The organism is Massilia atriviolacea, assembly GCF_003953935.1.
Classification (GTDB): Bacteria; Pseudomonadota; Gammaproteobacteria; order Burkholderiales; family Burkholderiaceae_D; genus Telluria_A; species Telluria_A atriviolacea.
Genome location: NZ_RXLQ01000018.1, coordinates 55,790 through 112,067 on the forward strand (window position 1 = coordinate 55,790; position 56,278 = coordinate 112,067).

Annotated in this window: 55 protein-coding genes (2 of these 55 cut by a window edge); 29 read left to right on the forward strand and 26 right to left on the reverse strand. The window is 65.8% G+C overall.

What is annotated here, in order from left to right:
* On the forward strand, window positions 1-2,223 hold the 3' portion of the coding sequence (locus tag EJB06_RS25960; protein ID WP_164558044.1) for a TonB-dependent receptor. The gene continues 558 nt to the left of window position 1, outside the view; only the last 2,223 of its 2,781 coding nucleotides appear in the window; the start codon falls outside the window, past its left edge; it ends in the stop codon at window positions 2,221-2,223.
* A gap of 439 nt (window positions 2,224-2,662) precedes the next feature.
* Here EJB06_RS25960 and EJB06_RS25965 read toward each other — a convergent pair whose 3' ends face one another.
* From EJB06_RS25965 to EJB06_RS26025, 13 genes are all read right to left on the reverse strand, one after another.
* Complete coding sequence (locus tag EJB06_RS25965; protein ID WP_126076935.1) at window positions 2,663-3,997, reverse strand: tetratricopeptide repeat protein; 1,335 nt, start codon at window positions 3,995-3,997, stop codon at window positions 2,663-2,665.
* Between the two features lie 184 nt (window positions 3,998-4,181).
* On the reverse strand, window positions 4,182-5,288 hold the full coding sequence (locus EJB06_RS25970) for an ABC transporter ATP-binding protein (RefSeq protein ID WP_126076936.1): 1,107 nt from the start codon (window positions 5,286-5,288) through the stop codon (window positions 4,182-4,184).
* Between the two features lie 3 nt (window positions 5,289-5,291).
* Window positions 5,292-6,608 (reverse strand): MFS transporter, encoded by a 1,317-nt coding sequence (locus tag EJB06_RS25975; RefSeq protein ID WP_126076937.1) that lies wholly within the window; start codon window positions 6,606-6,608, stop codon window positions 5,292-5,294.
* A 41-nt stretch (window positions 6,609-6,649) separates the two neighbouring features.
* The gene (locus tag EJB06_RS25980; protein ID WP_126076938.1) at window positions 6,650-7,468 is read right to left on the reverse strand and encodes a carbohydrate ABC transporter permease; all 819 of its coding nucleotides are present in this window, start codon (window positions 7,466-7,468) and stop codon (window positions 6,650-6,652) included.
* Window positions 7,468-8,334 carry a carbohydrate ABC transporter permease gene (locus EJB06_RS25985; RefSeq protein WP_126076939.1) on the reverse strand — a complete coding sequence of 289 codons (867 nt, stop codon included), beginning with the start codon at window positions 8,332-8,334 and terminating at the stop codon, window positions 7,468-7,470. The genes EJB06_RS25980 and EJB06_RS25985 overlap by 1 nt, the downstream gene beginning before the upstream one ends.
* A 1-nt stretch (window position 8,335) precedes the next feature.
* Complete coding sequence (locus EJB06_RS25990) at window positions 8,336-9,607, reverse strand: ABC transporter substrate-binding protein (protein WP_126076940.1); 1,272 nt, start codon at window positions 9,605-9,607, stop codon at window positions 8,336-8,338.
* A gap of 16 nt (window positions 9,608-9,623) precedes the next feature.
* Window positions 9,624-10,634 carry an SIS domain-containing protein gene (locus EJB06_RS25995; RefSeq protein WP_198420923.1) on the reverse strand — a complete coding sequence of 337 codons (1,011 nt, stop codon included), beginning with the start codon at window positions 10,632-10,634 and terminating at the stop codon, window positions 9,624-9,626.
* Window positions 10,627-11,739: an N-acetylglucosamine-6-phosphate deacetylase gene (nagA, locus tag EJB06_RS26000; protein ID WP_126076941.1), complete on the reverse strand. Its 1,113-nt coding sequence runs from the start codon at window positions 11,737-11,739 to the stop codon at window positions 10,627-10,629. The genes EJB06_RS25995 and nagA overlap by 8 nt, the downstream gene beginning before the upstream one ends.
* Window positions 11,736-12,470, reverse strand: coding sequence for a GntR family transcriptional regulator (locus tag EJB06_RS26005; protein ID WP_126076942.1), 735 nt, complete (start codon window positions 12,468-12,470; stop codon window positions 11,736-11,738). Before EJB06_RS26005 ends, nagA begins: the two co-directional genes overlap by 4 nt.
* Before the next feature lie 2 nt (window positions 12,471-12,472).
* A complete protein-coding gene (locus EJB06_RS26010) occupies window positions 12,473-13,345 on the reverse strand; it encodes a glucosamine kinase nucleotide-binding domain-containing protein (protein WP_126076943.1) in 873 nt (290 codons plus the stop codon).
* A 364-nt stretch (window positions 13,346-13,709) separates the two neighbouring features.
* Window positions 13,710-14,612: a GIN domain-containing protein gene (locus EJB06_RS26015; protein ID WP_126076944.1), complete on the reverse strand. Its 903-nt coding sequence runs from the start codon at window positions 14,610-14,612 to the stop codon at window positions 13,710-13,712.
* Between the two features lie 241 nt (window positions 14,613-14,853).
* Window positions 14,854-15,099, reverse strand: a complete 246-nt coding sequence (locus EJB06_RS26020; protein WP_126076945.1) for a hypothetical protein — start codon at window positions 15,097-15,099, stop codon at window positions 14,854-14,856.
* A gap of 151 nt (window positions 15,100-15,250) precedes the next feature.
* Window positions 15,251-15,508: a hypothetical protein gene (locus tag EJB06_RS26025; protein WP_126076946.1), complete on the reverse strand. Its 258-nt coding sequence runs from the start codon at window positions 15,506-15,508 to the stop codon at window positions 15,251-15,253.
* A 175-nt stretch (window positions 15,509-15,683) separates the two neighbouring features.
* Between EJB06_RS26025 and EJB06_RS26030 the strand changes: the two genes are divergently transcribed.
* From EJB06_RS26030 to EJB06_RS26080, 11 genes are all read left to right on the forward strand, one after another.
* Entirely contained in the window at window positions 15,684-16,601 is a 918-nt protein-coding gene (locus EJB06_RS26030; RefSeq protein ID WP_126076947.1) for a LysR family transcriptional regulator, read from the forward strand.
* 296 nt (window positions 16,602-16,897) lie between these two features.
* Window positions 16,898-17,083, forward strand: coding sequence for a hypothetical protein (locus tag EJB06_RS26035; RefSeq protein ID WP_126076948.1), 186 nt, complete (start codon window positions 16,898-16,900; stop codon window positions 17,081-17,083).
* A 182-nt stretch (window positions 17,084-17,265) separates the two neighbouring features.
* Complete coding sequence (locus tag EJB06_RS26040; RefSeq protein WP_126076949.1) at window positions 17,266-17,769, forward strand: hypothetical protein; 504 nt, start codon at window positions 17,266-17,268, stop codon at window positions 17,767-17,769.
* 28 nt (window positions 17,770-17,797) lie between these two features.
* Window positions 17,798-19,435, forward strand: coding sequence for an ExeA family protein (locus tag EJB06_RS26045; protein WP_126076950.1), 1,638 nt, complete (start codon window positions 17,798-17,800; stop codon window positions 19,433-19,435).
* A 1-nt stretch (window position 19,436) separates the two neighbouring features.
* Window positions 19,437-20,177, forward strand: coding sequence for a general secretion pathway protein GspB (locus EJB06_RS26050; protein WP_126076951.1), 741 nt, complete (start codon window positions 19,437-19,439; stop codon window positions 20,175-20,177).
* 54 nt (window positions 20,178-20,231) lie between these two features.
* Window positions 20,232-20,747, forward strand: a complete 516-nt coding sequence (gene mobB / locus EJB06_RS26055) for a molybdopterin-guanine dinucleotide biosynthesis protein B (protein ID WP_126076952.1) — start codon at window positions 20,232-20,234, stop codon at window positions 20,745-20,747.
* 58 nt (window positions 20,748-20,805) lie between these two features.
* On the forward strand, window positions 20,806-20,997 hold the full coding sequence (locus EJB06_RS26060; protein ID WP_126076953.1) for a YjfB family protein: 192 nt from the start codon (window positions 20,806-20,808) through the stop codon (window positions 20,995-20,997).
* A 227-nt stretch (window positions 20,998-21,224) separates the two neighbouring features.
* On the forward strand, window positions 21,225-21,503 hold the full coding sequence (locus EJB06_RS26065) for a BufA1 family periplasmic bufferin-type metallophore (RefSeq protein WP_126076954.1): 279 nt from the start codon (window positions 21,225-21,227) through the stop codon (window positions 21,501-21,503).
* 29 nt (window positions 21,504-21,532) lie between these two features.
* Complete coding sequence (gene bufB, locus EJB06_RS26070) at window positions 21,533-23,182, forward strand: MNIO family bufferin maturase (protein ID WP_229427293.1); 1,650 nt, start codon at window positions 21,533-21,535, stop codon at window positions 23,180-23,182.
* A 177-nt stretch (window positions 23,183-23,359) separates the two neighbouring features.
* A complete protein-coding gene (locus tag EJB06_RS26075) occupies window positions 23,360-23,827 on the forward strand; it encodes a hypothetical protein (RefSeq protein WP_126076956.1) in 468 nt (155 codons plus the stop codon).
* 7 nt (window positions 23,828-23,834) lie between these two features.
* A complete protein-coding gene (locus tag EJB06_RS26080) occupies window positions 23,835-24,779 on the forward strand; it encodes an NTF2 fold immunity protein (protein WP_126076957.1) in 945 nt (314 codons plus the stop codon).
* Window positions 24,780-24,836: 57 nt separating this feature from the next.
* Here the strand turns inward: EJB06_RS26080 and EJB06_RS26085 are convergent, their stop codons facing one another.
* The 3 genes from EJB06_RS26085 to fumC all read right to left on the reverse strand — a co-directional run bounded on the left by EJB06_RS26085 (window position 24,837) and on the right by fumC (window position 26,996).
* On the reverse strand, window positions 24,837-25,121 hold the full coding sequence (locus tag EJB06_RS26085; RefSeq protein WP_126076958.1) for a DUF883 family protein: 285 nt from the start codon (window positions 25,119-25,121) through the stop codon (window positions 24,837-24,839).
* A gap of 159 nt (window positions 25,122-25,280) precedes the next feature.
* Entirely contained in the window at window positions 25,281-25,514 is a 234-nt protein-coding gene (locus EJB06_RS26090) for an RNA-binding S4 domain-containing protein (RefSeq protein WP_126076959.1), read from the reverse strand.
* A 90-nt stretch (window positions 25,515-25,604) separates the two neighbouring features.
* Entirely contained in the window at window positions 25,605-26,996 is a 1,392-nt protein-coding gene (gene fumC / locus EJB06_RS26095) for a class II fumarate hydratase (RefSeq protein WP_126076960.1), read from the reverse strand.
* Window positions 26,997-27,112: 116 nt separating this feature from the next.
* Here fumC and EJB06_RS26100 point away from each other — a divergent pair, with 116 nt between their 5' ends.
* On the forward strand, window positions 27,113-28,243 hold the full coding sequence (locus EJB06_RS26100) for a type IV pilus assembly protein FimV (protein WP_126076961.1): 1,131 nt from the start codon (window positions 27,113-27,115) through the stop codon (window positions 28,241-28,243).
* Between the two features lie 358 nt (window positions 28,244-28,601).
* Window positions 28,602-29,822 (forward strand): aspartate aminotransferase type Ic, encoded by a 1,221-nt coding sequence (locus EJB06_RS26105; protein ID WP_126076962.1) that lies wholly within the window; start codon window positions 28,602-28,604, stop codon window positions 29,820-29,822.
* A 58-nt stretch (window positions 29,823-29,880) separates the two neighbouring features.
* On the opposite strand, the gene EJB06_RS26110 is transcribed toward EJB06_RS26105, so the two are convergent.
* Window positions 29,881-30,159, reverse strand: a complete 279-nt coding sequence (locus EJB06_RS26110; RefSeq protein WP_126076963.1) for a flagellar protein FliT — start codon at window positions 30,157-30,159, stop codon at window positions 29,881-29,883.
* A 110-nt stretch (window positions 30,160-30,269) separates the two neighbouring features.
* The gene (locus EJB06_RS26115) at window positions 30,270-31,097 is read right to left on the reverse strand and encodes an HDOD domain-containing protein (protein ID WP_126076964.1); all 828 of its coding nucleotides are present in this window, start codon (window positions 31,095-31,097) and stop codon (window positions 30,270-30,272) included.
* A gap of 199 nt (window positions 31,098-31,296) precedes the next feature.
* On the opposite strand from EJB06_RS26115, the gene EJB06_RS26120 reads away from it, so the two are divergent.
* The 5 genes from EJB06_RS26120 to EJB06_RS26140 all read left to right on the forward strand — a co-directional run bounded on the left by EJB06_RS26120 (window position 31,297) and on the right by EJB06_RS26140 (window position 37,492).
* The gene (locus EJB06_RS26120; protein WP_126076965.1) at window positions 31,297-33,924 is read left to right on the forward strand and encodes a M1 family metallopeptidase; all 2,628 of its coding nucleotides are present in this window, start codon (window positions 31,297-31,299) and stop codon (window positions 33,922-33,924) included.
* 34 nt (window positions 33,925-33,958) lie between these two features.
* The gene (locus EJB06_RS26125) at window positions 33,959-36,025 is read left to right on the forward strand and encodes a M13 family metallopeptidase (RefSeq protein WP_126076966.1); all 2,067 of its coding nucleotides are present in this window, start codon (window positions 33,959-33,961) and stop codon (window positions 36,023-36,025) included.
* Between the two features lie 13 nt (window positions 36,026-36,038).
* Window positions 36,039-36,662 (forward strand): class I SAM-dependent methyltransferase, encoded by a 624-nt coding sequence (locus tag EJB06_RS26130; RefSeq protein WP_126076967.1) that lies wholly within the window; start codon window positions 36,039-36,041, stop codon window positions 36,660-36,662.
* Window positions 36,663-36,758: 96 nt separating this feature from the next.
* On the forward strand, window positions 36,759-36,941 hold the full coding sequence (locus tag EJB06_RS26135) for a CsbD family protein (protein WP_126076968.1): 183 nt from the start codon (window positions 36,759-36,761) through the stop codon (window positions 36,939-36,941).
* A gap of 371 nt (window positions 36,942-37,312) precedes the next feature.
* The gene (locus EJB06_RS26140) at window positions 37,313-37,492 is read left to right on the forward strand and encodes a CsbD family protein (protein WP_126076969.1); all 180 of its coding nucleotides are present in this window, start codon (window positions 37,313-37,315) and stop codon (window positions 37,490-37,492) included.
* A 65-nt stretch (window positions 37,493-37,557) separates the two neighbouring features.
* Here EJB06_RS26140 and EJB06_RS26145 read toward each other — a convergent pair whose 3' ends face one another.
* On the reverse strand, window positions 37,558-39,774 hold the full coding sequence (locus EJB06_RS26145; RefSeq protein WP_126076970.1) for a S9 family peptidase: 2,217 nt from the start codon (window positions 39,772-39,774) through the stop codon (window positions 37,558-37,560).
* A gap of 92 nt (window positions 39,775-39,866) precedes the next feature.
* Window positions 39,867-41,252 carry an MATE family efflux transporter gene (locus tag EJB06_RS26150; RefSeq protein ID WP_126076971.1) on the reverse strand — a complete coding sequence of 462 codons (1,386 nt, stop codon included), beginning with the start codon at window positions 41,250-41,252 and terminating at the stop codon, window positions 39,867-39,869.
* Between the two features lie 158 nt (window positions 41,253-41,410).
* On the opposite strand from EJB06_RS26150, the gene EJB06_RS26155 reads away from it, so the two are divergent.
* From EJB06_RS26155 to EJB06_RS26175, 5 genes are all read left to right on the forward strand, one after another.
* Window positions 41,411-42,283 (forward strand): beta/gamma crystallin family protein, encoded by an 873-nt coding sequence (locus EJB06_RS26155; RefSeq protein ID WP_164558045.1) that lies wholly within the window; start codon window positions 41,411-41,413, stop codon window positions 42,281-42,283.
* Window positions 42,284-42,370: 87 nt separating this feature from the next.
* Window positions 42,371-43,294 carry a DnaJ C-terminal domain-containing protein gene (locus tag EJB06_RS26160; RefSeq protein WP_126076973.1) on the forward strand — a complete coding sequence of 308 codons (924 nt, stop codon included), beginning with the start codon at window positions 42,371-42,373 and terminating at the stop codon, window positions 43,292-43,294.
* A gap of 3 nt (window positions 43,295-43,297) precedes the next feature.
* Window positions 43,298-43,627: a chaperone modulator CbpM gene (locus EJB06_RS26165; RefSeq protein WP_126076974.1), complete on the forward strand. Its 330-nt coding sequence runs from the start codon at window positions 43,298-43,300 to the stop codon at window positions 43,625-43,627.
* 86 nt (window positions 43,628-43,713) lie between these two features.
* Complete coding sequence (locus EJB06_RS26170; protein WP_126076975.1) at window positions 43,714-44,304, forward strand: type 1 glutamine amidotransferase domain-containing protein; 591 nt, start codon at window positions 43,714-43,716, stop codon at window positions 44,302-44,304.
* Between the two features lie 147 nt (window positions 44,305-44,451).
* Window positions 44,452-44,997: a DUF5063 domain-containing protein gene (locus EJB06_RS26175; protein ID WP_126076976.1), complete on the forward strand. Its 546-nt coding sequence runs from the start codon at window positions 44,452-44,454 to the stop codon at window positions 44,995-44,997.
* On the opposite strand, the gene ampC is transcribed toward EJB06_RS26175, so the two are convergent.
* From ampC to EJB06_RS26195, 4 genes are all read right to left on the reverse strand, one after another.
* Window positions 44,957-46,123: a class C beta-lactamase gene (ampC, locus tag EJB06_RS26180; protein WP_229427294.1), complete on the reverse strand. Its 1,167-nt coding sequence runs from the start codon at window positions 46,121-46,123 to the stop codon at window positions 44,957-44,959. The two genes, EJB06_RS26175 and ampC, sit on opposite strands and share 41 nt — an antisense overlap.
* Before the next feature lie 65 nt (window positions 46,124-46,188).
* A complete protein-coding gene (gene bla / locus EJB06_RS26185; RefSeq protein ID WP_229427295.1) occupies window positions 46,189-47,058 on the reverse strand; it encodes a subclass B3 metallo-beta-lactamase in 870 nt (289 codons plus the stop codon).
* Window positions 47,059-47,127: 69 nt separating this feature from the next.
* Entirely contained in the window at window positions 47,128-48,951 is a 1,824-nt protein-coding gene (blaOXA, locus tag EJB06_RS26190; RefSeq protein ID WP_126076977.1) for a class D beta-lactamase, read from the reverse strand.
* Window positions 48,948-49,331, reverse strand: coding sequence for a BlaI/MecI/CopY family transcriptional regulator (locus tag EJB06_RS26195; RefSeq protein ID WP_126076978.1), 384 nt, complete (start codon window positions 49,329-49,331; stop codon window positions 48,948-48,950). The genes blaOXA and EJB06_RS26195 overlap by 4 nt, the downstream gene beginning before the upstream one ends.
* Before the next feature lie 178 nt (window positions 49,332-49,509).
* Here EJB06_RS26195 and EJB06_RS26200 point away from each other — a divergent pair, with 178 nt between their 5' ends.
* Window positions 49,510-51,984: a hybrid sensor histidine kinase/response regulator gene (locus EJB06_RS26200; protein ID WP_164558046.1), complete on the forward strand. Its 2,475-nt coding sequence runs from the start codon at window positions 49,510-49,512 to the stop codon at window positions 51,982-51,984.
* Between the two features lie 9 nt (window positions 51,985-51,993).
* On the opposite strand, the gene EJB06_RS26205 is transcribed toward EJB06_RS26200, so the two are convergent.
* Both EJB06_RS26205 and EJB06_RS26210 read right to left on the reverse strand, forming a co-directional pair.
* Window positions 51,994-52,299, reverse strand: coding sequence for a hypothetical protein (locus EJB06_RS26205; RefSeq protein ID WP_126076980.1), 306 nt, complete (start codon window positions 52,297-52,299; stop codon window positions 51,994-51,996).
* A 228-nt stretch (window positions 52,300-52,527) separates the two neighbouring features.
* Window positions 52,528-53,235 (reverse strand): XRE family transcriptional regulator, encoded by a 708-nt coding sequence (locus tag EJB06_RS26210; RefSeq protein ID WP_164558047.1) that lies wholly within the window; start codon window positions 53,233-53,235, stop codon window positions 52,528-52,530.
* 90 nt (window positions 53,236-53,325) lie between these two features.
* Here EJB06_RS26210 and EJB06_RS26215 point away from each other — a divergent pair, with 90 nt between their 5' ends.
* The 4 genes in view from EJB06_RS26215 to EJB06_RS26230 are tightly spaced (at most 8 nt apart) and all read left to right on the forward strand, a layout consistent with a single transcriptional unit that may run on beyond the window.
* Window positions 53,326-53,535, forward strand: a complete 210-nt coding sequence (locus tag EJB06_RS26215; RefSeq protein ID WP_126076982.1) for a helix-turn-helix domain-containing protein — start codon at window positions 53,326-53,328, stop codon at window positions 53,533-53,535.
* Between the two features lie 8 nt (window positions 53,536-53,543).
* A complete protein-coding gene (locus EJB06_RS26220; protein WP_126076983.1) occupies window positions 53,544-53,906 on the forward strand; it encodes a hypothetical protein in 363 nt (120 codons plus the stop codon).
* Window positions 53,903-55,411, forward strand: a complete 1,509-nt coding sequence (locus EJB06_RS26225) for a DEAD/DEAH box helicase (RefSeq protein ID WP_126076984.1) — start codon at window positions 53,903-53,905, stop codon at window positions 55,409-55,411. The genes EJB06_RS26220 and EJB06_RS26225 overlap by 4 nt, the downstream gene beginning before the upstream one ends.
* Window positions 55,408-56,278, forward strand: the 5' portion of a protein-coding gene (locus tag EJB06_RS26230) for a PriCT-2 domain-containing protein (protein ID WP_126076985.1). Its footprint extends 77 nt past the window's final position; only the first 871 of its 948 coding nucleotides appear in the window; its start codon is at window positions 55,408-55,410; the stop codon falls past the right edge of the window. The genes EJB06_RS26225 and EJB06_RS26230 overlap by 4 nt, the downstream gene beginning before the upstream one ends.

Sequence of the window (56,278 nt, forward strand, 5' to 3'; positions counted from 1 at the left end):
GTCGGCGTGGTCGACATCGAAACGCGCAAGCCGCTGGACTTCAAGAAAGGCATCAGCGCGCAGGTCAGCCTGGGCGCCGTGAATTCGCAAAACTCGGGCAAGAACGATGGCCAGTTCAACGGCCTGGTGAACTGGAAGAACCAGGCCGGCAACCTGGCCGTGATGGTCCAGGGCTTCCATGAAAAACGCACCCTGAGCCGGGTCGGCCAGGAAAACGGCATCTGGTACGATCCGGTCGACGCCAATTCGCCGGTCGACAAGGGCGTGCCCGGCGCCTCCACCGCCATTAAGACCGATCCGGTCAAGGGCGCCAAGGCCAACTACCTGGGCGGCACCGCCTGGTTCGAACAGGAGCGCACCCGCAAGGGCGGCCTGATCGACGTGCAGTTCAAGCCGACCAGCGACATCATGCTCGACCTGTCGGTGTTCCGCTCGCACCTGGACGCGCCGAACATCAACCACAACTTCATGCAATCGCTGGGCCGCTTCCTGGCGCCGAACTGGGCGGTCAAGGACTTCCCGGCGGGTAACGTCAGCGGCACGGTCAGCAATGGCGTGCTGACCCAGCTGACCGGCAAGGTGCCGGCCAACTGCGGCGCGGTCTGCAACAGCATGTCGAGCGCGGTGCAGGAAGAATTCAGCCGTCCGATCGCCGAGAGCCAGTCCAAGTTCGTCAACCTGGACGGCAAATGGCGCGTCAACGACAAGCTGACCCTGTCCGGCAAGGTCGGTTCCACCAAGGGCCTGGGCAACACCCAGAGCGGCGCGCTGGGCGTCTGGATGCCGTACACCGGCGGCAGCTACACCATGAATGGCGTGGACAAGGCGGTCACCTATGTGATCCCGGGCGCCGACAAGTTCTCGATCGGCGGCGGTCCTGACGGCAGCGGCAACGTGCCTTACACCTACGGTTCGCACGTCACCGCGATCGACAAGGAAGTCTACGGCCAGGTCGACGGCACCTACAAACTGGACCTGGCCAGCGTGCAGTCGATCCAGTTCGGCCTGCGCGGCGCCGAGCACAAGCGCGACCTGACCGCGATCGGCATCAACGGCCTGCCAAGCCTGTCCCTGGTCAGCAACCTGCCGATGGGCGGCCTGACCTCGTTCCCGACCGAGTTCAACGACCTCGACGCCAACGGCGCCGGCTGGTGGACGTTCTCGCGCGAAGCGGTCAACGGCTGGCTGCGCACCCATGCCAAGTACGAAGGCCACCTCAAGCAAAACGAATTCAAGATCAAGGAGCCGACCCGTTCGGCCTACGTGATGGCGAACTTCGGCGCCGACGGCATTTCGGGCAATATCGGCGTGCGCGTGGTGCACACCAAGGAAGAAGTCGAGCGTAACGAGATCGCGCCGTCCGGCACCTTCGAGCCGCGCCTGTACACCAATACCTACCTGGACTTCCTGCCAAGCGCGAACTTCCGCATGGACCTGTCGAAGAACCTGGTGGCGCGCTTCTCGACCAGCCGCACCATGGCGCGCCCTGAGCTGGGCCAGATGGCCGGCACCGACCTGCGCGACGTGCAGGGCACCGGCAGCGCCGGCAATCCGAACCTGCGTCCTATCCGTTCGAACAACTTCGACCTGGGCGTGGAATGGTATTTCGCCGAGAAGTCGCTGCTGGCGGCCGGCGCGTTCTACTCGGCGCTGGACGGCTACGTGACCTACGGTTCGGGCACGGCGACCTTCTACAACCAGCTGCAGAAGAAGAACACCGTGTACCAGATCGACACCCCGCTCAACACCACGGCGGAAGTGAAGGGCATGGAGTTCTCCTACCAGCAGGCGCTGCCTGCGGGCTTCGGCGTGAACGCCAACTACACCTACACGCTGGGCAAAGAGACCGGCAAGGCGCCCGGCTCGATCTGCGGCGCGCTCACGTATGCCGATTGCACCCTGATCGGCACCTCGAAGAACGCCTACAACGTCGGCGCCTTCTATGAGCAGAACAAGCTCTCGGCACGTTTGACCTACAGCTGGCGTTCGGGCTTCCTGAACGGCACGAGCCGCAATTCGGCCTCGTACCAGGCCTCGGTCGGTTCGCTGTCGGCCTCGCTGGCGTACCAGATCAACGAGAACTTCAGCGTCACCCTGGACGGCAAGGACCTGAACAATCCGCTGGTGCGTTCGGTGATCCACACCCCGGGTGCGATGGATGTGCCAGGCTCGCTGTACAAGAACGGCCGCCAGATCTACCTGGCGCTGCACGGCAAATACTAAGGCTGGGATAAAGGGACTTCGGTCCCTTCGATCAATGACGGGACGCTTGTGCGTCCCGTTGTTTTTGCGAGGTCGTTGTGCACGATCGACGCCGGATCGACTTGGAAAATCGCGATCGGGTGTGAGAAATGCGGCTCGGATCGCCGTTATGGCAGAGTTTGCCGGTACCAACAAGTCGTTTGTCGGGAAATCGCTCGACAATTCCCAGAAGCGCACGGACCTGAGGTGCACCGCAGTCTTGCGCGCCAAGCATGCTCACCGTAACGTCCAATAGCGTCAACTGGGTTTCGTCATCTGGTGCGCTGAATCGTTCGAGCGCGGTAACGATGGGTTGCGGCATGTCGACTGGTTCCGGAACAGGATTTGGTTGCGGCGCCAATAAAAACGGGCGGGCCCGGCTTGCGCCGGAACCCGCCCGCTCATACGGCCACGCCGTAAATTACTTCGCTACCGGCGCTGCCGCAGGTGCCGCCGCCGCTGCCGTATCGGCAGGACGCTTGAGCCACATCACCCAGTAACGCGCCAGGTCGCCGATGCCGTCGGTGCCCTTGATGCTCTCGAACGTCTTGATCGCATCGTCCTTGCGGCCGGCCTTGGCGTAGGCCATGCCCAGTTTCAGCTTGGCTTCTTCCGGACGCTTCAGGCCGCCCTTGGCGATGCCTTTTTCGATGCGGTCGATGCCCTTCTCGAAATCGTCCATGGTGACGTAGGCGTAACCGAGGTTGACCAGGCCGGTGCCGTCCTTCAGCTTGGCCGCGCTGGCCTCGCCGCTGGCGATGTTCTTCTCGTCGTCGGCCGCGTTCTTGTTGGCGCGGTCGCGCAGCGACTTGTGCTTGGAGGCGTTCGGGCCGGTGCCCAGCACGTTGGCGGCGAAGCCGGCGTCAACCGCCTTTTTCGCTTCGATCGGGAAACCGGCCAGCAGCGCCAGTTCCGCCATCTCGACGTACTGTTCCGCTTCCATTTGCTTGAGCACGGTCGTCTCGAGGCGGTACGCGTCCAGTTGCAGTTTGCTGTTGAAGCTGGTCTTGCCGTACATGCGGTGCAGCAGGTCGGCCCACAGTTCTTCGGTCGGGTACGAGGCGACCAGCTTCTCGACGGTGGCGGTGTAGGTCGCCATGTCCTTCTGCTTGCCGGCGATGGTGGCCAGCAGGCGCAGGTCGTCCGCTGGCGGCACCTTGCCGGCTTTTTCGGATTCGGCCAGCATGGCCAGCACTTCGGTCTTGGCCGAGGCGAAATCGTTGTTCAGGTAGTAGGCGCGCACGATCGAGCCGCGCACGCGGGCCGGGGCGCCGCCGTCGGCCATGTAGCGCTTCATCCATTCGATCGCCTTCGGATAGTTCTTGGCGTTAAATTGCATATTGCCCATCGCCAGGATGAATTCCGGCTTGTCGGCCGCCGGCGTGCTTGGCGAGTTGATGATCGCTTCGAGCGAGCTCATCGCCATTGCATCGTTGGCGCTGGCCGAGGCCAGGGCGAACTTCATGCGTTCGATGACGTAGTTCTCGTACGGGGTGCGGTTGGCGAAGGCTTCGGCGGCGTTGACCTTTTCCTGGACTTCGGCGAATTTTTTGCCGTCGATCAAGCCCTTGATCATGCCCGGTTCGAGCAGTTTGTACAGATCCGGACGAACGGTGTCGGGTTTGGTCGGCGCGGCGCTGGTCGCAGGCGTTGCCGGGGCGGTTTGCGCGCTGGCGCCGGTCATCAGGGCGGGAGCGGCGTTGAGGCCAATGGCGGCCAAGATCAGGCTGATACGAGCGAGACGAAACTGGGACATGGAAAATCCTTCAATCAAAGACATAAAGACAGCCTGACGCTATAACGCATCAGCCCGCCGAACCGTGGACACGCGACCTGGATAGGCGACATCCGACTCGGGGAAACTCGGGTGCGAATTTCGGACGAAGCGCATATTGTTACATAAACTTCATTTTGGTACGCTGATTTCCGTGCGGACCGGTTCAGGCACGGGCAAACGCGCGTCCGTCGGCGTCGAAAAGATGGCAGTGCGCGGGCGGCAGATGCACCGCGATGCGCTCGCCCGCGCGCAGCGCTGCGCCGCCCTGCGGCTGGCGCAGCGCGATCAGGGCCGGGTCGCCCTGCATGCTGGCGTAGACGACGGTCTGGTCGCCCAGGTACTCCACATGGCCGACCACGGCGCCCACCATATTGGCCTGCGCGCTGCCTGCCGCCAGCAGCGCCATGTGCTCGGCGCGGATGCCGAGCGTGACCTTGTCGCCGATCGCGGCGGCGCCGCCGTCGCAATCGGCGTCGATCAGGGTGCCGTCGGCCAGGCGCACGCGCACGCCGATGGCGCCGATGTGCGCCACGTCGGCGCCGATGAAGTTCATCTTCGGCGCCCCGAGGAATCCGGCCACGAACAGGTTGCCCGGATTGGTATAGAGCTCGTACGGCGTGCCGACCTGCTCGATGCGCCCGCCGTTGATGACGACGATGCGCTCGCCCAGGGTCATCGCCTCGACCTGGTCGTGCGTCACGTAGATCATGGTGGTCTTGAGTTCCTTGTGCAGGCGGCTCAGTTCCACCCGCATCTGCACGCGCAGGCTGGCGTCGAGGTTCGACAGCGGTTCGTCGAACAAAAAGACCTCGGGCTTGCGCACGATGGCGCGTCCGATCGCCACGCGCTGGCGCTGGCCGCCCGACAGTTCCTTGGGCCGGCGCTGCAGCAGGTGAGCGATCTGCAGGATCTCGGCGGCGCGTCCGACCTGCGCCTTGAGTTCCTCGCCCTTGTGGCCGGCCAGCTTGAGCGCGAACGCCATGTTCTCGAACACCGTCATGTGCGGATACAGCGCGTACGACTGGAACACCATGGCCAGGCCGCGCTTGGCCGGCGCCACGTCGTTGGCCAGCAGGCCGCCGATATGCAGCTCCCCGCCGCTGATCTCTTCCAGCCCGGCGATCATGCGCAGCAGGGTCGATTTGCCGCAGCCGGACGGGCCGACGAAGACCACGAATTCGCCGTCGGCGATCGCCAGGTCGATGCCGTGGATGATGGTCTGCTTGTCGTCGTAGCGCTTGACGACGCCCTTGAGGGTGACGGCGGCCATGCGTCAGTTCGCCGTCGACGGTTGGGCGGCCGCGAGTTCGGCCTGCTGGCGCTCGCTCGCGCTCATCGGAATGATCTGCGACAGGATCGCCACCGGCACCGCCGCCGCCAGCACCCACAGGAAGAAGTTGTGGTAGCCGAGCGCGATCTGGATATCGCCGCTGACCCACTTGAACAGCGAGAAGCCGAGCTGCATGAAGCCGGTCGCGAACGCATAGTGCGCGGTCTGGTAGCGGCCCGGCGCCACCACCTGCATCATGTACAGGATCAGGCCCACGAAGCCGAAGCCGTAGCCGAACATCTCCACCGCCAGCGCGGCGCCGATCAGGGTCAGGTCGGTCGGCAGGGTGGTCGAGAGGAAGTAGAACACCAGGTTGGGCAGGTTGACCGCCAGGATCAGCGCCAGGATGGCGCGCTTGAGGCCCAGCCACGAGGTGAAGTAACCGCCCGCGATGCTGCCGACCACGAACGCCACGGTGCCCGCCGTGCCGTACACGGCGCCCACTTCGATGGTGCTCAGTCCCAGCCCGCCCAGGCTGCGCGCCTCGCGCAGGAACAGCGGGCCGATGGTCTGCACCTGCGCTTCCCCGGCGCGGAACAGGATGATGAACAGGATCGAAATCCAGATGCCGGGCTTTTTGAAGAAGTCGATGATGACTTCCTTGAGCGTGCGCGCGATCGCCCTGGCGGTGATGTCGGAACTGGCCGGGTTCTTTGCCAGCGGCAGCGCCCAGCCGTTGTACAGGCCGAGCGTGATCATCGCCGCCGCCAGGATGCAGAATACGATGGTCCAGGCCGAGGTCACGCCCATGGTCTTTTCAAAATACCCGGCCAGCAGCAGCAGGCCGCCCGACGAGATGAAGCGTCCGGCGTTGAAAAAGGTGCCGGTCCAGCCGGCGTAGGCTGCCTGCTCCTTTTGCGTCAGGCTGGCGATGTACAGGCCGTCGCAGGCCACGTCGTGGGTGGCCGACGAAATGGCGACAAGCGTGAGCATGACCACGCAGGCGGCGAACCAGAACGGCATGTGCAGGGCCAGCGCCACCAGGCCGAGGCAGGCGCCGCCCGCCAGCTGGAAGCTGACCACGATGATCTTCTTGCTGCTCGCCAGTTCCAGGAAGGGGCTCCAGAGCGGCTTGAAGATCCAGGCCGACATGATGGCGGCGGTCCAGTGGGCGATGTCGTCGTTGGCCACCCCCATGCTCTTGAACATCTGGCCGGCCACCATCGCCACGGCGAAGAAGGGCAGGCCCTGCGCCAGGTACAGGCTGGGGACCCAGGCCAGTGGGCTGCGTTCTTTTCTCGTTGTTTTAGTGAGTTCCATCGACATCCTTGGTGAGGTGCTTGACTGCGGTATTTGATTGACTACTTGACCGCGCCGTCCATGCCGCGCATGAAGAAGCGCTGCGTGAACAGGAAGGCGGCCAGCGTGGGCAGGATCGTCAGCACGGTGCCGGCGGCGATCACACGGGTGCTGCTGCCGAAGGTGCCGCGCAAGTACAGCACGCCCACCGACAGCGGAAATTCATCCGGTTTGCTCATGACGATCGAGGGCCAGATGTATTCGTTCCAGGCTTCGACGGCGGTCAGGATGCCGACCGTGGCCAGCCACGGCGCGATCAGCGGCAGCATGATCTTGCTGAAGATGATCCACTCCGAGGCGCCGTCCACGCGCGCCGCGTCGATCAGGTCTTGCGGCACTTCCTCGAAGGCCTGCTTGAGCAGCAGGATGGCCACCGCCGTGACCACGTTCGGCAGGATCACGCCGGTGTAGGTATCCACCAGCGACAGCTTGGTGACGGTGATGAAGTTGACCAGGAAGTTTACTTCCGACGGCAGCACCAGGGTCGCGAGGATGATCCCGAACACCAGCTTGCGGCCGCGGAAATGCATGCGCGCCAGCGGATACGCCGCCAGCGAGCACAGTGCCAGCTTCCAGAACACGGTGAGCGCGGCGATCAGCACCGAGTTCCTGAAGAACGCCAGGATCGGAATCGCGCGGAACACTTCGGCGAAGTTTTCCAGCGACGGCGAACGCGGCCAGAAGGTGGGCGGAAAGGCGAACACATTGCCTTCGGTCGAGATGGCGGTGACCAGGGTCCACCAGAACGGGAATACGCACACCACGGCGAGCACGCACAGGATCAGGTAATGGCCGAAGGTGGCCAGCGGACGGGCGCGCATCAGCGGTGCTTTGGTTTGAGGTAGCGCAGGCACACCAGCGCGATGCCGATGCAGATGCTCGACACCACCAGGCTGGCGGCGAGTGCGCGCGGCAGCTTGAGGTGCTTGAGCCCCTGGTCGTAGGCGTAGTACAGCGCCGTGAAGGTCGAATTCATCGGTCCGCCCTGGGTCAGCACGTCGACTTCCTGGTACGCCTTGAGCGCGGCCAGCACCGACAGGATGGTGCATACCGCAATCGTCGGGCGCAGCATCGGCACGGTGATCTTCCAGAACTGCTGCCAGCGGTTGGCGCCATCGAGCATGGCGGCTTCCTGCATGTCGGCCGGGATCGATTGCAGCGCCGCCAGGTACATCACCATGTACCAGCCAAGCCCGCGCCAGAGCGTGACGAACATCACCGCGAACAGGGCCAGGGTGTCGTCGGTCAGCCAGCCGATCGGCGCGTTCGCCAGGCGCAGTTGCATGAAGACGTAATTGAGCGTGCCCTGTTCGTGGAACATGAAGCCCCACATGATGCCCACCACCGACACCGTGGTCACCACCGGCACGTAGAAGGCGGCGCGGAACCAGCGGATGCCGGGCAGCTGGTTGTTCACCAGGACCGCCAGCGCCACCGCGCCGATCTGCACGAACGGCACCATGACCAGGAACAGCAGCGAATTTTTCAGGCCCGTGACGAACATCTCGTTGTCGAAGATGTAGCGGAAGTTATCCAGGCCGACGAAGGAGGTCGGCCGGATCAGGGAGTAGTCGGTGAACGCGAGGAAGGAGCCGTACGCCACCGGCCAGAACGAAAACACGGCCAGCAGCAGCAGGGCCGGTGCCAGGAACATCCACGCTTGCAGGGTGTGCCGCCTCGTCGTCATGTCAGTGCAGCCTTTGCTTGGACAGCTTCTTGTTCCAGATGGCGACCGCCTGGTCGAGCGCCTGCCGCACGTCCTGCTTGCCGGTGACGCCCGCTTCGACCGCCTTGACCAATGAGCGGCGCAATTCGTCGTAATCGTCGATGCCGGCCACGTACAGGGTGTGCGAGTGCGCCATCGAGCGCGCGCCCGCTTCCACGGCCTTTTCGGCCGCGCCGGCGTTGCTTGGGTGCGCGAGAAAATACGGGTCGGCCGCCGCCTTGACGGCGGTGGGGAACACGCTGGCCTGCTTGGCGAAGGCCAGCTGGTTGGCGTCGCTGGTCAGGTACAGCGCGAATTTGCCGACTGCGGGCAGGATGTCGGCTTTTACGCCCTTGGGGATCGCAAAGTGAATCAGCCAGCCGCCGTCGGCGATGCCGGTGGGGCCGAGCGGCGCGGGCGCCACGCCGGTGATGGCGTAGATGTCCTTTGCATCGCCCTGGATGCGCTTCAAGGCCGTCGGCGGCGCCAGCAGCATGCCTAGGCGCCCGCCCTTGTAGGCGTCGATCACGGCGGGGAAGTTATCTTCGGCGAACAGGCTTTCCTTCAGCAGGCCGCCGGCCTTGTAGGTGGCCGCGAGTTTTTGCACCAGCGCCACGTGCTGCGGCGAATTGAAGACCGCCTTGCCGTCCTGGATGACGGCCAGGCCCTGCCACATGAACAGGCCATCGATCTTCGACAGCGCCGGGGCGATGCCGGCCTTGCCGGTGCGCGCCGCGATCTGGCGCGCGAACGCCAGCTGCTCGTCGAAGCTGTGCGGCCCGCGCGTCAATCCCGCGTCCCTGAAAATATGCTGGTTGTAGGCGATCACGGCGACGTTGCTGTACATCGGGAAGCCGTAGGTCCTGCCCTTGAAGCGCAGGTCTTCCAGGGTGCTGGGAATGTAGCTCGATTTCGACGCGCCGAGCAGGGCGTCGATCGGCGTGAGCAGTTCGTCGCGCGCGTATTCGTCGGCCCAGGGCACGTTCAGGTTGACCAGCGCCGGCGGCGTGCCGGCCACGATGCGGGTGACCAGCTTGGTCTGGATCACGTCCCACGGAAAATCGATCCACTCGATCTTCACGCCCGGATTGGCGGCCTCGTAGTTGCGCGCCACCGATTCGAAAAACGGCGTGAACTTGGGCTTCATGCTGAAGGTCCAGAACTCGATTTTCGTTTCGGCGGCGGCCGCCGAAGCCGCCAGCCCCAGTGCCATCAATGCCGTCAGCAGCGCAGTGAGCTTCAACTTGATCATCATCGATGGCAGAGGAGGGTCAGTTGGTCTTGGTGACTTTGCTCAGGTGGCGCGGACGGTCCGGGTCCATGCCGCGCGCTTTCGACAGGTGCGCCGCCATCACATAGAACGCCTGCACGGCGACGATCGGGTCCAGGTCCGGGGTGGCGGCGGTCGGCAGGGTCAGGTCGCGCTCGGCCACGTCGGCGGGCGCTGCCAGCAGCACGCGCGCGCCACGGGTGCGCATCTCGGCCGCCAGTGCGATCAGGCCGGCCTGGGTCGGTCCGCGCGTGGCGAAAATCAGCAGCGGGTAGCCGTCTTCGATCAGCGCCATCGGGCCGTGCTTGATCTCGGCGCCGCTGAACGCTTCCGCCTGCAGGGCCGAGGTTTCCTTGAACTTGAGCGCCGATTCGAGCGCGATCGGAAAACTGATGCCGCGTCCGACCACCATGATGTTGCGGGCCGGCGTGAGCACTTCCAGCGCCGGCGACCAGTCCACTTCGGTTGCACTGCGCAACGCTTGCGGCAGGGCGGCCAGGCCGTCCGTCAGTTCCGGGTCGTTCTGCCACTGCGCCACCAGGCGCGCACCGGCCACGAGACTCGTGATGAAGCTCTTGGTGGCGGCCACGCTCTGCTCCTTGCCTGCGCGCAGGGGCATGGCCCATTCGGCGGCGTTGGCCAGGGGCGAATCGATATCGTTGACCAGCGCGATGGTGGTGGCGCCGCCGTCGCGGAAGTAGCGGATCGGTTCGACCACGTCCGGGCTCTGGCCCGATTGCGAAATGGCGATGGTGAGGGTGTCGCGCGTGACCAGCGGCGACTTGTACAGGGTCACCAGCGACATCGGCAGGGAGGCGACGATGCGCCCCATGCGCGCCATGATCAGGTAGGCGCAGTAGTTGGCGGCGTGGTCGGAACTGCCGCGCGCCACGGTCAGCGCCGTGTTGAAGGTGGTGGTCCTCAGCTTGCGGCCCAGTTCCGCGTAGCGTTCGACGTCGTTCTCCAGCTGCAGGGCGACGCAGTCGGCGGCGGACAGGGCTTCTTTAAGCATCAGTGAGGTCACACTTTTCTCCTTCGATATAGACAGCTTTGATTTTCAAATCGCGGTCCAGCACCACCATGTCGGCAAAGGCGCCGATCGCCAGGCGTCCGCGTTCGGTTTCGCCGAGGTAGTCGGCGGCATAGGTCGAGACGCGGTGCGATGCGTCTTCCAGGGTCAGGCCCAGGCTGACCAGGTTGCGCAGCGCCTGGTCCATGGTCAATGTGCTGCCGGCCAGCGTGCCGTCGGGCAGGCGCACGCCGCCCATGCACTTCTGCACGCTATGGCGGCCAAGCTTGTAGTCGCCGTCCGGCATGCCGGTGGCGGCGGTGGAGTCGGTGACGCAGTACAGGTGCGGGATCGAGCGCAGCGCCACCTTGATGGCGCCCGGGTGCACGTGCAGCAGGTCGGGAATCAGTTCGGCATACTGCGCATGCGCCAGCGCCGCGCCGACCATGCCCGGCTCGCGATGGTGCAGGGGGCTCATGGCGTTGAACAGGTGCGTGAAGCCGGCCGCGCCGTGCTCCAGCGCGGCCACGCCGTCTTCGTACGATCCGAGCGTGTGGCCGATCTGCACGCGGATGCCGGCGTTGCTCAGTTCGCGCACCAGGTTCAGGTGGCCGGCGATTTCGGGCGCCACGGTAATCAGGCGCATCGGGGCCAGGGTGCCCAGCTGCTGCACTTCGGCCAGGGTGGCGGCGCGCGCGTAGTTCGGCTGCGCTCCCAGCTTGCCGGAGTTGATGTACGGGCCTTCCAGGTGCACGCCGAGGATGCGCGCCGCGCCCGGCCGGCGGTCGGCGCAGGCCGCACCGATCGAGCGCAAGGCCGCCGTGATCTCGTGCGGCGGCGCGGTCATGGTGGTGGCCAGCAGGCTGGTGGTGCCGTGCCTGGCATGCATGGCGGCGATGATGTGCGGCGCGTCGCCCGCTTCCATGATGTCCTTGCCGCCGCCGCCGTGCACGTGCAGGTCGATGAAGCCGGGGATGATGTAATCGTCGCCGTTGACCGTGGGGTCGACCGCAGCGCCGTCGATGTCCGTTATGCGCTCGCCGAAGCCGACCGCGCCTTTGACCCAGCCGCTGCTGGTCAGGATATTGCCCTTGATTGCATCGCTCATCGGCGCGACTCCGCTACAAATTCATAATAGTCACTGCGGCAGAACGAGTGGGTCAGTTCCACCGCCGCGCCGCTGTCCAGGTAACTCACACGGGTAATGTGCAGCATCGCCGCTCCCGGGGCCAGGCCGGCCAGGCGCGCCTGCTCCGCGTTGGCGTTGACGGCGCGGATATGCTGCAGCGCGCGCATCGGAATGGCGCCGCGCGCTTCCAGGTAGCCGTACAGCGAATCGGTCACGCTGTGCGGGTCGGGCATGTGGATCGCCGGGATGGTGGTCGTTTCGATCGCCATCACCACGTCGTCGGCGGTGCGCAGGCGGCGCAGGCGCGCCACCGGCATGTTGGGCGACAGGCCCAGCGACAGCAGTTCCAGGGGAGCCGCCACGCCGATCTCGCGTTCCAGCCAGCGCGAGCCGGCGGTGAAGCCGCGCTGGCTCAGTTCTTCCGAAAAGCTGGTCAGGCGCGAGAGCGGCTGTTCGAGCTTGGGCGTGATGTAGGTGCCGGAACCGCGCCGGCGCGTCAGCATGCCGCGCTCGCACAGCATGTCGATGGCCTTGCGCGCGGTGACGCGCGAGATGTCGAGCATGTCCGAGAGCATGCGCTCGGACGGCAGCGCTTCGTTGGCGCGCCAGTCGCCGCTGGTGATGCCGGCCGATAGCTTGTTCGCCAGCTGCATGTAGAGTGGGGTGACGCTGTCGGCGTCGGGCTTGAAATCGCTGAGCTGCGCAAGCATGGTTAGTGTCCTCTCACGTGGAGTTCGATCATGCGCAGCGCGCCGCTGGCGGAGTCGCCCAGCGGAGCGACGCTGCGTGCCAGCAGGTCCGGCGGCAGGTAGGCGCGCAGCGGCGCGCCAAGGCCGCCGCACAGCGCCAGCGGCAGCTGGCCGGACGGGTCGAGCGCGTGCGCCATCAAGGCCACTTCGCGCCCGGCATCGGCCAGGATGGCGCGCGCGGTGTCGTCGGTGCCGGCATGCGCCACCACCAGCGGCGCCAGCGAGGCGAACACGGTCTGGCTGGCGCCGCCGATCCAGACCTGGATCGCATTGCGTTCGCCGCCGCAGTTCTCGATCACCGCCTGCGCAAAGGCGCTGTGCGGCGCGCGGCCGTCGATGACTTTTTCGATATGGGCGATGGCGCGCAGGCCCATCCAGCCGCCGCCGGCTTCGTCCCCGGTCGGGAAGCCCCAGCCGCCCACTTCGCGCAGGCTGCCGTCGGCCAGCAAGGCCTGGCCCACGCTGCCGGTGCCGATGGCCACGATGGTGCCCGCCTTGCCGCCGTGCGCGCCGAGCAGGGTGGTGTAGCCGTCGTTGTCGAGGCGCAGGGCGCCGAAGCCCGGATTGGCGGCCACGCATTGCTCGGCCCACAGCGGATTGTGCACGCCGGCCAGGCCCATTCCGATGCCGATGCTGGCGTTGGCCGGCTGCGCCACGCCGGCCGCGCCGAAGGCCGAGGCGATCGCGTCGGCGATCGAATGCCACGCCTGCGCGATGCCGAGCGAGAGGCCGGACGGGCCGCCCTGGCCTTGTGCCAACGCGGTGCCGTCGGCGCGCGCCAGGCGCACTCTGGTACCGGTTCCACCGCCATCGACGCCGATGAGATATTCGATCATGTGTGTTGTTGTCCGGGTTCTGGATTGGGGAAGGTGTGGGCACTATATGATCGACAAACCACCTTGTCAACAGGTATTTAAGTGGTATTATAAAATACCGAATTGGCATGGTGCCACATGGCGCTGATGACAAGGTAAGTCATTGTTTGATAAGGATTTATAAAACGAGGCCAATGGTATTGCCCTGGCTTTGGTTTAATGCCAATTTGGTATGGGGAGGAAGGTGCGGAGGGGGATTTGGCGCAGCCGCCGCGATGCGGGGATGTCGTGCTGGCGCGGGCGCTGCCGCCCTGGCCTGGCGCCAGGGCAGCGCTCGATGCGCCGCCCTGGGGCCAGGACGCGGGCAAACCCGCGCTGGAAGAAATCAGTTGGCGCTGGCGCTGGCGCCCTTGCGGTCGTAGCGCATCAGTTGCGGGGCGCCGGTGCCGGCCTGCTTGACCCGCACTTCGGCATTGCCCGAACCGCGCACGCTCACCGCCGCCTGTTGCGCGACCAGGTTTTCGCCGTCGACGCTGCCGGAGCCGCTCAGGTCCGCCGTGAGCGCGCCGACCGTGCCTTCGATGTCGATCTCGCCGGAACCTGCCACCACCAGGCGCGCCTTGTCGGCGCGCAGCTGCTTGACGGTCAGTTCGCCCGAGCCGTGCACCTCACCGACGAACGGCTGGCTGCCGCCGGGCACGCAGGCTTCGCCCGAGCCGCGCAGCACGGCGCTGCTGCGCTCGACGACCAGGCCGCAGGCTTCGATGTCGCCCGAGCCGTGCGCGTTGACCTGCAAGGTGCGCGCCTCGCCGGCCAGGTTGACGTCGCCCGAGCCTTTCATGGTCAGATTGAGCTTGCCGGTCTTGAGCTGGAACAGCTCGACGTCGCCCGAGCCGCTCAGGTTCAGCGCGAACTCGTCGCCGCCCACCTGGCTGAGCGTCACGTCGGCGCTGCCGCTATTGGCCAGGCTGCGCAGGCCCGGCGCGGCGATGTTGATGGTGGCGCGCTCGTCGTTGAAGCTGATGTCGATGCCGCTGCGCGAACGCGGACGCACGATCAGGGTGTCGCCCTTGACGACGGTGTCGATGCGGTCGAGTTCCTTGCGCGGGCCCGACAGTTCGAGCGCTTGCGTGCCCTGGCCGACGATCACCACTTTATAGGGGCCGGACAGGTCGATCGCATGGAAGGGGGCGACCTTGCGCGCCTCGGTGGTGGTCTGGGCATGGGCGGCGGCCGCGGCGGCGCAGAGCAGGGTGGCAATGGTGGCTTGCTTGAAGTAGTGTGTCATGGCAGGTGGCCGCTGGGCGGCGTTGAGTTCGGAGCATCAAGAATACGGCCACGGACGCGCACACGCGCGCACAAACCGATGGATCGACGAATCGGCGGTTTGAACGGTGAGGATGAGGGGATAAGGCGGGGAAAAACAGGTCGGAAAACCCGAGGGGGCGTCGGGTTTTCCGGTTTGAACTGTACTGCCGAGGATGCTGCGTGCGGGCGGCCGGGGGCTGGCCGCCGCAGTGCTTGCTGCTTTAGTTCTTGTACTGTTCCAGCTGGATCGCGAAGGCGGTCTTGTAGTTCTTGACGAATTCGACGGCTTCGGCGTTCACGTCGCTACGGCTGCGGCTGGTCGACTGGGTGATGGTGACGGCTGGCACGCTCAGGCTCGATGCGGCTGCTGCGGACGCGGCGGTGCTGGCGGCAGGGGCGTCGGCGGCAAAGGCGGAACCGCTCAGGACCAGGGCTGCTACTGCGGTAAACAATGTCGATGCTTTCATAATATTTCTCCAGTATTAAGTCAACGTCGCGGTATTGTCTGCGGCGGTCAGAGCGGTTGCTCTTTGATTAAGGTCAGTGTATGCCGTCTGATTGATTCGAAAAAGATCGAATGACGCAATGCACAATTGCTAAATTCGGAATAATCGACGCTTACTTCGCGATCAGGTCGAGTTGCATGCTCAGGGTCGGACGGGCGTTCCTGGCCGCTTCCAGCGCCTCGGCACGCACGTCGGCGCGGCTGCGGCTCGACGACACGGCCAGTTCCGGCACGTTCAGGCGGGTGGCGGTGATGCTGCCGGCGGCCGCGCTCACACCGGCGCTCGCCACCGGCGCATCGGCAGCAACAGCGGAACCAGCGACGGTACTAATAACAACGGCAACAGCGGCAATGAAGGAAAATGATTTCATGGTGTTTCTCCGGTAATTAAGTGGACGTCGCGGGGTGCTTGGCGGCGTTGACGAGTTGCTTGTTTGCGTTTGCTCGTCCATGTGAAGCAGTCTATACGTTGCGGTATCCGCAAAAAAGGCGAATAATCGCAATGCAACGTTGCGCATTCAGGGATAATCCAACAAGGGGGCGGGGATGGACAGGCTGCAATCGATGCGGGTGTTTGCCAAGGTGGTCGAGCAGGGCAGCTTTGCCCGCGCGGCCCAGGCGCTGGATATGTCGAATACCGTGGTGACGCGCAATATCGCCGATCTGGAAGCGCATCTCGGGACGCGCTTGCTCAACCGCACCACGCGCAAGCTCTCGCTGACCGAGACCGGGCGCCAATACCTGGAGCGCGTGCGCCAGATCCTGGCCGATATCGACGATGCCGACGCCATCGCCTCCTCGTCGGCGCGCAAGGCCAGCGGCACCCTGCGCATTTATTGCCATCCCGGCTTCGGCCAGTACCAGCTGGCCAAGCTGCTGCCGCTGTACGCCGCCACCGTGCCCGACGTGGTGCTCGACGTCACCCTGGCCGACCACGCGGTCGATCTGGTCGAGGAAGGTTTCGACGTCGGCATTTTCATGGGCTTGCAAAAGTTCGACGCCAGCCTGATCGCGCGCCGCCTGGCCACCTCCAACGTGGTGCTGTGCGCCTCGCCGGAATACGTGGCGCGGCGCGGCGAACCGCTCACGCCGGTCGATGTGTCCGCTCACGACTGCCTCAACTTCGCCTTCGAACAATTGCGCCACAGCTGGCCGGTGACCTGGGAAAACAAGCGGGTCGACGTGCCGATCAGCGCGCGCCTGGTCTCGAATAATATTTCCGTCCTGCGCCAGGCGGCCTTTGCCGGCATGGGGATCATGGTGCGTTCTTCCCTGACCCTGGAAGACGACCTGACCAGCGGGCGCCTGGTGCAATTGCTTAAGGGCCATCACCTGGGGCGCCTGGAACTGTCGCTCGTGTATCCGAGCCGGCGCTTGCTGTCCTATAAGGTGCGCAGCTTCGTCGACTTCATGACGGCCCGGTTTCCCCATCCGGAAAGCGATCCGTGGCTGGCCCAGGTCTGACGCGTTTCTTTCTTGCCACACTCGCTGACATTTTGTTCATGTCACGCGATTGTCATGTGCTATATTTCTATTCGGAATTTAGTGATTCCAGAGTGGCATGAGCGATATCCATTCTGGCAAATTTTACAAAAGCAAGAAGTTTGACGGGCCCGCGCGGTCCACCTCGAAAGCCCGCCTTCGCGCGGGCTTTTTTTCGTCCGCGATTGGGTAGCGAAATTGCGCCGGGCAGTGTCATAATGTGGCGATGTGAGACAACAGAGGTTTATTCGCTCCGCTCACGGAATAATGGAGGAATAATGATCCGCTATATGGGCACGCGGCAAAATGACGAAGGTGCCGTCGTCTACGTGTTTATTATCAACGGTTTGCAGAAAGAAATCCGCGAAGGCGCGCTCAAGCAATATCCCGGCTGTTACGAGAAATTGCCCGCGTCCGCCAAGGAAAAGATCGCTGCCAACCGCAACTGGCTGTCCAAGCTATAAAATCGTTTTCAGGAGCCCGCAATGAGTAAAGCGCAAGACAGTAAGAAAGAGACCAAAAAAGAGCCGGCCAAGACCGTGAAAGAAAAGAAGGAAGCCAAGAAGGTCAAGAAGGAAGAGCGCGCGCGCCAGTAAGCACGCGCGCCACGGGAGGTCGGATGCGCCTGGCGATCGGTTCGAAGCGGATGTCCCCCGATGCAGCGCGGTTTCGCGCCCTGCTCGGGCGCAGCTGCGTCCCGGCATTGCTGGCGCTGGCCGCCGCCATGCCTGTCGCCGCGCACGCCGCGCCGTCCACCTTCGGCCCCGTGATCGGCAGCGCCATCCTGTGCCGCAGCCAGCTCGACAATGCCTACTTCCACGATTACCTGGTCAACGCCTTCGGCCCGTCCTACAAGCACGAGGGCGGTGCCTACTGGTTCAAGGCCGAGGGGACCTTGTGGGGCGCGCCGGTGACCGACATCATGATCAGCGACGATACCAGCGAACTGGTGTTCGTGGCCGCCGTGGCCGACACCACGCCCGACAAGCTCGAAGAATCGATCCACAAGGCGGTCGGCGTGCGCCACCTGTCGGTGGACGGCTCGCGCTATCCTGTGCGCGCGTCCAATCCCGGCAGCAAGATCGTCTACTTCAAGACCAAGTCCAAGATCTACTGCGCCAAATACAAGCCGCTGCCCGTCGGCCGCTAGGCGTCGGTGATGCATTTCCAGGGAATCCATGTACAAGCAATTCTTTAACCTGAAGCAATCACCGTTTTCGATCGCACCCGACCCCCGTTACCTGTTCATGAGCGAGCGCCACCGCGAAGCGCTGGCGCACCTGCTGTACGGCGTCGGCAGCGGCGGCGGCTTCGTGCTGCTGACCGGCGAAATCGGCGCCGGCAAGACCACCGTCTGCCGCTGCTTCATCGAGCAGATTCCGGCCGACTGCCGCCTGGCCTACATCTTCAATCCCAAGCTGTCGGTCGAGGAATTGCTGCTGTCGATCTGCGATGAATTCCGCATCGACTTGCCGCCGCTGCCGGCCGGCGCGGTCAGCGTCAAGAGTTATGTGGACGCCATCAACCGCTACCTGCTTGCCAGCCACGCGCAGGGCAAGAACAATGTGCTGATCATCGACGAGGCCCAGAACCTGTCGGCCGACGTGCTCGAACAGCTGCGCCTGCTGACCAACCTGGAAACCAACGAACGCAAGCTGCTGCAGATTATCCTGATCGGCCAGCCCGAGCTGCGCGCCATGCTGGCCCGGCCCGAGCTCGAACAGCTGGCCCAGCGCGTGATTGCGCGCTATCACCTGGGCTCGCTGACCGAAGCCGAAACCGCCAGCTATGTCGCGCACCGGCTGGCCGTGGCCGGGGGCGGGGCGTCGCGCCCGTTTCCGCGCTCGGTGCTGGGGCAGGTGTTCCAGCTGTCGCATGGCGTGCCGCGCCGCATCAACCTCTTGTGCGACCGCGCGCTGCTGGGGGCGTATGTGGAAAACAGCCGCGAAGTGACGCGCCAGATCCTGCGCCGTGCCGGCAGCGAAGTGTTTTCCGCCGGCGCCGCGCCTGCCGCGCCCGGGATGCGCTGGCAGTATGTTGCGGCCGGCGTGCTGGCGACGGCCGCGATCGGCGCGGCGGCGGCCTGGCAGCTGCGCCCGTCAACACCGGCCGCGCCCGCGCCCGCAACGGTGCCGCTGGCTGCGGCGCCTGTCAAGGCGGCGCCTCCGCCAGCACTGCCCGCAGCCCCCGCGCCGGCCGCGCCGGCGCCACGGCCGGCCGTCGCGCCGCTCACCCACGCCAGCGAAGAAGCGGCGCTGCAAGCCTTGTCGGCGCTGTGGGGCGTCGCCTTGCCCGCCGGGGGCACGTGCGAGGACGCGCAGAAACTGAGCCTGCGCTGCCATCAGGGCAAGGGCGGGCTGTACGAACTGCGCCTGCTCGACCGTCCGGCCGTGCTGACCCTGCGCGACGGCCCGCTGGTCAGCTACGCATTACTGACCGGCATGGACGAGACCAGCGTGCGCCTGAACGTCGGCGGCAAGGAGCAGACGCTCGACCTCGGCGCGCTCGCCACCCGCTCCGACGGCAGCTTCGTGACCTTCTGGGCGATGCCGCGCTACTTCCGCGACCAGGTCAGCGCGGGCGAGCAGGGCGCCGATGTCGACTGGATCGCGTCGCGGCTGGCCAAGATCAACGGCATGGTCCCGCCGCCGGCCGACCGTCCGCTGGGCGCGCCGACCCTGGACCTGCTGCGTGCCTTCCAGACGCGTCAACACCTCAAGGCGGACGGCGTGGCCGGTCCGCGCACCTACATGCGCCTGAACCAGCTGACCGGCGTGGCCGAGCCGCGCCTGCTGGCCGCAACGGGGAAACCATAAGATGTCCTATATTCTCGAAGCACTGAAAAAGGCGCAGGCCGAACGCCAGCTGGGCAACGCCCCGACGATCCATGCCACGCCGGTGCATGCCGTCGAGCCGGAACGTGCAAGTGCCGGTGCCAGGCCGCTCGTGATCGGGCTGGCGCTGCTGGCATTGGGCGCCACGGGCGCTGCCGTGTATGCCTGGAAGCAATCGGCAAGGCCGCCCGCACCGGTGGTACAGGCTGCCGTGGCGGTCCCGGCGCCGGCTGCGGTCGCGGTCGCCGTGCCCGCCCCGGCGCCCGCACCGGCGGTGGAGGCGCCGCTGCCGCCACCGCCCAAGGCCGAGCCGGTCAACATGCCCGAGGTCAAGCCGGTCAAGAAGGAAGAGCCTGTCAAAAAGGAAGAGCCTGTCAAAAAGGAAGTCCCGGCCAAGAAAGAAGAGCCCGTCAAGAAAGAAGAGCCCGTCAAGAAAGCCGAGCCGGCCAGGACGGAGACGGTCAAGGCCGACGCGCCTGTGGCGGCGCCGGAAGAAAACCTGCGCACCCTGCGCGAGCTCCCCGATGCGCTGCAGCACGAGATTCCGGCGATCGCGGTCGGCGGCTACATCTATTCCAGGAATCCGGCCGACCGTCTGTTGCTGATCGATAAGGTCCTGCGCCGCGAGGGCGAGGAAGTGGCGCCCGGCCTGGTCCTGGAAAAGCTGCTGCCCAAGTCCGCCGTGATGAGCTACAAAGGCCAGCGCTACCGCCATCCGTATTGACGGGTCCGGCCTTTTGTATAATGGCGCTCTCACTTCTCGGCGGAAAGGCCGCACATGCACAATCTACTCGGTGTCATCGGCTGGTCCGGTAGCGGCAAGACCACCCTGCTCGAAACGCTGGTGCGCCAGCTGGCCGCCGACGGCCTGCGCATCAATGTCGTCAAGCACAGCCACCACGATGTGATGCTCGAACCGCCGCACAAGGATAGCGCCCGCCTGCGCACGGCCGGGGCGGCGCAGGTCATGATCGCCTCGCCGTTCCGGGTGGCCGTCATCCGCGAGCTGCGCGGCGAGCCGGAACCGACCCTGGCCGAGCAGTTGGCGCTGCTGGAACCGGCCGACCTGACCCTGGTCGAAGGCTACAAGTGGGAGTCCATTCCCAAGCTGGAAGTGCAGCGTCCGTCCTTGGGACATCCGCCGCTGTACCCGAACGACCCGTATATTGTCGCTGTGGCATCGGATGCGCCGCCGCCCGATGATTTGCCCGGCAACGTCGCCTGGCTCGACCTGAATGCGCCGGCGCAGGTGCTGGCCTGGCTCAAGGCCAGAATGAATTCGTCGCAAGCCTAAAGTTCGGGCCGACGGCGCCGTTACCATCGGTGATAGCCACTCAACCGGGAGAACTCTCATGGACGTTTCATCCATTGCATCACTGGCCACCAGCATGGCCGAAACTGGCGTCAAGCAGGAAGTCGGCTACGCCATGTTGAAAAAAGCGCAACAGATGGAAGGCCAGGTCGCTGCCCAGCTGATCAACGCGCTGCCGCAGCCCCAGCGCCTGCCGGCCAATCTCGGCAATACCATCAATACGACCGCCTGAATCCCGCGTCCCCGCCGCGGCCGTGCCGCCCGGTTGCCTCCCATCGACGGAGGAGCCGGGCTTTTTTACGTTAAAATCGGCCCTGGTACGGGATAAGTTGTAAGGAACTGAAAGGCACGCCGGATATGCGCGCGGCCGGCTTTACAATCGCCTCCGACCTGGCAGTTCCAGTTCCAGTTCCAGTTCCAGTTCCAGTTCCAATTGATACCATTCCAAGGAGATCCACCATGAACAAACGTCAAGCCCTGATCGCCGCCGCCCTCGCCGGCGTGTGCGCAGTTTCCTCCGGCGTGGCCGCCGCGCACGACGCGCCCATGTCCAAGGGCGACAAATCGGACAAGGAGAAGTGCTACGGCATCGCCAAGGCCGGCCAGAACGATTGCGCCAGCGCCAACGGTTCGCACGGCTGCGCCGGCGCGTCCACCGTCGACAAGGCGCCGGAAGAGTGGAAATGGGTCGCCAAGGGCACCTGCGAAAAAGCCGGCGGCAAGCTGTCGGGCAAGTAAGCGCGCACGGCGTCGTGAAGGGCGGGGCCGTGCCGGACGATCCTGTTGCCGGTCCGGCCTTGCACGGCGCCGGTGTCGGCTTGCGCGCGCCGCACTACCGCCAGTTCCTCGACGAGCGGCCGGCCATCGGCTGGCTTGAAGTCCACACCGAAAACTTTCTCGACCGCGCGGGCTGGGACTGGCATGTGCTGCGGGAACTGCGCCGCGACTATCCCATCAGCCTGCACGGCGTCGGCCTCGGCCTCGGTTCGGCGCGCGGGTTTTCGACGTCCCACCTGGAACGCGTCAGCGCGCTGGTCGAGCGGGTCGAGCCCATGCTGGTCTCCGAACACCTGTGCTGGGGTGCCGTTGCCGACCGCCAGCTCAACGACCTGCTCCCCATCCCGCTCAGCCAGGCCGCGCTCGACCTGCTGTGCGAGCGCGTCGAGCTGGTGCAAGACCGGTTGAAGCGCCGTATTTTGCTCGAAAATGTCTCCACTTACGTGCGTTATCGCGACGATACGATGAGCGAGGCCGAGTTCATGGCCGAGCTGTCCAGCCGCACCGGCTGCGCGCTGCTGCTCGATGTGAACAATCTCTACGTCAACCAATGCAACCACGGCGAAGATGCGCTGGCCGCCATCGCCGCCATCGCGCCCGGCAGCGTGGGCGAGATTCATCTGGCCGGCCATCTGGTGACGCCGCAGGCGGTAGTCGACCACCATGGCGACGTGGTGGCGGCCCCGGTGTGGGCCTTGTACGAAGCGGCATTGGCGCGCTTCGGGCGCCTGCCGACCCTGATCGAATGGGATACCGACGTGCCCGCGCTCGAGGTGCTGCTGGGCGAGGCGCGCCAGGCCGACCGCATCGCCAGCGCCTGGCCGGTGCGCGGCGCCGCCACCCCAGGGCGCGCACGCCAGCCCCGGCCGCCGGCATCGGCCGCGCTGGCCGAGACCCAGCAGCGCTTCGCGCAAGCCCTGTTCGATTACGGCAGCGAAGCCGGTGCGCTGGCGCAGTTCAAGGGCGGCGCCAGTGCCGACCGCTTCGGCTTGTATCGGGGCAACCTTGGCGTCACCTGGAACAAGGCCCTGGCGGCGGCCTGCCCGGTGCTGCGCCAGCTGGTCGGTGACGACTTTTTCGGCGCCCTGGCGCGCGCCTACGGCAAGGCCCATCCCTCGGTCGACGCCGACCTGAACCGTTTCGGCGCCGGTTTTGCCGGCTTCCTCGACGATTTTCCCCCTGTCGCCGATTATCCTTACCTGCCGGACATGGCGCGCCTGGAATGGGCGCTGCACCGCGCCCATTACGCCGCCGATGCGCCAGCCCTGGGCGCCGAGGCGCTGGCCAGCCTGACGCCCGATGCATTCGAGCAGGCGCGCTACGCCCTGCATCCAGCCTGCAGCCTGATCGGATCGCGCTGGGCCGTGGTGTCCCTGTGGCAGGCGCACCAGCCAGGCAGCGGCGTCGACTTTCCGGCGGACATGGATCGCCCCGGCGCGGCCCTGGTCGCCCGCCCGCTGTGGAAGACCGAGGTACTCGCCCTGAGCCCCGCACACGCCGCCGCGCTGGGCGCGCTGGCCGGGGGATATACTATGGGCGAGGCGCTCGATGCCGCATTCGCCCTCGACGAGCAATTCGATATCGGCGCCCATCTGGCGCAGTGGATCGCGCTGGGCATCCTGCTGGCGCCGGCAGACTAGGCCTTCTGTTCTGTACGGTCGTCCTCGCTGTGCGGAAGCGCGCATTTTTTCCGGCGCCTGGCCTTCGTGCAAAAGGCTTGCGTTTTACTCAAGCTATAATCATCCTTTATATCGATTTCATTCATGTCAATGAGCGCTGATCAAGTTATCGCCGAGTACCAGAACAATGGCAATGCCGTGTCCCCCTCCGTCGCGAATGCACTGCTCGCGCCGGACGTGCGGCGCGCGATCTACAAGCAGCTGGCCGCGGCGACCCTGGCGCCGTACCGCGCATTGCTGATCCAGCTGCTCGACGAGGAAATCAACCTGCGCACGGCCCTCTGGGACCACATCGTGCAGGACGATATGGATTACTACGAAGGCATCTACCAGTGCGCCTTCCTGCTGTACCGCGCCGGCGACGTGGCCGACACCCTGCTGCTGTGGAAAGCCAAGCACATCAACATGGACGTCGGCACCTCGCTGGGGGCCGAGTATTTCATCGGCGCCGGGCTGGACGCCACCATGGCCTACCTGGCCAGTTCGCCCATGCCCGAAGCGGCCGACATCGCCGATTACATCCAGCAATGGTTCGAACAGCCGGGCGCGATTACCTGGCAGGAAGCCTGGGAGCAGGAACGCAGTTCCGCCATCGCCAACGCCTGAGCCGGCCATGCTCGCACTCCCCGCGCGTCCCGCTTTTCTCGACTTCGACAAGCGGGCGTTCAGTGCGGCGGAGATTGCCTTCCTCCTGAGCAAACCCTCGATCCGCGGCCTCACCTTCAGCGGCTGCGACCTCGGCGACGCGGCCGTGCGCGCCCTGTGCGCCTTGCCCAAGCTGGAACGCCTGTGGCTCGACGGCAGCGCCGTGACCGACGCCGTCCTGCCCGACATCGCCCGCATTCCCGCCCTCAACTGGCTGGTTCTCAACAACACCGCCATCACCGGCGCCGGCCTCGCAGCCCTGGCCGGGCATGCCCGCTTGCGCCACTTGTCGCTGCGCCATACCCGGGCCGACGATGCCTGCGTCCAGCACCTGATTCGCATCGCGCCGCTGTCCTACCTGGACCTGCAGGGCAGCGCGATCACGCGTGCCGGCCTGCTGGCGCTGGCAGCCCATCCGACCCTGACACTGTGCACGGACGACACCCGCCCCGCAGAGCTGGACGATGCATTCGTGCGCGAACAGCGCCGCCTTGCCAGCCGCACGCCGCCCGGCTTCGTCCCTGGCGCGGGCGACGAGGCGGCTGCGCTGTCCGTCCTGCACGGCTTCTGGGATGGCATCAATGCCTGGGAAACCCGGCTCGCGCTCGACCAGGCGGCGGACCCGTTCCTGGCCGACTGGCGCCAGCCGGTGCGCGCCGCCGTTTTCGCGCGCTATTGCACGCCCAGGCACAGCACGTCGGGGCAGGCCGACGCCAGCAGTGTCGCAAGCCCGCCCACCTACGCGCAGCACCGCATCATCGATGTGGAATGGCTGTCGGCGCGCAAGCTGTGCGTGTACACGAACAACGGCCGCCATGGGCAATGCCGCTTTATCCTCATGAAGAAAGGCGGCACCTGGCTGCTCGATCACATGCAGAACTTGTTCGACGGGTGGAAGACGGGGTATCTGTAGCAGCCCCGGGACGGGGCAGGGCGGGAACAGCGGCGCGCGCGGACGCCGCTGGATGGATTAATGAAAAGCCCGCATGATGCGCGCTTCGCCGGACAGGTCGGCATTTTCCGCGTTGGCGGCCCTGGTCGCTTCGATCATGCGCCCGAGCTGCTCATCTTCGAAACGGGCAAGTTCTTCGGTCGCCGCATTCAGGGCCAGGGCCAGCTTGGCGCGGGCACTGCGGTATAACACGCTGGTGTACTGGTCCGTGTTCTTCAGCAATTCTTCCGCATTTTCGATCACGAGCCGCAGGTCGCCGATCAATCGTTCCTGGGTTTGCTGGTTTTCTTCAGGGTTATCCATGGTGGCCACCTTGAATCGGTTAATCACGTCTTAGAATATAGTCAAAACACGCAACTTCGTGTTTGTCGCCGCGCAAGAACGCCAGCGCGGCCGCCGTTCTTACTCAGCATATTTCTAATATTGCCCGATTACAAGGTGAATATGTCTGCGCTGGCGCAATCAGGCGCCGTCGGTTCCGCTGCTGCGCACCGAGATGCGCACGTCGCCGATGCCGACCACCTGGCCATCGCGGATCTTGGCGGTCTTGCGCAATTCCTTCTTGCCATCGACCGAGACCACGCCCGTGGCCACCAGGTTCTTGCCAGCGCCGCCGCTGTCGCACAGGCCCGACAGTTTCAATAACTGGTTCAGTTCGACGAACTCGCCCGCCAGGTCAAAAGTGACTTTCTGCATTTACCGCTCGTCCTAAAAGTGAGATAAGAACCGCAGTGTGGCGGGATCGGCGCGGAGAGTCAACGTTGCACGCGCCGCGCTCCCCGCTATTTACAAGCCCGGCCGGGTCATGTCGAGCGGCACGATCCACTCGTCGAACTGCTGTTCCGTCACAAATCCCAGCGCCAGCGCCGCCTGCTTGAGGGTGCTGCCCTCGTGCTGTGCCTTCTTGGCGATCTGGGCCGCGCGGTCGTAGCCGATGTGCGGCGCCAATGCCGTCACCAGCATCAGCGAGCGTTCCATCAGTTCGGCGATGCGTTCGCGGTTCGGCGCGATCCCGTGGGCGCAATGCTCGTTGAAGGAACGCATGCCGTCGGCCAGCAGGCGCGCGCTTTGCAGGAAGTTGTGGACAATCATCGGCTTGAACACATTCAGCTCGAAGTTGCCCGACGCGCCGCCCATGGTAATGGCGACATCGTTGCCGAACACCTGGCAGCACAGCATGGTCAAGGCTTCGCACTGGGTCGGATTGACCTTGCCCGGCATGATCGAGCTGCCCGGCTCGTTTTCGGGAATGCTGATCTCGCCCAGGCCGGAGCGCGGGCCGGAGGCCATCCAGCGCACGTCGTTGGCGATTTTCATCAAGGCCGTGGCCAGGGTTTTCAGGGCGCCGTGGGCGCCCACCAGCGCATCGTGCCCGGCCAGGGCCGCGAATTTATTCGGCGCGGTCTTGAAGCTGATGGCCGTGCGCGAGCCGATTTCGGCCGCGATGCGGGCCGCAAAGTCGGGGTGCGCATTGAGCCCGGTGCCGACCGCCGTGCCGCCGGCGGCCAGGTGCAAGAGGCCGGGCAGGGTGGACTTGATCGCATGCTCCGAGTATTCCAGCTGCGCCACATAGCCCGAGAATTCCTGGCCCAGGGTCAGCGGCGTGGCATCCTGCAGATGGGTGCGGCCGATCTTGACGATGTCGGCGAACTCGCGCGCCTTGATTTCCAGCGTGCCGCGCAGGCGCGCCAGGGCCGGCAGCAGCGCCTGCACCACGGCCTGGGCGGCCGCCACATGCATCGCGGTCGGGAAAATATCGTTGGACGACTGCCCCAGGTTTACATGGTCGTTCGGATGCAGCAGGCGGCCTTCGCCGCGCGTACCGCCGATCAGTTCGGAAGCGCGGTTGGCCAGCACCTCGTTCATGTTCATATTGCTCTGCGTGCCCGAGCCGGTCTGCCACACGGCCAGCGGGAATTCGTCCGGATGGCGGCCGTCCAGCACTTCGTCGGCGGCCTTGACGATGGCGTCGGCCTTGTCGGCCGGCAGCAGGCCGAGCGAACGGTTGACGGCGGCGGCGGCGCGCTTGACCTGGGCCAGGGCCGCCACCAGCTCGGGCGCCATGCGCTCGCTCGAAATGGCGAAATGCTCCAGCGAGCGTTGCGTCTGCGCGCCCCACAAGCGTTCCGCCGGGACCGCGATCGGGCCAAAACTGTCCTTTTCGATTCTTGTTTCCATTTAGCTACCTGTATATGTGGGAATGCGGTTAAAGACTTTATGTCAGCGTACGTTAATTACGGCAGGGCTACAGATTTCACTGGTCCTCCGTCATTAGCTGGTCAACATTACCATATATGCACTCTTCCCGAATCGTCCGGCTGGTCCGGTCCGGCACTACCCTGATTCCCGCCCTGGCGCTGGGCCTGATCCTGTCCGGCGCACTGGCTGGCGCCCGCGCGGCCGAGCTCGGCGAAGCCCTGGTGCGCTCCTACATCGGGCAGCCGCTGGTGGCCGACGTGGAGCTGACCGCGCTGGCCGATCCGGCCGCCAGCGTGCAGGTGCGGCTGGCCGATCCCGATGTGTGGCGCGGCGCCAATGTGCGCATGCATCCGGTGCTGTCGAACCTGACCATGTCGGTGATGCGGCGCGACGGCCGCCAGTTCCTCCACATCACCTCGGTCAAGCCGGTCGAGGGCGATTATGTGCATTTGTTTCTTGTGCTCGGCGAAGGCGGCAAGCGCGAAGTGCGCGCGCTCACCTTGTGGCTGAGCCCCGATCCGCAACCTGCGCCGCCACCGCCACCGCCGCCACCGCCGCCGGTTGCGGCCCCGGCGCCCGCGCCCGCCGTGCCCGTGCGCGCCGAGCCGGCCAAACCTGTAGCCCCGGCGCCGCGTCCGGTGCGCGTCCTGCAACTGCCGTCGGCCGCGCCGCCAGCCTGTCCGCAGATCAGCGAAGATCAACTCAAGACCTGTGCCGACCTCGACCGGAAGAACGGCATCCTGTCCGCCCGCATCGTCGAACTCGAAGAAAAGGTCAGACTGCTGCAAACCGCCATCGAAGGCAAGAGCGCGGCGGCCGGTCACGAGGCCGCCTCGGCCAGCCATGAAGCCGCCTCCGCCAGCCACGATGCCGCTTCCGCCGGCGCTGCGGCCGCTTCCGCCAGCCAGGCCTCGGCGCCTGCCGTCCCGCCGCCGATCCTCTCGCGCGCCGCCCTCGCCAAAAAGAACGCCGCCGCCAAGAAGGGGGACGAATTCCCCTGGATGCTGGCCGGTGGCGCCGCCGCCGGCGCGCTGCTCGTGCTCGGCCTGGCCGTCTGGTTCCTGCTGCGCCGCCGCAAGCGCAAGGCCGCGCTCGCTGCCGAGGCCGCCGAAACGCCAGTGCCGGAGGCGCCGAAAGCGAGCCTGTTCGCCAGGCTCGCGGCACGCTTCAAACGCAGGCCGAAGGAGCCCGCGCCGGCGGTCCACGTCGAGCCTGATGCCGGCTGATTCCCTTGCAATTAAAAAAATGTTGAAAAAAAGACTCTCCGCGCACAAAGTGGTCTACACAACTTCAAAAATTGCGCTATACTTGTTTCCGTAGTCCTGCGGGACTGCACAAACGGGCCCAGGATCTGGCGCAGCCACCAACGATAGTGTGGCGCGGCAAGCAGATGAACGTTGAAGAAACGCCTGTCCCCGGAAGCGGTCCGCCAGCCAACGATGCGCTTGCGGACGCCGGATGCAACCGGCAAGAGGCGACACCAGGAGATACCTGGTGATCGCTCTCCAGAATTCCTTCCTCCCCCCCATTCAATTTGCCTTCAAGCTATACTCTTCGGTGACCTTAATCACCGAAAGCGAGCACATGACGACGGCAGCAAACCCAGCACAAGCGCAATACGACCTGTTCCTGCAACGCGGACTCAAGCTCGACATGTCGCGCGGCAAACCATCTCCCGAACAACTCGACCTGTCCAACGGCCTGCTCGACGCCTTGCCGGGCTTTAACGCGGCCGACGGCACCGACGCCCGCAATTACGGCCTCGGCATCGGCCTGCCCGAAGCGCGCGCCTTCTTCGGCGGCCTGCTCGACGTTCCGGCGGCCCAGGTTGTGGTCGACAGCAGCGCCAGCCTGTCGCTGATGCATGATGCGATCGTGTATGCGCTGCTCAACGGCGTGCCGGGCGGCCAGCCCTGGGTCGGGCAGGAAGCGGTGTTCCTGTGCCCCGTGCCCGGTTACGACCGGCATTTTTCGATTTGCGAGGCGCGCGGCATCAAGATGATCAACGTGCCGCTGAACGACGACGGCCCGGACATGGATGTCGTCGAGCGCCTGGTTGCCGGCAACGCCAGCATCAAGGGCATGTGGTGCGTGCCCAAGTACAGCAATCCCTCGGGCACGGTGTACTCGGACCAGGTGGTGCGCCGCCTCGCCGCCATGAAGAGCGCCGCCCCGGACTTCCGCCTGATGTGGGACGACGCCTATCGCTTCCATCACCTCACCAGTGAAAACGTGCGCATCGCCGAGGTGATCGCCGAATGCGCCAGGGCGGGCAATCCGGACCGGGCGATCGTGTTCGCCTCGACCTCGAAGGTCACCTGGGCCGGCTCGGGTATCGCCGCGCTGGCGTCGTCGCCGGCCAATATCGCCTGGTGGACCAGGCATGCGGGCATCCGCAGCATCGGCCCGGACAAGATCAACCAGCTGCGCCACGTGCGCCTGCTCAAGGATGCGGCCACCGTGGAGGCGCTGATGACGCGCCACGCGGCGCTGCTCAAGCCCAAGTTCGACGCCGTGCTGGCGCAGTTCGGCGCGCACCTGGGCGATGTGCCGGGTGTGTCGTGGACGGTGCCGAAGGGCGGGTATTTCATCGACCTGGTGACGCCGCCGGGCGCGGCGAAGAAGACCATTGCGCTGGCCAAGGCGGCCGGGATCACGCTCACGCCGGCTGGCGCTGCCTATCCGTACGGGGTCGATCCGGAAGATAGCCACATCCGCATCGCCCCGAGTTTTCCGTCGCTGCCGGAGATTACCCAGGCGGCCGAGGGGATTGCGCTGGCCTTGAAGGTGGCGATGGCGGGCTGACCGGCCCTTGGACATGAAAAAAGCGCCCTCGGGCGCTTTTTTTCATCGGTCAAGCCGTTCAGTGCGTCGCGCACATCACATCGGACAACTGCCACGGTTCGGTAATCTCGCGCACCGCGCGGTCGTTGGCCATGATCTGCTTGAGCAAATCGATCTTGCGCATCCGGGGCGCGCCATCGAGGGCGGGCACGCCGGTCTTGACCGCCGCCGCCTGCTGCGCGCACTGGGTTTCCAGGGTCGCCAGGCCGTTCCAGTCGCCCGCTTTTGCCGCCACCGCCATCTTGCCAGTCAGGCCAGCAATATTTTCGTACATCGAGAGAACGTCGTTGGAGGTCATGCGCTCACCTGGCCAAAAAATTTAAAAGATTACCGCGTGTCCTGATAACGTCGGGTTCGCGCGGAACTTTAGGCCTTTTTCAAAAAAATCCGAAAATATTTTTAGCTTGCTTAATTGATAAGCTCTTCCAGTCCGTTACTCAATTCGCCCAGCGGCGCAATTCCGGCGAACAGCTCACCGGGGTCCACGCCCAGCCCGGTCGCCAGCGCCGGCGTGAAGCACGCCGCCAGTTCCTCGTCGTTCGGCTGGCGCTCCTCGTAGCGCGCGCGCAGCACGGCCAGGTGGATCACCGCCGCCATCCGGTACGAGGGCGACTCCGGGGTCGGATCGGAAAAATGGCGCAAGGTCTGGTGAAACAGGTCCGGAAACTTCCAGCGCAGCGCCAGCTCCGCCCCGACAATGCCAAAGTGGTAACCGAACAGCGCTTGCTCGGCCGCGATCCGGCCGTTCTCGTATGGCCCCACCGTCTGGTCCAGCTCGCGCGCCTGCTGCGCCACGCCCGCATGCATCACCAGTTGCCCGATCCCGTGCATCATCCCGATCGTGAACGCCAGGTCGGTATTGGCGCCGATCTGCTTGGCGATCCACTTGGCCGCCACCGCCGTGTGCAGGCTGTAGCGCCAGAAGCGTTTCAGGTCCAGCCCCGGCACCGTCTTGAAGCTGCCCACCAGGCCCGAACTGATGACCAGGGTGCGCACCGTGACGAAACCGAGCATGCGCACCGCGTCGCCCACATTGCCGATCCGGCGCGAGACGTGATAGTAGGCCGAATTGGCCAGGCGCAGCAGCTTGGCGCTCAGGACCGGGTCGAGCGAGAGCTTGCGCGCGATTTCCTCGACCGCCACGTCGGGGTCGTCGAAACTGCTGATCAGTTCCGCCACCACTTTGGGCGCGGAGGGCAGGGCGTTGGGGTTGTGCAGCAGGGCTTCAAGGGTCATCGTGTCTCCTGTTCGGGCAGGGTGACTATATAGAAAACCTCCGGCGCGCGCCACTGGCGCGCCGCAGTGCGCGTTTTTTGCACTCTGGCGCGGTATTCTGCAGTTTGTCGCATCGGGCGCCCATGGCGCCCGGGCCTCGATTACAGTGCTGGCTGGGAAAATCGCGCGCCCCCGGCGCCGCCACGAAGAGAGAACGCACATGACATTATTGAAAGCCCGGCGCCTGGCCGCCACCATCGCGCTGGCCTGTACCGCCTTCGCCGCCAACGCCGAAGCCCCGTACGCCTTCGCCACCACGCCGGGCAAGCTGCCCAAGGATATCGTGCCGGTGCAATACGCCGCCCACCTGATCCCCGACCTGGCCGCCAACACCTTCCTCGGCTCCCAGACCGTCGAAATCGAAGTACTCAAGTCCACCTCGCGCATCATGCTCAACGCCGTCGATATCGAGATCGACGCGGCCAGCCTGTCGGGCAAGAACATCGGCGCCATGAAACTGACGCCTGTCCTCGACAAGGAACAGGAGACCCTCAGCTTCGCGCTCGAGCAGCCGCTCGCGCCGGGACGCTACAACCTCGCGCTCAAGTTCCATGGCCTGATCAACCGCGAAGCGCGCGGCATGTTCCACATGAAGTACAAGGCCGGAACCGCCGCCCGCACCATGATCGCCACCAATATGGAGCCGACCGATACGCGGCGCCTGCTGCCGACCTGGGACGAACCGGCCTTCCGCGCCGCCTTCAAGCTCACCGTCGACCTGCCGGCCAGCTTCAAGGCCTACTCCAACACCCCCCTGGAACGCCAGGAAAAGCTCGACGGCGGCCTGCAGCGCTTCCACTTCGGCGTCACGCCCAAGATGCCGAGCTACCTGCTGGTGCTGGTCGCCGGCGAACTGGAACGGGTCAGCGCCAAACACGATGGCGTGGACATCGGCATCGTCACCACCGAAGGCAAGCTGCCCTCGGCCGCCTACGCGCTGGGCGCCACCAAGGACCTGCTGCGCTACTACAACAACTACTTCGGCCAGCCCTACCCGCTGCCGAAACTCGACCAGATCGCCATCCCCGGCGGCTTTAACGGCGCCATGGAAAACTGGGGCGGCATCGTCTACAACGAATCGACCCTGCTGGTCGACCCCAGGAAGAGCCCCGACAACGTGCGCCAGAATTCCTTCGGCATCAACGCCCATGAAGTCGCGCACCAGTGGTTCGGCAACCTGGTCACCATGGGCTGGTGGGACAACCTGTGGCTCAACGAAGGCTTTGCTTCCTGGATGGCGACCAAGGCCACCGAGCATTTCCATCCCGAGTGGCGTGTCCAGCTGGGCGCGATGGCCGACCGCGAAAGCGTCATGAACCTGGACGCGCGCAAGACCACGCACCCGATCCAGACCCCGGTGCTGACCGAGGCGCAGGCCGCCGACGCCTTCGATGCGATCACCTACGGCAAAGGACAGGCCTTCCTGCGCATGCTGGAGGCCTACCTCGGCGAAGAGCCCTTCCGCAAGGGCATCCGCGCCTACATGGCCAAGCACCAGTACGGCAACACCACCACCGCCGACCTCTGGGCCGCGCTCGAAAAGGCCTCCGGCAAGCCGGTCGAAAAACTGGCGTCCGACTGGACCACCCAGCCCGGCTTTCCGCTGCTGAAGGTCGAACAACGCTGCATCGACGGCAAGCGCCAGGTCACGCTCTCGCAGGAACAGTTCCGCCTGGACGAACCGGCCGCCGAAAAACGCCTGTGGAACGTGCCGGTGCAGGTCGGCACCGTGGGCGGCAAGGCCAGCTACACCCTGTTCTCGAGCGCCAGCACGTCCGTCACCCAACCGTCCTGCGACGGTGCGCTGGTGATCGACCCGGCCAGCGTCGGCTACTTCCGCGTGCAGTACGACCGGGCCGGCTTCGACGCCCTGGCCGGCCAGGCCGCCAGGCTGCCCGACACCACCCGCCTCAGGCTGCTGGGCGACACCTGGAGCCTGGTGCAGGCCGACCGCGTGCAGCTGGACAGCTATGTGAAGCTGCTCTCGTCCTACGCCGACGAACCGCGGCTGGCCGTATGGAGCGCCATGCTCGATCACCTGAACACGCTCGACACCCTGGCCGAAGGCGAACCGGAGCGCGCGCAGGTGCGGCGCTTCATGACCGGCCTGGCCGCGCCCAAATTCGCGCGCCTCGGATGGGACGACAAAGCCGGCGAATCGACCGAAGAGCGCCAGCTGCGCGCCCTGCTGGCTAACGCGCTGGCCAAGATCGGCGACCCCGCCGTGCTCGCCGAAGGGCGCGCCCGCTTCGAGCGCTTCCTGAAGGACCCGGCCAGCGTGTCGCCGTCGATGATCGAGTTCGTCATGCGCGTGGCCGGCCGCTACGGCGACGCCGCCACCTACGACGCCCTGGCCAGCCGCGTGGCGCAGGCCCAGACCGACGAAGAACGCAACCGCTACGCGCGCGCCATGGCGCTCGCACGCGACCCGGCGCTGGCCCAGCGCACCCTGAAGATGGCGCTCTCGCCCGACCTGTCGGCCCAGCTGACCTCCACCCTGGTGCCGGCCGTGGCGCGCAACGAACACGTCGAGCTGGCGTGGAACTTCGCTACCGCCAACCGCGCCGCCTTGATGAAGGACCAGGAATCGGTTGGCCAGAACCGCTTTTTCCCGAGCGTGGTATCGTCTTCCTCCAAACCGGCCCATGCGGACATGATGGAAGCCTATGTGAAGCAGAACTTCGGACCCGACGCCCAGGTCGAAGCGCAACGCGTGGCCAATGCCATCCGCACCCGCGCCGCCCAGAAAACCCGTCTGCTGCCGCAAGTGCGCGCGGCACTCAACTAGAACGCAGCAACAGAGAACACGCAAGGAAGCCCACATGAAAACACGCTGGACCCCGATCAAGACCGCACTGACCGTCGCCCTGTGCGGCGCCACGCTCGCCCTCGCGCCGGCGCACGCCGCAGGCCAGGATGGCGCCCCGGGCGCCAAAGCCGCCAGCGCCGCCAGCGCCGCCAGCGCCCCGGCACTGCCGGGCGACGACTTCTTCGCCTACGCCAACGGCGACTGGCTCGCCAACACCGAGATCCCGTCCGACCGCAGCAGCTGGGGCGCTTTTGCCGCCATGGCCGAAACCAGCAACGCGCGCATCGTCAAACTGATCGACGAAGTCGTGGCCGACAAGAAGGCCAAGGGCGACGCGCGCAAGGTCGCCGACTTCTACCAGGCCTTCATGGACGAAGCGGGCATCGAAGCGAAAGGCACGGCGCCCCTCAAGCCGCTGCTGGCCAAGATCGACGCCATCAAGGACAAGGCATCGCTGACGCGCGCGCTCGGTCAAGCCTTGCGGGCCGACGTCGACCCGCTCAACGCCACCGACTTCTTCACCGAAAACCTGTTCGGCCTGTGGATCGCCCAGGGCCTGAACGAGCCGGCCCGCAACACGCCCTACCTGCTGCAGGGCGGCCTGGGCATGCCCGACCGCGCCTACTACCTGACCGACAGCCCGCGCATGGCCGAGCTGCGCAGCAAATACAGGCAGCACATCGGCGCCATGCTCAAGCTGGCCGGCTACGCCGATGCCGAAGCGCGCGCCGCCCGGGTGTTCGACCTCGAAATGAAGATCGCCCAGTCGCACGCCAGCCGCGAAGACTCGGCCGACGTCCTCAAGGCCAACAACAACTGGACCGTCAAGGACTTTGCCGCCAACGCGCCCGGCATGGACTGGAGCGCCTTCTTCAGGAGCGCCGGCCTGTCCGGCGCGCAGAAGTTCATCGTCTGGCACCCGAGCGCCGTGAAAGGCGCCGCCGCGCTGGTCGACAGCACCGACGTGGCGACCTGGAAGGACTTCCTCGCCTTCCACCAGGTGAACCACCTCGCCCCGACGCTGCCGAAAGCCTTCGCCGACCAGCACTTCGAATTTGCCGGCAAGGCGTTGAGCGGCACGCCGCAGCAATCGCCGCGCTGGAAGCGCGCGCTGGCCGCCACCAACGAGGTGCTCGACGAACCGGTCGGCCGCCTGTACGTCGAACGCCACTTCCCGGCCGAGAACAAGGCGCGCGTGCAGAAAATGGTCGGCAATATCATCGCCGCTTTCAGCAAGCGCATCGACCAGCTGGACTGGATGGCCCCGGCCACCCGCGCCCAGGCGCAGGAAAAGCTCAAGACCATGCACGTCGGCGTGGCCTACCCGGACCGCTGGCGCTCCTACGCCGGGCTGAAGATCGTGCCGGGCGATGCCTTGGGCAACGCCGTGCGCGCCGAACAGTTCCACTACGCGCAGGAAGTCGCGCGCCTCGGGCAAAAGGTCGACCGCACCGCCTGGGCCATGCCGCCGCAGCTGGTCAACGCGGTCAACCTGCCGCTGCAAAACGCCATGAACTTCCCGGCCGCGATCTTGCAGCCGCCGTTCTTCGACCCCAAGGCGTCCGACGCCGCCAATTATGGCGCCATCGGCTCCATCATCGGCCACGAGATCAGCCACAGCTTCGACGACCAGGGCGCGCAGTTCGACGCCCAGGGCCGCCTGCGCGACTGGTGGACCAAGGAAGACATGGCCCACTTCAAGGGCGCCGCCGACAAGCTGGTGGCGCAGTTCAACGCCTACAAACCGTTCCCCGACCTGGCGGTGAACGGCCAGCTGACCCTGAGCGAAAACCTGGCCGACCTGGCCGGCGTGGCGGCCGCCTACGACGCCTACAAAGCCTCGCTGGGCCGGAATGCGCCGGCCGACGCCGACAAGCAGTTCTTCCTCGGCTACGCGCATGCGTGGCAGACCAAGGTGCGCGAAGCGGCCGCGCGCCAGCGCGTGCTGACCGACGGCCACGCGCCGGCCGAATACCGCACCGCCATCGTGCGCAACCTGGAGCCGTGGTACAAGGCTTTCGACGTCAGGCCCGGCCAGGCCCTGTACCTGGCGCCGGCCGACCGCGTGAAAGTCTGGTAGGGAAGGGCGCGCCATGAGCGAGGACATCGACGCCATCACGCGCCGCACGCTGGCGCATTACGACAGCACCGCGCAGCAGTTCTTCCGCGGTACGGTGGACCACGACGTCAGCCAGAACATCGCGGCGCTGCTGGACGCCATCGAGGGCGAGGCGCCGTACACCCTGCTCGACCTGGGCTGCGGCCCGGGGCGCGACCTGAAGACCTTCAGCGCCCTTGGCCACCGCGCCATCGGCCTCGATGGCGCGGGCGAATTCGCGGCCATGGCGCGCGCCTACAGCGGCTGCGAAGTGTGGCTGCAGGACTTCGTGCACCTCGACCTGCCGGCAGGGATGTTCGACGGCGTGTATGCCAACGCGGTGCTGTTCCACGTGCCCAGCCGCGCGCTGCCGAAGGTGCTGGAGGATCTGTACGCGGCGCTGAAACCGGGCGGCGTGCTGTTCAGCTCCAATCCGCGCGGCAACAACCAGGAAGGCTGGAACGGGCCGCGCTACGGCAGCTACTACGACCTGGAGACCTGGCAGGAGTACATGACCGCAGCCAAGTTTTCTCCCCTGCATCATTACTACCGTCCGGACGGCTTGCCGCGCGAACAGCAGCCATGGCTGGCGAGTGTGTGGCGCAAGCCTTTAGGTTAAGTAGCGAACGGAACAGCCGAACGGAAAGGCGTAATCTGGGTCCGTCGCACAGTCCAGTGCGCTCCGCAGTTTAACTCACCAGATGAGGTACTTAAGATGAACAAGGACCAAGTTAAAGGTAAAGCGAAAGACATCGGCGGCAAGATCCAGGAAGAAGTCGGCAAGGTCGTTGGCAGCAGCGAACAGCAGGCCAAAGGGCTGTCGAAGCAAGTCGAAGGCAAAGCCCAGGAAAAATTCGGCGACGCCAAGGAAATCATCAAGGACCAGGGCAACCGCTGATCCAGCGCTGATTCCCCCTACAACCGGGGTCAGAGCTTTAATTAGAAATCTTTCTAATTAAAGCTCTGACCCCGGTGTCGTTTACCCGTCCAGTTTGCTTGAGCCCTTGCTTCGATCGGACAAAACGCGGTTAGCCGTCTACTGATGCCGCAATCTTCATTTTTGGAAATAGATATCCGCTGTGTTGCTAAGGGGGAGGCGGCGCTTTGACGGGAAATCTTTCTAATTAAAGCTCTGACCCCGGTTGAGGGAAGGTGGTTGAAGGTTAATTTTTTCTTATGTGCGGGAGCGAACTGAGCAGTTTCGAGCTCGGCAGTATGATGGCTTCACTACATCGCCACCCCGGCCATGTGCACTTAAGGAGCCTTACCATGAACAAAGATCAAGTCAACGGCAAACTGCAAGACATCGGCGGCAAAATCCAGGAAGAAGCTGGCAAACTGGTCGGTAGCACCGAGCAGCAGGCAAAGGGCCTGCAAAACCAGGTCGAAGGCAAGACCCAGGAAAAAATCGGCGACCTCAAGGAAGCCGTCAAGGATGCGACCAACTGATTGGTCCGCACTCATGAAAAAAGCCGCGACGCTCGCGGCTTTTTTTACGTCCGGCCTGGGCGCCCTTACTTCGGCGCGTCTGCCAGGTTCTTCTTGAAGAACGCTTCGATGGTGCCGTACACGTGGCGCTGTCCCGGCCGCGATGAAATCCCGTGCTTGGCGCCCGGGTAGGTCATCAGGTCGAAACGCACGTTGCGGTTGACCAGGACATCGATCAGGCGCGTCGTATTCGTAAACAGCACGTTATCGTCGGCCATGCCGTGCACCAGCAGCAGCGGCGAGGTCAAGCCGTCCAGGTGCGCGAACACGCCGCTGCTCTTGTACGCGTCCGGCTGCCCTTTCGGCGTGCCGCCCACATAGCGCTCGGTGTAGTGGGTGTCGTACAGCGCCCAGTCGGTGACCGGCGCGACCGAAACGCCCATGGCGATCTTGTCGGACGCCGCCGCCAGCAAACGCAGGGTCATGAAGCCGCCATAGCTCCAGCCGAATACGCCGATCCGCCTGGAGTCCACGAACCCCTGCTTGCCCAGCCAGTCGATGCCGGCCAGCTGGTCTTCGACTTCGTGCTTGCCCAGGCCATTGTAGATCGCGTCGGTGAAGGCGCGCTCGCGCCGCCAGGAGCCGCGGTTATCGAGGCGGAACACCACGAAGCCTTGCTGCGCCATGTACTGGTCGAAGTAGTTGCCCCATTTGCGCGAGACGTGCTGCGCGTGCGGCCCGCCATAGGTCGACAGGTACACCGGATACTTCTTGGCGGCGCTGAAGTCCGACGGCTTGATCATCGAGTAGTACAGGGTCTGGCCGTCGTTGGCCTTGATGGTGCCGTATTCGGTGGCCAGGTGATCCGACTTGTATTTGGCGTACGGGTGATCGGCATTGAGCTCGTTCTTCTCCAGCCAGCCGACCATCGAGCCGTCCGGACGGCGGATCGAAATCTGCGGCGGCGTGGCCGGGTCGGAGAAGGTGTCGACAAAGACTTCGCCGTTGCGCGAGAACGCCGCTTCGTGCCAGCCGTCGCCCTTGGTGATGCGCACCGGCTTGTTGGCGCCGCTGCCGTCCAGCGCCAGCGCGTAGGTCTGCTTGTCGATCACCGCGTCGCGGTTCGAGGCCACGTACACGCGGCCGGTTTTTTCGTCCACGGCCAGCACATTGTCGATGCCCCATTCGCCGCTCGACACAGGGTGCAGCAGCTTGCCATCGAGGTCGTACAGGTACAGGTGATTGCGCCCGCTGCGCTCGGACGACCACAGGAAGGCATTGCGCTTGCTAAGGAAGCGCAGGTCGTCGTGGATGCTGACCCAGGTCTTCGAGGTTTCGGTGAGCAGGGTGCGCTGCGCCAGCGTGGCGGCATCGACCGAGATCAGGTCGAGGCGCTTCTGGTCGCGCGACTGCAGCTGGTACAGCAGCTGCTTGCTGTTGGCGCTCCAGTCGGCGCGCACCAGGTAGATATCCCGGTTCGGGCCCAGGTCGACCTTGCGCTGCGCGCCGGTAGTGGGCGAGACGATCATCAGGTCGACCAGCACGTTGGCGTCGCCGGCGGCCGGATAGCGCTGTTCGACGACGTCGGTGCGGTCGGCAAAGATCTCGAAGCGGCGCACCACCGGCACCGGCGCTTCGTCGTAGCGCTTGTAGGCGATGGCCGAATCGTCCGGCGCCCAGTAGTAACCGGTGCGCTGGCCCATTTCTTCCTGCGCCACGAATTCGGCTTCGCCGTTGAAGATGGTGCCTGCGCCGTCGCTGGTGAGCTGCTTCTCGGCGCCCGAGACCAGGTCGATCACGTACAGGTTCTGCTTGCGCACGAAGGAGACGTAGCGGCCCTTCGGCGAAATCTTCGGATCGGCCACATTGCCGGTGGCGACCTTGCGCGCGGCCTGCGGCTTGGCCGCGTCGACCAGGTACAGGTCACCGGCGATCGGCACCAGCAGCTGCTTGCCGTCCGGCGACCAGCTGTAATTGAGGATGCCGGTCAGGCTGGCGGTGCGCGCGCGTTCGCGCCGTGCCTGCTCTTCGGGCGACAGGCTCTCGTTCGGGACCAGCAGTTTGGAGTCGACCAGGCGCTTCGAGGTCTTGTCCTTCATGTTGAATTCCCAGAGGTCGAGCTGGAACTGGTTGTCCTGGCGACCGCGCAGGTAGGTGACGCGCGCGCCGTCCGGGGATACGCGCAGGTTGCGCACGCCCGGTCCCGCCAGCGCCGGGTCGGCGTGGATGCGGTCCAGTGTCAGGCGCTCGGCGGATGCGGGAACGCTGGACAATGCGGCTAGAAAGCAGAGAAGAAATCGCATGGATGTCTCGGTGAGGTGGATGTGGAGAACTCAGGACGATACCAGAGTTCCGCACCGGTGGGCACCCCCGGGCCCGCGTCCTTCCCGCCGGTTCAGGCCTGCGCGCGGGTGCGCGACAGGTGATGTAAAGACCACGTGAGCAGCACCGCGGCCACGGTCAGGCCCAGCACAAGGCCGATCCAGAAGCCGGCAGCGGCCATCGGCACGGCCGGCGTCCAGGGGAACCACGATGGCGCCAGACCCAGTACGTACCCGACCGGCATGGCGAAGCCCCAGAAGGCCAGCAGCTGGATCTGCATCGGCTGGCGCGTGACCTTGTAGCCTCGGATCGCGCTCGAGGTGGCGACCTGGGTGGCGTCCGACAGCTGGAACAGCGCCGCGAACAGCAGCAGGTGCGCGCACAGTTCCTGCACCGCCGGGTCGGACGTGTAGGCGCGCGCGATCTCCCAGCGGAACACGGCGATCAGCGCCGCCGAAATCAGCGCAAACGCGAGCGACATCGCCACCCCGACCCAGGCCACGAAGCGCGCCCGCACCGCGTCGCCTTCGCCCAGCGCGTGGCCCACGCGGGTAATCAGGCCGATGCCGAAACTGAGCGGCACCATGAACACCAGCGACGAAAAATTCAGGGCGATCTGGCTGGCCGACACCTGCACCACGCCGAAACGCGCGATCATCAGGCTGACCGCGCCGAAGGCGCTCACCTCGGCCAGGTAGGTCACGCCGATCGGCAGGCCAAGGCGCAGCATGCTGCCGATTTCCGGCCAGTGCGGGCCTTCCCACTGGCCGAACGGGTAGGTCTGGCGGTAGGCCGGGGAGATGCGGATCCAGGCCAGCATGGCGCCCAGCATGAGCCACATGCACAAGCCGGTGGCGACCGCGCAGCCGACCCCGCCCAGCTTGGGCATGCCCCAGTTCCCGAACACCAGCAGCCAGTTGACGAACACGTTGAACAGCAGCCCGAGGACGGCGATCACCATCACGGGCTTGGTCTGGTTGATGCTGGTGGTGTAGCCGTACAGGGCGCGGTAGCAGGCGAAGGCCGGCATGCCGATGCTGATCGCATGCACGAACATGGCGGCGTTGGCGGCAACGTCGGGTGTCAGTCCGATATGGTCGAACACCAGCGTCGACAGATTCGCCACCAGGCAGGCCACCAGGCCCACGCCCACGCCTTTCCAGAGCGACTGGCGCACCATGTGCGGAATGCGGCCGTACTGCGCGGCGCCGATGTCGTGCGCGACCACGCTGTTAATCGCCATCATGGTGCCCATCACGGTCACCAGGATGATCGACCAGACCGAGGCCCCGAGCGAGACGGCCGCCAGTTCGCTGGCGCTGACGTGGCCCGTCATCGCCACGTCGGCCACGCCCATGCCCACGGTGGCCAGCTGCCCGACCAGCATGGGCCAGGACAGGCGCCACAGGGCGGCAACTTCGGTACGGACGGGGGTGGGCTTGGAGAGAATGGCGGACATGGCGGAGACAATCGAGGCAAACAGCGATTCTACCGGCTATTGGCAGACAAGGTGGAGCGGCGCCGCGTAAAGACTTGTTACACATCTCACCATATGGCTACTGGCGCCGCGGCCGCGAGATGGTCACAATCGAGGCATCGCACACCAAGGACCATCCCATGCTCAAATCCCCCTTCCTGTTCGCGCTGCTGCTCGGCGCCGCCGCCTTTCCGAACCTTGCCAATGCCGGCGAACTGACCCTGTTCTCGCGCGACGGTTTCGACGGCCGCGAGATGACCGTGCGCGCTCCCACGCCCAGCCTGGTCGACAGCGGTTTCAACGACCGCGCGTCGAGCATGATCGTGCGCTCCGGACGCTGGGAGCTGTGCGAAGACGTCGGCTTCGAAGGCCGCTGCGCGGTCTACGAGCAGGGCGAGTATCCGACCCTGGAGCGCTTCGACGACCGCATCTCGTCGGCGCGCGAAATCATGCCCGAACGCGGGCACGGCGGCGGACGTCCGCACGGCGGCAGGCGCGGGATGATCGCGCTGTTCCCGGAGCGTGGCCTGGACGGCGACGCCAAACGCCTGCGGCGCGATGCCGACGACTTCGACCAGATCGATTTCAACGACAGCGCATCGAGCGCCCAGGTCCTCGACGGTACTTGGCAGTTGTGCAGCGATGCCGGCTACCGTGGCACCTGCCGCATCTTTGCGCCGGGCCGTTACGACGATCTGGGACGCGGCCTGCGCGGACGGGTGTCCTCGGCGCGCCTGCTCGACGAGGATGACGGCGGCCGCCGCGATGGCGATGTGGAGCTGTTTTCTTCGGCCGGCTTTTCCGGCCAGCGCCTCGTGCTGCGCGACGATACGCGCGACCTGACCGAGTTCGGTTTCAACGACCGCGCCGATGCCCTGATCGTGCATCGCGGCCAGTGGGAGTTCTGCAAGCATGCCGATTTCGGCGGGCGCTGCATGACCTACGGCCCCGGCCGTTACGAGCGCCTCGGCCCGATGGGCAATCTGATTTCCTCGGTGCGCCGGGTGCGCTGACGGCCTTGGCCGATACGCAAGGCAAGCGTGCGCTGCCTGCCTTGCGCGCGTTGTAGGATATTCGAAACCGATCCTGGAGCGCCGCCCGTGGAATACAAGGACTATTACAAGACCCTCGGTATCGACAAAGGCGCGTCCGCCGAGGACATCAAAAAAGCCTACCGCAAGCTGGTGCGCAAGTACCATCCCGATGTGAGCCGCGCGCCCGACGCCGACCACATGACCAAGGAAGTCAACGAAGCCTACGGCGTGCTGGGCGACGCCGACAAGCGCGCCGCCTACGACGCGCTTGGCCGCGAGCGGCGCGCGGGGCAGGAGTTCCGCCCGCCGCCCGACTGGGGATCGCGCTTCGATACCGGCGGCGCGGCCGATTCGGGCGACTTCTTTTCCGACCTGTTCGCCCACGTCGGCCGCCGCGCGCGCAGCGCCGGACAAGCCTTCCAGATGCGCGGAGAAGACATCCACGCGGCCATCACCATCGACCTGACCGACGCCTATCACGGCTCCACCCGCGCGGTGACCCTGCGCGTGCCCGAGCACGATGCGCAGGGCAGGGTGGTAACGCGCGAGCGTACCGTCAACGTCAACATTCCCAAAGGCGTGCTGCCCGGCCAGCAGCTGCGCCTGGCCGGCCAGGGCCATCCCGGCAGCGGCGGCGCCGGCGCGGGCGACCTGTTCCTGGAAATCGCCTTCCATCCCGATCCGCGCTACCGGCTCGAGGGCCGCCACGTGTACACCGGCGTGCCGGTGGCGCCGTGGGAGGCCGCGCTGGGCGCCGCCATCTCGGTGCCGACGCCGTCCGGCCAGGTCGAGGTGGTGGTGCCGGCCGGCTCGCAGACCGGGCGCAAGCTGCGCCTGAAGGGACGCGGCATACCGGGCAATCCGGCCGGCGACCTGTACCTGATGCTCGAAGTGGTGCTGCCGCCGGCCACCAGCGACAAGGCACGCGAGCTGTATCGCACCATGGCGCGCGAGATGGCCTTCAATCCGCGCGCGCAGACGGGGGGCTAAGCCATGGAAACGACCACCATCGCCGGTGTCCTGCTCGACGACGCGGCGCTCGACCTGCACGAACTGGCACGTGCCTGCGGCGTCGAGCCGGACTGGGTGGTGAGCCATGTGTGCGGCGGCCTGCTGGGCGCCGACCATATCGCCGCTCTCGGCAGCGACGAAGCGGCGCGCGCGCAGTGGCGCTTTCGCAGCGGCGATTTGCGGCGCGCGCGGCGCCTGGTGATCCTGGAGCGCGATCTCGACGCCAACGAGGAAATCGCCGCCCTCGTGCTCGACCTGGCCGACGAAGTGCGCCGCCTGCGCACGCGCCTGCTGGTGCTCGGCGCGCAGTAGCGGCCAGGCGGGCGACACGTTCGCGCGCGGCCTTCTACAATCCTCCTTCAGTCTTGACGAATACTCAATAGTGCAAAGGAGTTCATATGGAACACAACAATGGTCAGGCCCTCAAGGGCAAACGCGTCGCTGTGCTGATGACCGATGGCGTCGAGCAGATCGAATACACTTCGCCGCGTAGTTTCCTTGAGGAACACGGCGCGACAGTGACGCTGGTCTCGCCGAAAGCCAAGGGCGACAAAGTGCAGGGTTTCAACCATGCGGACAAGGCGGACAGCTTCGAGGTCGAGCTGCACGTCGGCCAGGCCTCGCCGCGCGCCTTCGATGCGCTGCTGTTGCCGGGTGGCGTATCCAATCCGGACGCCTTGCGCCTGGACAAAGCCTCGATCGACTTCATCCGCGCATTCGGCGCCGAGGAAAAGCCGATCGCCGCCATCTGCCACGGTCCCTGGACCCTGATCGATGCCGGCATCGCCAGGGCCAGGCACATGACCAGCTGGCCAAGCCTGCAGAACGATCTGCGCAACGCCGGCGCCGAGTGGACCGATGAAGAAGTGGTCATCGACGGCCGCCTGATCACCAGCCGCAAGCCGGATGATCTGCCGGCCTTTAACCAAGCCTTGCTGGCGTCGCTGGCAATCGACCCTGCGGTGGCCGATCGCGGCCTGTCGTCCTGACCGCCTGACCCGCGCGGGGCTCTGTTACGATGCGGTTCGATCGTCAACAGCGCCCCTACACATGACAACCCCGACTACCTTTCCGGGCAGCCTGCTCCGCGACTCGTCCATGGATGCGCTGGACAGCGCCAGCCGGGAGTGCTGGTGATGAACGGGGGCACTTCGTTTCCGGACGCCGTCCGGGCTTTTTGCCTGTGGGCCGAAGGCGATCTGCAGCCCGGGGCGGGGCACATGTCCATCGCGCGCCGCCATCTGGCGCGTTTGTACGCCCAAGCGCTCGATCTGCCGCAGCGCGACTGCGACTGGGGCAATGAGGCGGCCAAGGTGTCGCATGCCGAATGGCAGGCGACATTTGAGCGGATGGGCGCGCTTCCCGTCACCTATTATCCGGAGAGCGCCGATGCGCTCGATGTCGGCTGCACCGAGACGACCATGGGGGATCTCGCCGATGACCTGGCCGACATATGGCGCGATCTGAAGCACGGACTCAATCTGTTCGATGGCGGCCAGGCCGATGCCGCCGCGTACCAGTGGCGCGAGAGCTTCATCAGCCACTGGGGAAGCCATGCCGCCAGCGCCTTGTATGTCTTGCAGTGCTGGCAGGCAAGCCAACCGCGCGATGATGCGGAGGCGCCAGCCTCGCCGCCGGCGATCAAGGCGCCAGCCGTTCCAGAATCGCGTGGGCCGCTTTGATGCGCGCCGGAACCGGATAGTTTTTGTTCGCCAGCAGCACCACGCCGATCTTCTTCGCCGGCACGAATGCCACGTAGTTGCCGAATCCGCCAGTGGAACCGGTCTTGTTGAACAGGGTCGGCGCGCTTGGCGCCTTGGGCGCGCCGATGCGCGTGGCGGGATTGGCTTCCATCACCATCGTGCGCGCGTTGCCTGCCTGTAGCTGCTGCAGGCTCACGGGCCAGGGATATTGCTCCCAGCCGAGCCCCTGCACCATCGGTCCCACCTGGAAGTAGCCCACATGGGTGCCTTGCACCGCGCGCCGCGCCGGCTCGTCCAGCTGGCTTGGCGCGATGTTGACCTGCATGAAGCGGATCATGTCGGCGCTGGTCGAGCGCACGCCGTAGGCTTGCGTCGCCATGACGCCCGGGTCCATCCGGCGCGCCTGGTTTTTCTCGTCATACCCCCATGCCTGCTTGGCCATGGCGCCGGACGGCACGCGCAGGTAGCTGCTGCTCAGGCCCAGTTGCGGGAACAGCTGCTGTTCCATGGCATCGGCAAAATCGCGCTTGAGCGCCAGCGCCGTCACATGCCCGAACAGGCCCAGGCTGGGGTTGGAATAGCGCCGTTGCGTGCCGGGCGCGGCTTGCGGTGTCCATTGCCGGAAGTAGTCCGCCATCTGCTCGTCCTTTAATTCCTCCGGAAACTGCAGCGGCAAGCCGCCGGCGGTGTAGGTGCCCAGCTCGAGCACGCTCGCCTTGTCGATCGGGCTGCCTTTCAGCTGCGTCATGTAGGCGCCCGGGTGCGCGTCCAGCGCCAGTTTGCCGCTGGCCTGCGCGTACGAGGCCAGGGTCGCCGTCAGCGTCTTGCTGACCGAGCCCAGTTCGAACAGCGTCGCTTCGCTGACCGGGGTCTTGTCCTCGATCGAGGCCAGCCCGTAGTTGAAGAAATGGGCCTTGCCGTCGACCGTCACGGCCACCGCCATGCCGGGCACGCGGTGCTCGGCCATGACGGGGCGGATGGCGTCATCGACAATGGCGCGCAGGCGTGCGCTGTCGTCGTCGGCCCCGCTGGCGAACGGCGTGCAGCAGGCCGCGATGAGGGCGAGGGCGAGCCGGCGGGTGGGTTTTTTCGGCGAAGTGGACAAGGTGGTGCTTCCTTTTCTGTTTGCGGGTGATCGATGCGAAGGGCTTGCGGCTGCGCGGCCGCGGTTTATTTTTCGGCGGCCTCGGCGGCCAGCTTGCGTGCCAGCCTCGCGCGCGCACCGTCGGCGTAAGCGCGGCAGGCGTTGTTGTCGATAAAGGCGGCATTGCCCATCGTGGCCTGCTTTGCCAGGCGCTCCCACAGGCCGCTTCCTTCCGGGTGGGCCGATACCAGTACGTCACATTCGAAGGCGGCAACGGTGGCGATCGACTTGTCGAGGTCGGCGCGCGCGTGCGGGTAACTCGTGTTTGCGCTGTAGCGGAAGGGGCCGGCGCTGATTGCGTTCAGGCTGTCGGCGTACACCATGGCGGCCGTCCTGCCGCCTTCGGTCGAACGCCAGGTCCAGCTGACGCCGCCCTGCGCATGGCCCGGCGTGTAATGCGCGCTGACCGACAGCGGGCCGAGCCTGACGATGTCGCCATCCTTGATCGCGCGCGTGTTGGCGACCGTCGCCATGGCCGGCGGCAGCTCGGTGTACTGCGGGTCGCCCTTGCTCGGCTTGCCGGTACGCAGGACGCGCTCGCCTTCCACGCTAGTCAGCACGGTCGCGCCCGACAGGCGCTGCAGTTCGGCGATGCCGCCGGCGTGGTCGAAGTGCTCGTGAGAATTGAGGATGTACTTGATGTCCCCGATCTTGAATCCCAGCTGGCCGATGTGCTGCACGATCTGCACGGGCGACTTGGGACTGCCGCCATCGATCAGGATGTGCCCGGCGGGGGAGGTGATCAGCACCGAGCTCAGGCCGCGTGTGCCGACGTAGTAGGTGTTGCCGAAAATGGCGAACGGCTCTTGCGGGTCGTTCCAGTCGGCGCCCAGCGCGGGCGCGAGCGGCACGGCGGCCAGCAGGGCGGCCAGGGTGAGTTGTGTCCTTGTCTTCAAGTTGTCTCCTCGTTTCAGTGGGTGGATGGCGTGCGATTACAGTGCGATAACAGTGCGACTACAGTGCGATTACAGTGCGTCCAGGCGCGCCGGCAGGTCGCGCAGGAAAGCGCGTTTGGCGCGGCCGCCGGCTGGCTTGCCGTCCTGGCGCGGATCGAGCACCAGGCGTGCAAACACGACCGTGCGCCCGCCCTTGCTGGCCCAGCCGACGAACCAGCCGTATTCGTGTTGCTCGTCACCGCGCCCGGCCGCCAAGACCTGCGCCGAGGTGCCGGTCTTGGCGTGGATCTCCCAGCCGTTTTCCAGCGTGTCGAGTTTGATGATGCGCGAGGTCATCTCGTAGGCCTTCGGCGCCAGGCCCAGTTCGCGGTTCACCACCTTGCGCAGGAAGACGACCTGTTCGCCCGGCGAAATAGCCAGGCTGGAACTGATCCAGGACAGCGCGAGGCCGTTGTCTTTGCCGGCGTCGCCCGACACGTCCTCGTTGCCGTAGCCGAAGGCGCCGATGTAGCGCCGGAACGTCGCTTCGCCAAGCTGCGCGGTGACCTGCTGGGCGTACCACACCGTCGAATTGCGGATCCAGCTGCTCGGGTCGGTGGTGGTGCGCCAGGAGTCGACCCAGTCGGCATAGCCTTCCTTGAACGGCAAGGCCGGGGCGTGCTCGTCGCGCAGGATGCCGCTGTCGTAGCCCATCAGGCTGACGGCGATATTGAAGGTCGAGGCGGGCGTGACCCGCTGGTCGCACTGGCCTTCGTGCACCAGGCGCTGGCCGCTGGCGGCGTCGACGATCTCGGTGCAGCTGAGCACGACGGACGGCGCGCTGCCGGATCCCGCTTCCGCCACTGCGGCCGGGGCCATGCGCCATGCCAGCGCCGGCTGGAAGGCCAGGCTGCCCAGCACGATGCCCGCCAGGCTGGCGAGCGCGGCGCAACGGGCCCACGGCTTGCGCGGAGCGCCGGCCGGTTCGCGGATCAGCGCGATCCGCGCCGCCACGCTGCGCTCGCTCACCCCACCGAAGGCCAGCGCGGTGGCAAGCGTGCGGTGCTGCAGGCGCAGTTGCGCCACCAGCGCCGCCGCGTACGCCTTGCGCTGGACTTGCGGCCGTCCGCGCAGCACCTCGCGGTCGCAGCCGAGTTCCTGTGCCCAGGACAGGTTGACCCGCAGCAGGCGCATGAAGGGATTGAACCAGAGCACTGTCTGGAGCAGGACGCCGGCGCTCATCCATTGCAGGTCGCGCCGCCGCAGGTGCGTCAGTTCGTGGTCGACGATCAATTGCTGCTGCACCGGCGCCAGGCTGCGCAGGTGGCGCGGCAGCAGCAGGCGCGGCTTGATGAGGCCGAACAGCATGGGCGAGATGGGCGCGTCGACTTCGATCACGTCGGCGGCGCTTGTCCCTTGCGCCCAGCCGCCGAAGCCGTCGTGGGCGTGCAGGGTATCCATGCGGCAGCCGGTGGCGGCCAGGCCGTTGAGCATGCGCCGCGCGTGCATCAGCTTGCCAACCGAATAGCCCAGGCCGAGCAGGTAGATCAGCAGCCAGGCTTGCGCGCCTGTCGCCAGCCAGTTGTTCTCGTTCGCTGCCATGTGCCCGATGCGCCCGGCACGCGGGGCCGGTGCCGCTGCCGTTGGCGTGGCGGCGGCCGGCACGCTGGCTTGTGTCACGCGGTCGAGGTCGATCTGCGGGATGACGCGCAGTCGTTCGCTGTGCGGCAGCAAGATCACCAGGAAGGTCGCCACGATCGTGATCTGGCTCAGCAGCCACAAGGAACGTTGCGCGGCGAAGTCGGGCAGGGTGCGCCGGCACAGTGCGGTGACCGCCCAGACGGCGACGCCGGCAGCCAGGCAGCCGCCGCTGGCCAGCAGGAAGCGCAACAGCATCAGGTCGGCAGCGCTCATTGCTCGTCCCCCTTGTCGTCGGGCCAGTCGTGGAGCAGCTGTTCGAGCCGGCTGAGTTCGTCGTCGTCGACCAGCTTGCTGCCGGTGAACATGGTGACCGGCAAGGGCGCGTCCATTTCCATCACGCGCTTGCCGAAGTCGTGCGCGAAGGAGGCGAGGGTGCCGACTTTCTCCAGCACCGCTTCGTAGACTTGCACGCCGTGAAAAGTGGCTTGGCGGATGGACCCTTTTTCCAGCATCCGTTCCAGGGTTTTGCGGGTCGACGAGTAGGACCAGCCGAGCTCGGCCTCCACCTGCTGGTGGATTTCGCGCGCGCTCAGCGGCTGTTGCCGCCACAGGGACTTGAGGACGATCAGTTCGGAAATGGAAGGGGTGGCCATGGATTCTTTGAATGTGCGACGAGTGCCACCATTATGTGACAACTGTCGCATGCGCGTCAAGCGCGATGGTGCGGGCGCGCTGTTTCGCTGTCAAGATGGTCCGTCCGGCACTGCTCGATTGGGTAAAATAGAGGCCGCAGCGAAACCGTCGGAGCAATATTGTGGAGTTGGATCGTTAATGGAAGACCCTGTGCTATTGCCGTCCGACGCGACAGTCGCTGTGGCGCCGGCGCCCGATTTCGGCCTGCTGTTCCAGGCGATCCCGACGCCCTGCCTGGTCATCTCGCCCGCGCTGACCATCCTCGCGGCCAATGCGGCCTACCTGCGCCTGGTCGGGCGGGCGGCGTCGGACCTGCTTGGCTTGCACATTGTCGATGCGCTCCCGGCCAACCCGGCCGATCCGCTGGCGGACGGCAGCGCCAGGCTGCGCGCCTCGCTGGAGCGGGTGCTGGCCGGCGCCTGCGCCGACACGATGGATGTCCAGCGCTACGACGTGGCACTCGAGGCCGGCGGCAGCGTCTTTCTGCCGCGCTACTGGAAGCCGGTCAATACGCCGCTCTTGCACGCCGATGGCACGGTCCGCTACATCATTCACTCGGTCGAGGAAGCCAGCGGCGCCAATCTGACGGGTAAGAGCTCGCTGCGCGATGTGCTGGCCTTGCTGAACGAAACCTTGCGCGACCTCAAGGCGGTCGACGAGATCGCGTACGCGGCGGCCGCCATCCTCGGCGAGGCCCTCGGCGCCAGCCGGGTCGGCTACGGCACCATCGACCATGCCAGCGATTCCCTGCAGGTCGAGCGCGACTGGTGCGCACCGGGTGCCGGCACGCTGGCCGGGGTGAGCGACTTGCGCAGCGATGGTTCCTTCATCGACGATCTCAAGCGCGGCATCTTTGTCGCCATCGAGAATGTCGACCTGGACCCGCGCACGGCGGCGGCAGCGGTGGCCTTGCGCGCCCGCAGTGCCACGGCATTCGTCAACGTGCCGCTGATCGAGGATGGCGTGCTGGTGGCGGTGCTGTACATCAACGACGCGCACCCGCGCCAGTGGACGACGCAGGAGCTGGTGCTGGTCAAGGAGGTCGCCGCGCGCATCCGTACCGCCAGCGAGCGCCTGCGCGGCGTGGCCGCCCTGCGCGAAAGCGAAGCGCGCTTTCGCACCATCGCCGACGCCATGCCGCAAATGGTCTGGTCGACCCTGCCCGACGGTTACCACGACTATTTCAACGAGCAGTGGTACAGCTACACGGGCGTGCCGCGCCAGTCGACGGACGGGGAGGGCTGGAACGATATTTTCCATCCGGACGATCAGGCCCGTTCGCGCGCGGTCTGGCAAGCGTGCCTGGAAACCGGCGACACCTACGAAATCGAGTACCGGCTGCGCCACCACAGCGGCGCCTACCGCTGGGTGCTGGGGCGGGCGCTGCCGATTCGCGCCAGGGATGGCAGCATCGTGCGCTGGATGGGCACCTGCACCGACATCGACGCGCAGAAGCGCGCGGAAGACGAATTGCGCCAGGCCAGCCAGCGCAAGGATGAGTTCCTGGCCATGCTGGCGCACGAGCTGCGCAACCCGCTGGCGCCGATCAGCAGTGCGGCGCACCTGCTCATCCTGGGCAAGGCCGATCCGCAGCGCGTGCAGAAGTCGGGCGAGATCATCCTGCGCCAGGTCGGCCATCTGACCCATCTGGTCGACGACTTGCTGGACGTCTCGCGCGTCACCAGCGGCCTGGTGCAGATCGAGCGTGTCGTGATCGATCTGCAGGCGGTGCTGCACAGCGCGGTGGAGCAGGCGCGCCCGGGGATCGAGGCGCGCAGGCATCATTTGACGGTGGCGCTGCCGCCGGCGCCGATGTGCGTGCAGGGCGACAAGACGCGCCTGGTCCAGACGATCGTGAATCTGCTGAACAATGCCGCCAAGTACACGGCGCCGGGCGGCGCGATTGCCCTGTCCCTGGAGATGGCGGACGGGATGGCGTGCATCACCGTGGCCGACAATGGGATCGGCATCGGCGCCGAGCTGCTGCCGCACGTGTTCGACCTGTTTATCCAGGCCGAGCGCACGCCCGACCGCATCCAGGGCGGCCTGGGAGTCGGGCTGGCGCTGGTCCAGCGGATTGTCGAGCTGCATCAGGGTAGCGTGCAGGCCATCAGTGAGGGGCTCGGTAAAGGTTCCCGCTTCACGGTGCGCCTGCCGCTGGTGGAGGCGGCGGGGAGCGCGGATCGGGGCCGTGCCGGTGGGCCTGGCGATGCCCTTGCTGGTGCCGGCGAGGCCGCGACTGTGCCGCGAACGCGCTTGCCGACGGTGATGATCGTCGATGACAATCCCGACGGCGCGCAGTCGCTGGCGGCGCTGATCGGCGCCCGGGGGTATCGGGTGCGCGTGGTCGGCGATGGCGCCGCCGCCTTGCAGATCGCGGATGGGGAGCCGGTCGATGTGTATATCCTCGATATCGGTTTGCCCGGGATGGATGGCTACGCACTGGCGCGCCGCTTGCGCGCCACCCCGGGCGGGCGGGCCGCCACCCTGGTGGCGCTGACCGGGTACGGCAAGAAAGAGGATCGCTTGCTGGCATTGGCGTCGGGCTTCGATCATCATCTGGTGAAGCCGGTCGATATCGCAGCGCTTGAAAAAATACTGCTCAGGCGGTGATGTCGCCGCTCATGCTGTGCCGCCCGAGGCCGTCATCAACAGCACATTATTGTTTGCAGCGGCAACCAGCGTCAGATTGCGCAAGGCGCAGGTGGCGAAGCAATTGATCACATTGACGCGATGCATCGCCGCAGGCGGCAAGTCATGCATGCCGTCGATTTCATGAAAGATCGCTTCGATCAGAATCCTGGCGTCGACGATCTGCCCTTCGATATCGTGAGACTGCTGACGTACACCGTCCGCCAACGATGGTGCTCCCGGCATGTTGCCTGCTTGCGAATCCGAAACGCCGGAGCGAACATGTGTGTTGTGCATTTGCTTCCTTCTAAAAAATGCGCACCTGCTTCAAAAGGGGCGGACGCATCGCCTCCCCGTTTGCAGGACCAGGAGCCGCAGACTGCTGGTTGACGGAGAACAAGTATACGTGAACGAGTAATGGTTATCAATACTTAAATGAATTTTTCATTTGTCCGTGAATAGGTGCGGCATCAAAAAACCCGCTCATGGCGGGAATGGGTGTTGCATTTTTGCTACGCGCGAGGCCTAGATGTGCTGGCTGTCTTTCCTCACCACCCGGCCCACAATCAGGCATCCCTCACCCTGGCACAGCTTGCGGTGGTACTTGCGTTTGTCGGGATTATCCGATTCCAGCCACCACATGCCGGCGTCGCGCGACAGCCTTTTGACAACGGCCTCGCCTTCATAGTTGACCGCAAAGACGTGCCCGTCGACCGGCTTGGTATCGGCCGTGTTGACGATCAGGATATCGTCTTCGTACAGCGACGGTTCCATGCTCTGTCCGCGTACTTGAATCGCCACCAGGTGCTTCGGCGAATAACGGCACGCCTCTACCCAGCTCGCCGACACCAGCATGCTTCCGCCATCGCGCGTGTCGGGCTCCGTTTGAAATCCGGTGACGCCGGCGGACAGGCGCAGCGTCACCATGGGAATGGCAACGAAGCGCGGGTCCTCATCGCCATGCTGGAAGGCGGCAACCTCGCTCAATTCGGCAGGCTGCGCATCGGCGCGGGAGGGCCGCTTTGGGCCGTATCCCTGATGCAGCCATTGAAAATTCACCTGGCATGCCTGCGCCAGCAGGAGCAGGGTGTGCGCCTCCGGACCCTTGCTGCCGGCGCCGCGCGCAATCCGGTTGATGGTGGGCTGGGGCACGCCGGAGGCGCGCGCCAGCGCGCTCTGGGACGCGAATCCGGCATCGCGCATGGCTTCTTCTAGTCGGCTTGAGATGTTCATGCGCTGATGATACATACGCGTATAGGCGGGCGCAAGAAAATTATTTGCGAATGTATTGCCGATCTATTCGTTTATGAATAGAATGGACGCATGGAAAAAAATATTTCAACGCTCTTGATGGAAATCAAGGCCCAACAAGGCTGGACGCAAACCCGCCTCGCTGTCGAGCTGGGGACGACCCAGCCGACAGTCAACCGCATTTTGAACGGACAGGACGATTGCAAAGTCACGACGTTCAAGGCGATCTGCGCACTGCATGGCGCCTGCTTCGCGCAGGTCGCTGAACCCACCTCAATCTAAGGAATCGCATGCACATCATCGAGAACGCCGCCGGGCTCCCGGCAGGCGCAGGGGCAACTGTTGCCCAAAATTCGGCAGACGCCACCAGCGCCAGCGTTGCAGCGCTGCGCGAACAGCTAGCCGAACTCCAGGCGAGCCTGGCCGAGTCCGTGGCCGACAACGCCATGATGGGCCGGGTCTTCGACGCCGACGACCGGCTCGAGGCAGCCATGGCCGACGCCTGCCGCCAGCGCGCGCTGGCGGAAAACGCCGAGCGCACCCTGGCGGCCAGGAGCGGCGAGTTCATCGAGCGCGCGCGTGCCGTCGTCTACTGGAAAAACCGTGCCGCGAAGGCCGAAAAAGAACTTGCTAAAAGGAAGGCGGCCGTATGAATCACCTCAACGATGGGCGCGCCCGGTTTCCCGCGCCGCGCCCGTTCCAGGCGTCCGCGCGCGAACGCCTGCGCGCCGGGTTCGCGGCCGGGCATCGCTGCCAGATGGTGATGAGTCCCACCGGTTCCGGCAAAACGATCCTGGCCATGTTCCTGATCCGTGAATCGCTCATGCGCGGCAAACGGGTCATCTTCGTCGCCGACCGGCGTACGCTGATCAACCAGACCTCGGCCGTGGCCGATTCGCTGGGGCTGCTCTCGCACTCGGTCCTGATGGCGGGGCACTGGCGCTTCAATCCGTCGCTGCCATTCCAGATCGCCAGCGCGCAAACGCTGGCGCGCCGCTCCTGGCCGGACGCCGACCTGATCATCATCGACGAATCGCACACCCAGCTCAAGGCGTGGACCGATCACATCGTGCACTGCCGCGCCGCCGTGATCGGACTGTCGGCCACGCCGTTCAGCAGCGGCCTGGGCAAGCTGTTTTCGAACCTGGTCAATGCCACCACGATGCGCGAACTGACCGCTGCCGGCGTGCTGGTGCCGATGCGCATCCTGTCCTGCACCAGGGTCGACATGCGCGGCGCGGCCACCGCCGGCGGCGAATGGACCGAGGGCGCCGCGCAGGAACGCGGCATGCAGATCGTCGGCAACGTGGTGCAGGAGTGGCTCAGGCATGCCGAGGACCGCAAGACCATCGTCTTCGGCGCCACCATCGCCCACTGCGAGGCGATGGCGCGCGAGTTCAACGCGGCCGGCGTGATGGCGATGGTGTTTACCGCCGATACCACCGAGGCCGAACGCAAGGAGATCCTGGACGACTTTCGCGGCGCCGGCGCGATGCTGCGCGTGCTGGTGTCGGTCGAGGCGCTGGCCAAGGGCTTCGACCAGCGCGATGTGAGCTGCGTGTGCGACGTGCGCCCGCTGCGCAAGTCGCTCTCGACCGCGATCCAGATGTGGGGCCGCGGCCTGCGCGCCTCGCCCGACACCGGCAAGACCGACCTGCTGCTGCTCGACTTCAGCGGCAATATCGTGCGCTTCGCGGCGGACTACGAAACGATTTACCACGATGGCCTGGACGCGCTCGATCAGGGCGAACGCCTGGACAGGATCGTGCGCGAGGATGGCGCGACCGGGCACGATCATGCGGCCGGATGTCCGCAGTGCGGCTACGCGGCATTCCGGCGGCGCTGCATGGCCTGCGGCTTCCAGATGGCCAGGCCGAACCTGATCGAGCACGAAGCGGGGGTGATGGCCGAATTCAAGGTGGGCAAGGCGAGCGCGGGCGACGCGCTGGCGGTGTGGGAGCAGGCTGTCACGCTGTGCCGCAGGCAGGGCCGGCCGGAAACGGCAAGCCGCCGCGCCTGTCACCTTTTCAGGAGCATCACCGGGGCCGAACCGACCGGGCTGGCGCCGTTCGACGCTATTGCCGACGTCCCCGTTTCAAGGGCCGTCATGAACAAGGCCAAGGCGAACGCGATCGCGTATCGGGCAGGTGCGCGATGAGCATCCAAAAAGCCATCGCGGCACTGGCCTTCGTCCCCGCGCACGAGCGCGACACCTGGGTGCGCATGGGCATGGCCATGAAGGCCGGCTTCCTCGAGGACGGCTTCGTCCCGTGGGATGCCTGGAGCCAGGGCGCGGACTCGTACAACGCGCTGGCGGCCAGGGCGGTGTGGCGCAGCATCGGCGCAGCCGGCAAGGTCGGCATCGGCACCCTGTACTACGAGGCCGCCGCCAACGGCTGGCGCGACCACGGCCCGCCGCGCGGCCCGCTCGGCGCGCACGCGCTGGCGCAGCGGCAGCGCGAACGCGAGGCCAGGGCGGCGGCCGTGGCGGCCGAGCAGGCGCGCAAGGAGCGCGGCTACCGCCAGGCGGCCGTCCACGCGCAGCGCCTGATCGACCGCTGCTCCATGAAAACGCATTACTACCTGAACGCCAAGGGCTTGCCCGCCGTGCTGGCGCTGGTGTCCGACACCACGCTGATCGTGCCGATGCGCGATCTCGACACCAACGCGTTGCGGGGAATCCAGAGCATCGCGTGGATCCCCGAGGAGCGGCGCTGGGAAAAGAAGATGGCCCCGGGCATGCGCGCGCGCGGCGCCGTGCTCAGGCTGGGCAAGCAGCGGGCCCCGGAGACCTTCCTGTGCGAGGGCTATGCCACCGGGCTGAGCATCGACATGGCGCTGCGCAGGCTGCGTTTGAACGCTTCTGTGCTGGTGTGTTTCAGCGCCGCGAACATGGCGCATGTGGCCGCGCTGCTGCGCGGACCGCGGTTTGCGATTGCCGACAACGATGCGTCCGGCGCCGGCGAGGCAGCGGCCAAAAAGACCGGCCTGCCGTATGCCATGAGCGAGGTCGTGGGCGAGGACG

Coding starts and splice junctions, on each gene's coding strand:
- EJB06_RS26110 (WP_126076963.1), bottom strand. CDS start 30,159: ATGACCTCCAACGACGTTCTCTCGATGTACGAAAATATTGCTGGCCTG.
- EJB06_RS26015 (WP_126076944.1), bottom strand. CDS start 14,612: ATGACACACTACTTCAAGCAAGCCACCATTGCCACCCTGCTCTGCGCC.
- EJB06_RS26215 (WP_126076982.1), top strand. CDS start 53,326: ATGGAAAAAAATATTTCAACGCTCTTGATGGAAATCAAGGCCCAACAA.
- EJB06_RS26145 (WP_126076970.1), bottom strand. CDS start 39,774: ATGCGATTTCTTCTCTGCTTTCTAGCCGCATTGTCCAGCGTTCCCGCA.
- EJB06_RS26150 (WP_126076971.1), bottom strand. CDS start 41,252: ATGTCCGCCATTCTCTCCAAGCCCACCCCCGTCCGTACCGAAGTTGCC.
- EJB06_RS26175 (WP_126076976.1), top strand. CDS start 44,452: ATGAACGGGGGCACTTCGTTTCCGGACGCCGTCCGGGCTTTTTGCCTG.
- EJB06_RS26140 (WP_126076969.1), top strand. CDS start 37,313: ATGAACAAAGATCAAGTCAACGGCAAACTGCAAGACATCGGCGGCAAA.
- EJB06_RS26135 (WP_126076968.1), top strand. CDS start 36,759: ATGAACAAGGACCAAGTTAAAGGTAAAGCGAAAGACATCGGCGGCAAG.
- EJB06_RS26200 (WP_164558046.1), top strand. CDS start 49,510: ATGGAAGACCCTGTGCTATTGCCGTCCGACGCGACAGTCGCTGTGGCG.
- EJB06_RS25990 (WP_126076940.1), bottom strand. CDS start 9,607: ATGATGATCAAGTTGAAGCTCACTGCGCTGCTGACGGCATTGATGGCA.
- EJB06_RS25975 (WP_126076937.1), bottom strand. CDS start 6,608: ATGGAACTCACTAAAACAACGAGAAAAGAACGCAGCCCACTGGCCTGG.
- EJB06_RS26155 (WP_164558045.1), top strand. CDS start 41,411: ATGCTCAAATCCCCCTTCCTGTTCGCGCTGCTGCTCGGCGCCGCCGCC.
- EJB06_RS26020 (WP_126076945.1), bottom strand. CDS start 15,099: ATGAAAGCATCGACATTGTTTACCGCAGTAGCAGCCCTGGTCCTGAGC.
- EJB06_RS26210 (WP_164558047.1), bottom strand. CDS start 53,235: ATGAACATCTCAAGCCGACTAGAAGAAGCCATGCGCGATGCCGGATTC.
- EJB06_RS26090 (WP_126076959.1), bottom strand. CDS start 25,514: ATGCAGAAAGTCACTTTTGACCTGGCGGGCGAGTTCGTCGAACTGAAC.
- EJB06_RS26045 (WP_126076950.1), top strand. CDS start 17,798: ATGTACAAGCAATTCTTTAACCTGAAGCAATCACCGTTTTCGATCGCA.
- EJB06_RS25985 (WP_126076939.1), bottom strand. CDS start 8,334: ATGACGACGAGGCGGCACACCCTGCAAGCGTGGATGTTCCTGGCACCG.
- EJB06_RS25995 (WP_198420923.1), bottom strand. CDS start 10,634: ATGCTTAAAGAAGCCCTGTCCGCCGCCGACTGCGTCGCCCTGCAGCTG.
- EJB06_RS26100 (WP_126076961.1), top strand. CDS start 27,113: ATGCACTCTTCCCGAATCGTCCGGCTGGTCCGGTCCGGCACTACCCTG.
- EJB06_RS26120 (WP_126076965.1), top strand. CDS start 31,297: ATGACATTATTGAAAGCCCGGCGCCTGGCCGCCACCATCGCGCTGGCC.
- EJB06_RS26085 (WP_126076958.1), bottom strand. CDS start 25,121: ATGGATAACCCTGAAGAAAACCAGCAAACCCAGGAACGATTGATCGGC.
- EJB06_RS26165 (WP_126076974.1), top strand. CDS start 43,298: ATGGAAACGACCACCATCGCCGGTGTCCTGCTCGACGACGCGGCGCTC.
- EJB06_RS26080 (WP_126076957.1), top strand. CDS start 23,835: ATGCTCGCACTCCCCGCGCGTCCCGCTTTTCTCGACTTCGACAAGCGG.
- EJB06_RS26030 (WP_126076947.1), top strand. CDS start 15,684: ATGGACAGGCTGCAATCGATGCGGGTGTTTGCCAAGGTGGTCGAGCAG.
- EJB06_RS26115 (WP_126076964.1), bottom strand. CDS start 31,097: ATGACCCTTGAAGCCCTGCTGCACAACCCCAACGCCCTGCCCTCCGCG.
- EJB06_RS26010 (WP_126076943.1), bottom strand. CDS start 13,345: ATGATCGAATATCTCATCGGCGTCGATGGCGGTGGAACCGGTACCAGA.
- EJB06_RS26125 (WP_126076966.1), top strand. CDS start 33,959: ATGAAAACACGCTGGACCCCGATCAAGACCGCACTGACCGTCGCCCTG.
- EJB06_RS26105 (WP_126076962.1), top strand. CDS start 28,602: ATGACGACGGCAGCAAACCCAGCACAAGCGCAATACGACCTGTTCCTG.
- EJB06_RS26170 (WP_126076975.1), top strand. CDS start 43,714: ATGGAACACAACAATGGTCAGGCCCTCAAGGGCAAACGCGTCGCTGTG.
- EJB06_RS26220 (WP_126076983.1), top strand. CDS start 53,544: ATGCACATCATCGAGAACGCCGCCGGGCTCCCGGCAGGCGCAGGGGCA.
- EJB06_RS25965 (WP_126076935.1), bottom strand. CDS start 3,997: ATGTCCCAGTTTCGTCTCGCTCGTATCAGCCTGATCTTGGCCGCCATT.
- EJB06_RS26225 (WP_126076984.1), top strand. CDS start 53,903: ATGAATCACCTCAACGATGGGCGCGCCCGGTTTCCCGCGCCGCGCCCG.
- EJB06_RS26025 (WP_126076946.1), bottom strand. CDS start 15,508: ATGAAATCATTTTCCTTCATTGCCGCTGTTGCCGTTGTTATTAGTACC.
- nagA (WP_126076941.1), bottom strand. CDS start 11,739: ATGAGCGATGCAATCAAGGGCAATATCCTGACCAGCAGCGGCTGGGTC.
- mobB (WP_126076952.1), top strand. CDS start 20,232: ATGCACAATCTACTCGGTGTCATCGGCTGGTCCGGTAGCGGCAAGACC.
- EJB06_RS26035 (WP_126076948.1), top strand. CDS start 16,898: ATGATCCGCTATATGGGCACGCGGCAAAATGACGAAGGTGCCGTCGTC.
- blaOXA (WP_126076977.1), bottom strand. CDS start 48,951: ATGAGCGCTGCCGACCTGATGCTGTTGCGCTTCCTGCTGGCCAGCGGC.
- EJB06_RS26060 (WP_126076953.1), top strand. CDS start 20,806: ATGGACGTTTCATCCATTGCATCACTGGCCACCAGCATGGCCGAAACT.
- EJB06_RS26205 (WP_126076980.1), bottom strand. CDS start 52,299: ATGCACAACACACATGTTCGCTCCGGCGTTTCGGATTCGCAAGCAGGC.
- EJB06_RS26065 (WP_126076954.1), top strand. CDS start 21,225: ATGAACAAACGTCAAGCCCTGATCGCCGCCGCCCTCGCCGGCGTGTGC.
- EJB06_RS26050 (WP_126076951.1), top strand. CDS start 19,437: ATGTCCTATATTCTCGAAGCACTGAAAAAGGCGCAGGCCGAACGCCAG.
- EJB06_RS26005 (WP_126076942.1), bottom strand. CDS start 12,470: ATGCTTGCGCAGCTCAGCGATTTCAAGCCCGACGCCGACAGCGTCACC.
- EJB06_RS25980 (WP_126076938.1), bottom strand. CDS start 7,468: ATGCGCGCCCGTCCGCTGGCCACCTTCGGCCATTACCTGATCCTGTGC.
- EJB06_RS26040 (WP_126076949.1), top strand. CDS start 17,266: ATGTCCCCCGATGCAGCGCGGTTTCGCGCCCTGCTCGGGCGCAGCTGC.
- EJB06_RS25970 (WP_126076936.1), bottom strand. CDS start 5,288: ATGGCCGCCGTCACCCTCAAGGGCGTCGTCAAGCGCTACGACGACAAG.
- EJB06_RS26130 (WP_126076967.1), top strand. CDS start 36,039: ATGAGCGAGGACATCGACGCCATCACGCGCCGCACGCTGGCGCATTAC.
- EJB06_RS26195 (WP_126076978.1), bottom strand. CDS start 49,331: ATGGCCACCCCTTCCATTTCCGAACTGATCGTCCTCAAGTCCCTGTGG.
- fumC (WP_126076960.1), bottom strand. CDS start 26,996: ATGGAAACAAGAATCGAAAAGGACAGTTTTGGCCCGATCGCGGTCCCG.